Annotated in this window: 33 protein-coding genes (1 of these 33 cut by a window edge); 26 read left to right on the top strand and 7 right to left on the bottom strand. The window is 74.3% G+C overall.

The genetic code is table 11. The features are described from left to right. Nucleotides 1–148: 148 nt before the first annotated feature. The 3 genes from AB0H28_RS15570 to AB0H28_RS15560 all read right to left on the bottom strand — a co-directional run bounded on the left by AB0H28_RS15570 (nucleotide 149) and on the right by AB0H28_RS15560 (nucleotide 6,821). Nucleotides 149–727: a copper chaperone PCu(A)C gene (locus AB0H28_RS15570; protein WP_358039588.1), complete on the bottom strand. Its 579-nt coding sequence runs from the start codon at nucleotides 725–727 to the stop codon at nucleotides 149–151. Nucleotides 728–908: 181 nt separating this feature from the next. Beyond that, entirely contained in the window at nucleotides 909–6,371 is a 5,463-nt protein-coding gene (locus AB0H28_RS15565; RefSeq protein ID WP_358039585.1) for a carboxyl transferase domain-containing protein, read from the bottom strand. A gap of 219 nt (nucleotides 6,372–6,590) precedes the next feature. Beyond that, nucleotides 6,591–6,821: a DUF2188 domain-containing protein gene (locus AB0H28_RS15560; RefSeq protein WP_358039582.1), complete on the bottom strand. Its 231-nt coding sequence runs from the start codon at nucleotides 6,819–6,821 to the stop codon at nucleotides 6,591–6,593. A gap of 291 nt (nucleotides 6,822–7,112) precedes the next feature. Between AB0H28_RS15560 and AB0H28_RS15555 the strand changes: the two genes are divergently transcribed. Continuing rightward, nucleotides 7,113–7,772 (top strand): class I SAM-dependent methyltransferase, encoded by a 660-nt coding sequence (locus tag AB0H28_RS15555; RefSeq protein ID WP_358039579.1) that lies wholly within the window; start codon nucleotides 7,113–7,115, stop codon nucleotides 7,770–7,772. 17 nt (nucleotides 7,773–7,789) lie between these two features. On the opposite strand, the gene AB0H28_RS15550 is transcribed toward AB0H28_RS15555, so the two are convergent. Further along, nucleotides 7,790–8,998, bottom strand: coding sequence for a sugar efflux transporter (locus AB0H28_RS15550; RefSeq protein ID WP_358039576.1), 1,209 nt, complete (start codon nucleotides 8,996–8,998; stop codon nucleotides 7,790–7,792). 88 nt (nucleotides 8,999–9,086) lie between these two features. Between AB0H28_RS15550 and AB0H28_RS15545 the strand changes: the two genes are divergently transcribed. Together AB0H28_RS15545 and AB0H28_RS15540 are read left to right on the top strand one after the other, a co-directional pair. After that, nucleotides 9,087–10,385, top strand: a complete 1,299-nt coding sequence (locus AB0H28_RS15545; protein ID WP_358039573.1) for a DUF1800 domain-containing protein — start codon at nucleotides 9,087–9,089, stop codon at nucleotides 10,383–10,385. A 12-nt stretch (nucleotides 10,386–10,397) separates the two neighbouring features. Continuing rightward, nucleotides 10,398–11,639: a DUF1501 domain-containing protein gene (locus tag AB0H28_RS15540; protein ID WP_358039570.1), complete on the top strand. Its 1,242-nt coding sequence runs from the start codon at nucleotides 10,398–10,400 to the stop codon at nucleotides 11,637–11,639. An 18-nt stretch (nucleotides 11,640–11,657) separates the two neighbouring features. On the opposite strand, the gene AB0H28_RS15535 is transcribed toward AB0H28_RS15540, so the two are convergent. Next, nucleotides 11,658–13,232, bottom strand: coding sequence for an FMN-binding glutamate synthase family protein (locus AB0H28_RS15535; protein ID WP_358039567.1), 1,575 nt, complete (start codon nucleotides 13,230–13,232; stop codon nucleotides 11,658–11,660). 108 nt (nucleotides 13,233–13,340) lie between these two features. On the opposite strand from AB0H28_RS15535, the gene AB0H28_RS15530 reads away from it, so the two are divergent. Together AB0H28_RS15530 and AB0H28_RS15525 are read left to right on the top strand one after the other, a co-directional pair. Then, nucleotides 13,341–13,661 carry a hypothetical protein gene (locus AB0H28_RS15530; RefSeq protein WP_358039564.1) on the top strand — a complete coding sequence of 107 codons (321 nt, stop codon included), beginning with the start codon at nucleotides 13,341–13,343 and terminating at the stop codon, nucleotides 13,659–13,661. Nucleotides 13,662–13,700: 39 nt separating this feature from the next. Beyond that, a complete protein-coding gene (locus tag AB0H28_RS15525; protein ID WP_358039561.1) occupies nucleotides 13,701–14,258 on the top strand; it encodes a DUF5872 domain-containing protein in 558 nt (185 codons plus the stop codon). Between the two features lie 7 nt (nucleotides 14,259–14,265). On the opposite strand, the gene AB0H28_RS15520 is transcribed toward AB0H28_RS15525, so the two are convergent. Beyond that, nucleotides 14,266–15,459: an endo-1,4-beta-xylanase gene (locus tag AB0H28_RS15520; protein ID WP_358039558.1), complete on the bottom strand. Its 1,194-nt coding sequence runs from the start codon at nucleotides 15,457–15,459 to the stop codon at nucleotides 14,266–14,268. Nucleotides 15,460–15,649: 190 nt separating this feature from the next. Between AB0H28_RS15520 and AB0H28_RS15515 the strand changes: the two genes are divergently transcribed. Next, on the top strand, nucleotides 15,650–17,119 hold the full coding sequence (locus tag AB0H28_RS15515) for an RICIN domain-containing protein (protein ID WP_358039555.1): 1,470 nt from the start codon (nucleotides 15,650–15,652) through the stop codon (nucleotides 17,117–17,119). Here the strand turns inward: AB0H28_RS15515 and AB0H28_RS15510 are convergent. Continuing rightward, complete coding sequence (locus AB0H28_RS15510) at nucleotides 17,116–18,120, bottom strand: LacI family DNA-binding transcriptional regulator (RefSeq protein ID WP_358039552.1); 1,005 nt, start codon at nucleotides 18,118–18,120, stop codon at nucleotides 17,116–17,118. The two genes, AB0H28_RS15515 and AB0H28_RS15510, sit on opposite strands and share 4 nt — an antisense overlap. A gap of 134 nt (nucleotides 18,121–18,254) precedes the next feature. Between AB0H28_RS15510 and AB0H28_RS15505 the strand changes: the two genes are divergently transcribed. From AB0H28_RS15505 to AB0H28_RS15410, 20 genes are all read left to right on the top strand, one after another. Continuing rightward, the gene (locus AB0H28_RS15505) at nucleotides 18,255–19,565 is read left to right on the top strand and encodes an extracellular solute-binding protein (RefSeq protein WP_358039549.1); all 1,311 of its coding nucleotides are present in this window, start codon (nucleotides 18,255–18,257) and stop codon (nucleotides 19,563–19,565) included. Further along, nucleotides 19,562–20,560 carry a sugar ABC transporter permease gene (locus AB0H28_RS15500; RefSeq protein ID WP_358039546.1) on the top strand — a complete coding sequence of 333 codons (999 nt, stop codon included), beginning with the start codon at nucleotides 19,562–19,564 and terminating at the stop codon, nucleotides 20,558–20,560. Before AB0H28_RS15505 ends, AB0H28_RS15500 begins: the two co-directional genes overlap by 4 nt. After that, entirely contained in the window at nucleotides 20,557–21,423 is an 867-nt protein-coding gene (locus tag AB0H28_RS15495) for a carbohydrate ABC transporter permease (protein ID WP_358039698.1), read from the top strand. Before AB0H28_RS15500 ends, AB0H28_RS15495 begins: the two co-directional genes overlap by 4 nt. A gap of 39 nt (nucleotides 21,424–21,462) precedes the next feature. Then, nucleotides 21,463–23,787, top strand: a complete 2,325-nt coding sequence (locus AB0H28_RS15490; RefSeq protein WP_358039543.1) for a glycoside hydrolase family 3 N-terminal domain-containing protein — start codon at nucleotides 21,463–21,465, stop codon at nucleotides 23,785–23,787. 216 nt (nucleotides 23,788–24,003) lie between these two features. Beyond that, nucleotides 24,004–25,485 carry a glycosyltransferase family 39 protein gene (locus AB0H28_RS15485; RefSeq protein ID WP_358039541.1) on the top strand — a complete coding sequence of 494 codons (1,482 nt, stop codon included), beginning with the start codon at nucleotides 24,004–24,006 and terminating at the stop codon, nucleotides 25,483–25,485. Nucleotides 25,486–25,562: 77 nt separating this feature from the next. Further along, complete coding sequence (locus AB0H28_RS15480) at nucleotides 25,563–27,443, top strand: glycosyltransferase family 2 protein (RefSeq protein ID WP_358039538.1); 1,881 nt, start codon at nucleotides 25,563–25,565, stop codon at nucleotides 27,441–27,443. Continuing rightward, nucleotides 27,437–28,561 carry a glycosyl hydrolase gene (locus AB0H28_RS15475; protein ID WP_358039535.1) on the top strand — a complete coding sequence of 375 codons (1,125 nt, stop codon included), beginning with the start codon at nucleotides 27,437–27,439 and terminating at the stop codon, nucleotides 28,559–28,561. The genes AB0H28_RS15480 and AB0H28_RS15475 overlap by 7 nt, the downstream gene beginning before the upstream one ends. 98 nt (nucleotides 28,562–28,659) lie before the next feature. Beyond that, on the top strand, nucleotides 28,660–29,550 hold the full coding sequence (locus tag AB0H28_RS15470) for an alpha/beta hydrolase (RefSeq protein ID WP_358039532.1): 891 nt from the start codon (nucleotides 28,660–28,662) through the stop codon (nucleotides 29,548–29,550). Nucleotides 29,551–29,660: 110 nt separating this feature from the next. Next, entirely contained in the window at nucleotides 29,661–32,354 is a 2,694-nt protein-coding gene (locus AB0H28_RS15465; protein ID WP_358039529.1) for a LuxR C-terminal-related transcriptional regulator, read from the top strand. 238 nt (nucleotides 32,355–32,592) lie between these two features. After that, nucleotides 32,593–34,872 carry an FAD-dependent oxidoreductase gene (locus tag AB0H28_RS15460; protein ID WP_358039526.1) on the top strand — a complete coding sequence of 760 codons (2,280 nt, stop codon included), beginning with the start codon at nucleotides 32,593–32,595 and terminating at the stop codon, nucleotides 34,870–34,872. Nucleotides 34,873–34,895: 23 nt separating this feature from the next. Continuing rightward, nucleotides 34,896–35,189, top strand: coding sequence for an antibiotic biosynthesis monooxygenase (locus AB0H28_RS15455; protein ID WP_358039523.1), 294 nt, complete (start codon nucleotides 34,896–34,898; stop codon nucleotides 35,187–35,189). Continuing rightward, entirely contained in the window at nucleotides 35,186–36,412 is a 1,227-nt protein-coding gene (locus tag AB0H28_RS15450) for a cytochrome P450 (protein WP_358039520.1), read from the top strand. Before AB0H28_RS15455 ends, AB0H28_RS15450 begins: the two co-directional genes overlap by 4 nt. A gap of 23 nt (nucleotides 36,413–36,435) precedes the next feature. After that, nucleotides 36,436–37,101 carry a TcmI family type II polyketide cyclase gene (locus AB0H28_RS15445; RefSeq protein WP_358039517.1) on the top strand — a complete coding sequence of 222 codons (666 nt, stop codon included), beginning with the start codon at nucleotides 36,436–36,438 and terminating at the stop codon, nucleotides 37,099–37,101. A gap of 72 nt (nucleotides 37,102–37,173) precedes the next feature. Continuing rightward, the gene (locus AB0H28_RS15440) at nucleotides 37,174–37,530 is read left to right on the top strand and encodes a DUF1622 domain-containing protein (RefSeq protein WP_358039514.1); all 357 of its coding nucleotides are present in this window, start codon (nucleotides 37,174–37,176) and stop codon (nucleotides 37,528–37,530) included. A gap of 69 nt (nucleotides 37,531–37,599) precedes the next feature. Further along, nucleotides 37,600–37,878, top strand: a complete 279-nt coding sequence (locus AB0H28_RS15435) for a hypothetical protein (protein ID WP_358039512.1) — start codon at nucleotides 37,600–37,602, stop codon at nucleotides 37,876–37,878. A gap of 94 nt (nucleotides 37,879–37,972) precedes the next feature. Then, complete coding sequence (locus AB0H28_RS15430) at nucleotides 37,973–38,950, top strand: dehydrogenase (RefSeq protein ID WP_358039509.1); 978 nt, start codon at nucleotides 37,973–37,975, stop codon at nucleotides 38,948–38,950. A 2-nt stretch (nucleotides 38,951–38,952) separates the two neighbouring features. Then, nucleotides 38,953–39,351, top strand: coding sequence for a 6-carboxytetrahydropterin synthase (locus AB0H28_RS15425; protein ID WP_358039506.1), 399 nt, complete (start codon nucleotides 38,953–38,955; stop codon nucleotides 39,349–39,351). Nucleotides 39,352–39,355: 4 nt separating this feature from the next. Then, nucleotides 39,356–40,393, top strand: coding sequence for a glycosyltransferase family 4 protein (locus AB0H28_RS15420; protein ID WP_358039503.1), 1,038 nt, complete (start codon nucleotides 39,356–39,358; stop codon nucleotides 40,391–40,393). Then, nucleotides 40,390–41,196, top strand: a complete 807-nt coding sequence (locus AB0H28_RS15415; RefSeq protein WP_358039500.1) for an SAM-dependent methyltransferase — start codon at nucleotides 40,390–40,392, stop codon at nucleotides 41,194–41,196. Before AB0H28_RS15420 ends, AB0H28_RS15415 begins: the two co-directional genes overlap by 4 nt. Before the next feature lie 210 nt (nucleotides 41,197–41,406). Further along, nucleotides 41,407–42,077, top strand: the 5' portion of a protein-coding gene (locus AB0H28_RS15410) for a lysylphosphatidylglycerol synthase domain-containing protein (RefSeq protein WP_358039695.1). 250 nt of this gene lie beyond the right edge of the window; 671 of the gene's 921 nt are visible here — the first part of the coding sequence; its start codon is at nucleotides 41,407–41,409; the stop codon falls past the right edge of the window.

Genomic DNA, 42,077 nt, shown 5'->3' with positions numbered 1-42,077 from the left:
CTCTCCCGGCCCTCGCTGCGCTCGGTGCGGTCGGTCATGCTGGGCTGGCTGGGCATGCTCTCCCGGCCCTCGCTGCGCTCGGTGCGGTCGGTCATGCTGGGCTGGCTGGGCATGCTCTCCCGGCCCTCGCTGCGCTCGGTGCGGTCGGTCATGCCGTGGGGCTCGTGCTCATCTCCGGCATCGGGCTGTCGCCGTGGCCGGGGGCGTAGGTCTCCTGCGCGCCGGTGAACGGCTTGGCCACCGCGCTGAAGGTCTGGGTGCGGCCGTCGGCGAAGGTGAGCGTGAAGCTCAGCTCGTCGCCGGCCTTCACCGGCCTGGCGATGTTCATCAGCATCAGGTGGTCGCCGCCGGGCTCCAGCGTGGCACGCGAGTGCGCCTTGACCACGATGCCGCCCTGCTTGGGCTGCATGACCATCTTCCCGTCCTGCATGGTCATCTCGTGCAGCTCCATCGGGGAGACCTCGGTGGCCGCGCCGGTGATCGTCACGTCGGCGTCGCCGTCGTTGACCAGGGTGCCGAACGCGGCGGTCATGCCCTTGTCGGCGGCCTTCACCCACGGGTCGACGACGCCGAGCACCCCGGCCGCCGCGCTCGCCGACGCGGAGGTCGTCGCCGCCGGAGTGGTGGAGTCGTCGGCGGAACCGCAGCCGGCGACGGTGACGGCCAGCAGGGCGGCGCCGATCAGGGCCGCCCGGCGCAGGAACCGGCCGCTGGTGGTGCTGGGCATGACAGTGTCCCCTCGAAGATGGCGTTCGTGCCGTTGGTCGGACCCGAGGGGCGGAAAGTTCCAGCCGATGGGATCGGTCACGCCGGTGCGCGGCGAGCCGGCACGACACGCCGGGTCGCCGCGCACGCGAAGCGGCGGACGGCCCCGAGGGGTCCGTCCGCCGCCGGCGGTGCGATAGGGATCAGTCCAGGTGCGCCTCGATCGCCGCGATGACACGCGGACGCAGCTCGGCGGCGCCGATCACCGCGTCCACCGAGCCGACCTCGACCGCGCGCTGGATGCTGTGCACCCGGTCGAACTCGGTGGCCACCGCGCCCAGCTTCTCCGCCCGCACCGACGACCGCAGCTCGTCCAGCTCCGCGGTGAGCGTCGCGCGGTCGGTGACGGCTGCGGCGGCCACCCGGCCCTCCAGCTCGCGTACCCGGGGATCGGCCGCGGTGCGCGCGGCGACCTCGCCGGCGAAGACCACGGCGGCGGCCGGCGCGCCGCCGAGCACCGAGGCGTACGAGCCCTCGATCGCCAGCACGGTCATGGCCGGGTTGAGCGCCTTGGAGAACACCACGAACGCGCCGCCGTGGTAGCGCGAGATCACGCAGAACACGATCGGGCCGCGGAAGTTGACGATCGCCCGGCCGATCTCCGCGCCGTACTCCAGTTGCAGCTTGCGCATCGACTCCGGGGAGCCGTCGAAGCCGGACAGGTTTGCCAGCACCACGAGCGGCCGGTTGCCGCTGGCCGCGTTGATCGCCCGCGCCGCCTTCTTCGACGAGCGGGGGAACAGCGTGCCGGCGGTGTAGGTGTCCGGGCCGTCGGTGGGTGGGAAACCGTGCCGGGGCACCGAGCGGGACTCGATGCCGAGCAGGCACACCGGGATGCCGCCGAGGTGCACGTCCTGCACCACCGCGGTCTCCGCGTCGGCCATCCCGGCCCACCGCTCCAGCACCGGGTGGTCCTGGTCGGCGAGGGCGCGCATCACGGTACGAATGTCGAACGGCTTCTTCCGGTCCGGGTTCGCGGTGGCGGAGAAGATCTCCCCGACCGTGGTGAAGTCGCTGCCGGCCACCGCGTGCGGGAAGGCGCAGACGTCCCGGTCCACCGGGTCGGTGGTGGTCGCCCGGCGCGGCGTGGCCTCGCCCGGGGCCACGTACGTGTGGTCGTAGTGCGCCATCAGCACCTCGTGCGCGGCCGGCAGGTCCGGCGCCCAGTATTGTGCCTGCCCGTTCGGGCCCATCACCCGGTCGTAGCCGCCGATGCCGAAGTTGTCCTCGGCGGACACGCCGCCGGAGAAGTCCAGCGACTGCTTGCCGGTCAGCACCATCGCCGAATCGGGCGTCATGACCAGCACGCCCCTGGTGTGCATGAGCATCGTCGCCTCGGCGTTCCAGTAGGGCTGGGCGCCCACGTTGATGCCCGCCACCACGATGTTGATCTCACCGCCGGCCTGGGTGAACTCGACGATCCGCTTGAGCGCGGCGGCCACCCAGTCCATGTTCTCGGTGCCCGAGGTCATCGAGATGCGGGCGCCGGCGGAGAGCGCGTACCACTCCAGCGGCACGCCCATCCGCTGCGCCAGGTCCAGCGCGGCGATCACCCGCCGGCACTCCGGCTCGGAGAGCGCGCCGAGCGACTTCGTCGGGTCGCCGAGCAGCACCACCCGGGTGACGCCCTGCGGGTGCCGGGCCGTCGGCGTGGTCACCACGCCGGCCACGATCGCCGCGCTGTTGCGCCCCTTCGGACGGTCCACCGGCGCCAGCACGTGCTCGGCGTCCAGGTCGTGCTCGGTGAAGTCGCCGAGCAGGCCGGTCAGCTCGTACGGGTAGACCGTGTTGCGGCTGGCCGCCCGCAGCACCTTGAGCCGGTAGTCGTCGAGCGGCTCGACCGGCTCGGTCGGCGGCTCGCCGACGGTGAGCCGGGCACGCCCGGTGACGTCGAAGGCGATCCGGACGCCGACCTTGGTCAGCTCGCCGGTGCGGCGGTCCCGCTGCCGGCCGATGAACAGGATCTCCTCCAGGTCGGCGCCGACCGTCGTCGGGCCCACCCGGGCGGCGATCAGCTCCATCTCCTCACGGGTCAGCTCGCTCGGCGGCCAGACGTAGATGACGATCCGGTTGGTCGGGAACCGCACCTTGGACGGCCGCCGGGACTGCGCGCGGCGGATCGAGTCGAGGCAGGCGGCGACCGCGTCCTCGGTGGTCGGCAACGCGACCAGCCGGCCGTCCTGTTCCCGCAGCTCGGTCAGGTCACGGACCTGTGCGAACGCCACGAGCCGCTGGTCGGACGGGTTCTCCCGGGCGGCGGCCTGGAAGAGGTAGACCTCCTCGTCCAGCGAGCGCAGCCGGGTCAGGTCGAAGCCACGCAGCCGCTCCAGCTGCATCCGCTGCGCGATGTACGGGTGCAGGCCACGGATCAGCCGCTCCTCGGCCATCGCGGTGCCGTCGGGGCGGAACGTGAAGTGGTGGTGCATCACCGCGCCGCCGCGCCCGGCGACAGTGGTGGTGATGCGGCGGACCCGGTCCGGCAACGGGTGCGCGTTGATCACGTCGAGCAGCGCGGCGGCGGTGGCGTCCTGGTCCTCCGGCTGGCTCTCCCAGGCCAGGTAGACGTCCGCGTCGACCGCGTCCTCGTCCTGCGCCACCTCGGCCAGCCCGCGCAGCGCGTCGCCGAGCGCGTCGAACCGGACCGCGGCGGAGACCACGCTCGACGAGGCGCGTCCGGCCACCACGAACACGCAGCCGCCGGCCGTGCGGGTGCGCACGCCGGTGAGCGCCTTGTTGCCGTAGTAGCGCCGGGTCAGCACCTCCAGCATGGTGGCGTTGTCCAGGTTGGCCCGGACCAGTCGCTGGCCGAGCAGCCGGACCAGCGGCTCGGTGCTGCGAACCATCTCGGCGACCCGCTCGGCCCGGTCCGGCGAGTCCGGGTGGGTGTCGAGGTGACGCAGGTGGGCCCGGACCCGCGCATACACTCGGGCCCGGTTGCGGCGCAGCAGCGGCTGGGCGAACCAGGCGAACACCACGCCCCGCGCGAGGTCGGCGACGACCGGGAAGCGGACCTGGGTGGCCGAGATCAGCCGTTCCAGCGCGAGGCCGGCGGGCTCGCGCAGCGCGTCGTCCGGCGGCGGCTCCCGCAGCCACGAGCGCAGCAGCGCGGCGATCGCGGTGGCGTCGGTGGCGGCCCGCTGCTGGGCCAGGAAGATCCGGAACACCGCGGCCTCGAGCGCGGGGCAGCGGTCCAGCTCGGTGACGCCGTAGTGGCCGAGCGCCGTGGCCAGGCGGGCCCGGAACGGCTCGGGTGACCCGGCCCGCTCCACGTCGAGGCTCTGCAGGTAGGTGTGGAAGTGTTCACGGACGCTGTGCAGGTGGCCGCCGGTGCCGTCCTCGCCGGTGGGCCGGTTGCGGCTCAGCTCGGCCAGGTCGGCGAAGACGTCCACCAGCTCCAGCTCCTCGGCCAGCGGCCGGTGCCCGGCGTCGGTGGCCGCCCGCCGCGCGTCGAGGTAGTCGTCGAGCACCCGGCGCTCGTCGTGCGGGTCGACGTCGAAGCCGAGCAGCAGGCCGCGCAGGTCCTCCCGGCCGCGTTCGGCCCGGGTCCGCGCCGGCACGTCGGCGGGGGCGACGGGCAGGTCCAGCTCGGCGACCGGCTCGTCCGGGGCGGCGGCGGTCTCGTCGGCGGCGTCGGCGAGCGGCTCCAGGCGCAGCAGCGGCGCGCCGGCCTCCACCTGGGTGCCCACCGCGACGGCGGACTCCTTCAGGCGGGCCCGGAACGGCGCCCGCAGCACCGTCTCCATCTTCATCGCCTCCAGCACCAGCACCGGCGCGCCGGCCTCGACCTCAGCGCCGATCTCCAGCGGCGTGGCGACGACGAGCGCCGGCATCGGGGAGCGCACCACGCCGCCCTCGTCCCGGCTGATCCGGTGCGTCACGCCGTCCACTTCGACCAGGTGCACCGGCCCGTGGGTGCCGGTGAGCAGCCGGTGCCGCACGCCGTTGACGGCGATCTGCCCGGTGTGCCGGTCGAAGCGGTCCAGCTCGACGTCCGCGGTGCGGGCGTCGCCGCCGACCTCGATGCCGACCCGGAACCGGTGCGCGCCGACCCGCGCCACCCGCATCCGGTAGCTGACGCCGCGCAACTTCAGGTCGAGCGGCCGGCCGCTGCGGTGCTGCACCTGCGGGCGACCGCCGGCCGCGGTGGACAGCAGCCGCTGCCGCTCGGCGGTCTCGTCCTCCTCGTACGCCTCGATCGCGGCGGCGGCCAGCGCCACCGCGGAGTGCCGGTGCGCGACGAGGCGACCCTCGCCGCGGACCCGGTCGATCCAGCCGGTGTCCGCGCTGGCGTCGATCACCTCGGGCTGGTCGAGCAGGTCGAGCACGAAGCTCTTGTTCGTCGCCCCGCCCTCGATCACCACAGTGGTGTTCGCCATCGCCCGGCGCAACCGGCCGAGCGCCTCGTCCCGGTCGCGGCCGTACGCGATGATCTTCGCGATCATGGAGTCGAAGTCGGCGGGGATGGTGTCGCCCTCGCTGACCCCGGTGTCCACCCGGATGCCCGGCCCGGCGGGCAGGTCCAGCCGGCTGATCCGGCCGGGGGAGGGGGCGAAGTCGCGGTCCGGGTCCTCGGCGTTGAGCCGCGCCTCGATCGCGTGCCCGCGCTCGGCCGGCGGCGCGCCGGTGAGCCGCCCGCCGCCGGCGACGTGCAACTGCGCCTTGACCAGGTCGAACCCGGTGGTCGACTCGGTGATCGGGTGCTCGACCTGGAGCCGGGTGTTGACCTCCAGGAAGGCAAACATCCGGTCGCCGGGGTGGTAGAGGAACTCCACCGTCGCCGCGCCGCGGTAGCCGACCGCCACCGCCAGCCGCTCGGCCGACGCCTTGAGCTCGGCGGCCTGCTCCGGGCTCAGCACCGGCGACGCCGACTCCTCGATCACCTTCTGGTTGCGCCGCTGCACCGAGCAGTCCCGTACACCGAGCGCCCATGCGGTGCCCTGCCCGTCCGCGATCACCTGCACCTCGACGTGCCGGGCGCCGGTGACCAGGCGCTCCAGGAACACCACGCCGCTGCCGAACGCCCGCGCGGCCTCCTGGCTGGTGCGTTCGTAGGCGTCGGCCAGGTCGGCGTCGCTGCGGACCACCCGGATGCCGCGTCCGCCGCCGCCCGCGGTCGCCTTCAGCATCAGCGGGTAGCCGATCTCCGCCGCCGCGGCCACCGCCGCCTCCAGGCTCTCCACCGCGCCGCGGCTCCACGGCGCGACCGGCACGCCGACCTCCTCGGCGATCAGCTTCGCGCCGATCTTGTCGCCGAGCTTGCGCATCGCGTCCGGGCTGGGCCCGACGAAGGTGACGCCGACCTTCTCGCACAGCTCGGCGAAGGCCGGGTCCTCGGCCACGAACCCCCAGCCGACCCACGCGGCGTCCGCGCGGGTCTCCACCAGCGCGCGCTCCAGCACCTTCAGGTCGAGGTACGGGCGGGCGGAGGCGGGCCCCAGGTCGTAGGCGACGTCCGCCTCGCGGACGAAGGTGGCGGTGCGGTCGACGTCGGTGTGCAACGCGACGGTCTCGATCCGGCTGCCGGTCTCCGCGGCCAGTTCCCGGACCGCGTGGATGAGCCGCATGGCGGCCTCACCACGGTTGACGATGGCGACACGGGTGAACACGTGACCGTCCCCTTCGGTAGACCCAGGGTGGAGCGCCGGTCGGCGACGGCGCCCCCGGCTCGCCTCACCCTGCCGTCTGCCAGCGAGTGGCGCCATATCGTAATCACCGAACCCTGACCGGGAGCCGTTGTAGGAAACCAACAAAAGTTTTTAGCGGAAATGCGGACGGCGCCGGGCCCTCCCGGGTCCGGCGCCGTCCGGCGTTCGCGGGGCTGCCGTTCAGCCCGGGATCTCGCGGGGGTCGCGGCTGCGGGGGTAGGTGTTCTTCTCGCCGATGGTGCCGTCCTGCTTCTTGATCACGTGCTCGGCGCCTCGCTCGGCCGCCATCTCCCGGCCGGCCGCCTCCGCCTCCGCCTTCGTCTCGTGGCGACTGGTCGCGCGCTCGTTGCCCTCGGGGCGGTTCTTCCACTGCCCGTCCTGCTGATAAGTGTCGATGTCACCCTTGGTCATGCCGTCAGCTCCCCTCGGATCCGTGGTCGATGACGAGTGTCTGCCCCGGGGAGCCGCGCGCTAATCCTGCCGCGTCCCGGGCCGGCGCCGGCGCCGGCGCGCCGATTCTTCGATATCTTGCCGGGTCCGGCCATCTGGTCTGAGGGGTTGGTCCGAGGTCTCTGCGGGGTGACCCCGACCGGGCCGCCTGTTTGCCATACCGGCAAGGTTGCTTGCCGCCCGACCGTCGCGCGCGCACCATGGCGGTGCCGGGCCGCCGACGCGCACGGCGCCGAAGGAGGCAGGGGCATCATGACCGGGCACCACCAGCAGCACCACCAGAACCCACCGACGGACGCCGACCCGGCCGAGTTCTGGGACGAGCGTTACGGGCAGGCCGACCGGATCTGGAGTGGCCGGGTGAACCCGGTGCTCGCCGACGTGGCCGGCGCGCTGCCGCCCGGCACCGCGCTCGACCTGGGCTGCGGCGAGGGCGACGACGCGATCTGGCTGGCCCGCCAGGGCTGGCGGGTCACCGCCGTGGACGTCTCCGCCGTGGCGCTGGAGCGGCTCGCGACCGAGGCCGCGCGCGCCGGCGTGCCGGACCGGATCACCACCGTGCGCCGCGACGTGCTGAACCAGGGCTTCCCGGCCGGTCGCTTCGACCTGGTGTCCGCGCAGTTCTTCCAGTCCCCACTGGCGCTGCCCCGGGAGCAGGTGCTGCCCCCGGCGGCCGAGGCGGTCGCGCCCGGCGGCCGGCTGCTCGTCGTCGAGCACGGCGCGCCGCCGCCGTGGTCCGGGCTCGACCCCGACGACCCCCGCTTCGCCAGCCCGGAGCAGATCCTCGCCGCGATCGGCATCGACGCCGACCGCTGGGAAACCGAGCGGCTCGGAGAGTTCCGCCGCACCGCCACCCACGACGGGCACACCGGGGAACTGGTCGACCACGTGGTGCTGGCCCGCCGACGCTGACCGCCCGCGCGGAAGCGTCAGGCCGCCGCCGCCGCCGCCGACCGTCCGGGCCGGGTCAGCACCAGGACCAGCAGGCCGGCCGCGCACAACGCGGTGTTCATCACGTACGCCCAGCGGAAGCCGACCTGCGCGGAGAGCCCCAGCAACGGACCGGCCAGCATGGCGCCGATCGGGAACGTGTTGGTGAACAGCGTGGTGGCCCGGCCGGGCTGGCCCGGCAGCAGATCCTGCACGTAGGCGATGCCGACGCCGGACACCGCGGCGATGAACAGCGCGTTGACCGGCTGCGCGCCGAGCAGCACCGGCACGCCGGGAGCCACGGCCGCGACCGCGTAGTAGGCGACGCCGCAGGCGCCGCCGAACAGGACCAGCGTGCGCAGCCGAACCCGCGCGGTGAGCGCGCCCAGCCCCAGCATCAGCGGGATCTCCAACGCCGCGCAGAGGCCCAGCACCAGGCCCGCCTGCGCCGGGTCGCCGCGCAGCTCCCGCCCGATGAACAACGGCAGCACCTGCACGCCCAGCGTCAGGGGGCACTGCAACATGGTGAAGGCGGCCACGGTCAGCGCCAGCCGCCACCGCGACGCGGCCGGCGCGGCGGCGCCCCGCTCGTCGGCGGGCGGTCTCGGCGGGACGGGCACCTCCGCCAACCGGAGCGTGGCCACCAGCGCCGCGAGCGCGTACATGACCGCGGCCGTGCCGTAGACCAACCGGAACCCGCCGACGGAGAGCAGGACCGCGGCCAGCGGCGGCCCGCCGACCCAGGCCAGCGAGAAGACGGTACGCAGGGCGCTGATGCCCAGCGCGGCCCGCCCGGGACTGTCCCGGTCGAGCAGCTGGCGGGCGTAGGCGAACGACTGCGGGAACAACGAGCCCGCCAGGGCCGTGAGGGTCACGGTCAACCCCAGCAGGAGCCAGTAGTCGCGCACGAACGCGGTCAGCCCGGCGCCCACCATGCCGGCCAGCGCGGCACCGATCAGCAGCCGGCGGCGGATCGGCCACCGGTCCGACAGGCGCCCGACGAGCGCGGCGACGGCCACCCCGGACAGCGGCGCGAGCACCAGGAAGACGGTGACCCGCAGCGGGCCGGCGCGCACCTCGCTGTCGAGGAACAGCGACAGGAACGGCAGCACCACGGCGGTCGAGGTGCCGACGGTCAGGAACACCAGGGCCAACGGCAGCAGCCGGAGGCGACCGGCGCGCACCGCCGGCCTGGTGTCCACAGCCATGCCGCGCACGCTACGCCCCACCGGTGACAGATCCCGCCCGGACCCGACCCTTACCGTCCTCGAACACCGCGCCGCTAACGTCGGCGCCATGACGGAACGGGAAGCGGTGGCGCACCTGTTGCGGCGGGCGACGTTCGGGCCGACCGCCGACGAGGTGGACGCCGCCGCACGCGCCGGCCTCGCCGCCACCCTCGACCGGCTGCTCGGCCCCACCGGCACCGACCGGGGCGCGACGGCCACCCCCACACCCGACCTCGGCCCGGACCCGGCGGCGGCGCTCGGCAAGGGCGCCACCCGCGAGCGACGCCAGCAGGCCAATCGCGAGCGTCGCGAGCAGGTGGACACGTTGACCGCCTGGTGGCTGGCCCGGATGGTCGCCGCCGAGCACCAGTGCGACGAGAAGCTGCTGTTCTTCTGGCACGGGCACTGGGCCACCAGCGTGCGCAAGGTCCGCTCCGCGCCGCTGATGCTGCGCCAACTGGAGACCCTGCGCCGACTCGGCCGCGGGCCGCTGCCGCCGCTCGTCGACGCGATGGTGCGGGACCCGGCACTCATCCTCTGGCTCGACGGCCAGCAGAACACCAGGAAGGCGCCGAACGAGAACCTGGCCCGGGAATTGATGGAGCTGTTCACCCTCGGCCTCGGTGGCTACCGCGAGACCGACGTGAAGGAGGGCGCGCGGGCGCTCACCGGCTGGACGGTGGACCGGCGCACCGGCGACGCGCGGTTCGCGCCCCGGCGGCACGATCCCGGCCCGAAGACGATCCTCGGGCGCAGCGCCGCCTTCGACGCCGGCTCCTACGCGGCGCTGCTCGCCGGCCGCCCGGAGGCGGCCCGGTTCGTCGCCGGTCGACTCTGGTTCCGCTACGCCGGCACGCAGGTGCCCGCCCCGGCGGACCTCGCCGGCCCGGACACCGTCGGCACGTTGCGCCGGATCTTCACCGCGCCGGCGTTCGCGCAGACCCGCGACACGCTGGTCAAACAACCCGTCGAATGGCTGGTCGGCGCCGCCCGACAGTTGGGCGTACGCCCGTCGGCGTTGCCTGAGGCGGCCCGGCGCCGGCTGTCGGCCGCACTCGCCGCCCTGGACCAGGTGCCGTTGCGTCCGCCGAGCGTCGGCGGCTGGCCGGCCGGCACGGCCTGGCTGACCACCTCGTCGTTGCAGGCCCGGCTGCGGGTCGCCGACCAGTTGGCCGGCGTCGCCGATGCGCGGGCGCTGGGCCGGCTCGCCGCCGCCCCACCGGCGGCCCGCCCCGACGCGCTGGCGCGGCTGCTGGTGGTCGACCGGTGGAGCGACCGCACCCGGGCCGCCCTGACCCCGCTGGCCGGACAGCCCCGCCGATTGCTGGTGGCCGGCCTGGTCAGCCCCGAGTACGCGGTCAGTTGAGAGGAGCGATCCGTGGACGTCCTGACCCGACGGCGGTTCCTGGTGGCCAGTGGCGTGGTCGGCGCGACCGCCCTGGCCGGCGGCGCCGCCGCCTACCGCCTGAACGACCTGCTCGACACCGCCGGCGACCGTGACCCGCAGGCCCGCACGCTGGTCCTGGTCACCCTCTACGGCGGCAACGACGGACTGAACACCGTCGTGCCGTACGCCGACCCGGCATACCGGGATGCGCGGCCCGAGCTGGCCTACTCCGCCGAGGAGGTGCTGCGGCTCGACGACGGCAGCGGTCTCAACCCGGCGCTGACCGGACTGCACCGGGCCTACGGCGCGGGCCGGCTCGCGGTGGTGCGCGGCGTCGGCTACCCGAGGCCGGACCGCAGCCACTTCCGGTCCATGGACATCTGGCACACCGCCCAACCGGACCGGCCCGGCACCACCGGCTGGCTGGGTCGCTGGCTCGACCGGGCCGGCGCCGACCCCCGGCTCGCGGTGTCGTTCGAGCCCGCCCTGCCGCCGCTGCTGGCCGGCCAGCGCGGCGCCGGTGCGTCGGTGCCGGTGACCGAGCGGGAGAACACGCCCCGCCTCGGCGCCGACACGCTCGCCGCGCTGGCCGCCGAGGCGCCGGACGACTCACCCGCCCGCGCCCGCGCCGCGGCCTGCTTCGCCGACCTGCGCGCGGTCGACGCGATGGTCCGGCAGGTCCGCGACACGCCGGACGGGCCGGAGACCGAGGACGACGGGGAGACCGCGCCGGCCACCGCCACCGGCGGCGCCCGCGCCTCGCTGGACGCGCAGCTCGACCTCGTCGCGCGGTGCGTCGAGGCGGGGGTGGTCACCCGGGTCTTCTCCGTCTCGCTCGGCGGCTTCGACACCCACGCCGACGAGAAGCAGCTCCAGCAGGTGCTGCTCGGGCAACTCGACGGCGCGTTGAGCCGCTTCACCGACCGGATGGCCCGGACCGAGGCGGGACGGAAGGTGGTGGTGGCCGTCTACTCGGAGTTCGGCCGCCGGGTCCGGGCCAACGCCTCCGACGGCACCGACCACGGCACCGCGTCGAACCTGCTGCTGCTGGGCGACCCGGTCGACGGCGGGCTGCACGGCGAGCCGCCCAGCCTCACCGACCTCGACGACGGCGACCTGAAGTTCACCACCGACTTCCGGGACGTCTACGCCACGCTGCTGGAGCGGGTGCTGGACACCGATGCCGGCGCGGTCCTCGCCGGCTGGCGGGGGCGGCTCGCCGGAGTGCTCTGAGCACGCGGCGGCGGGACGTCAGCCGACGGCGGTGGGGGAGGGGGGCGCGCTGCCGCCGCGTGGTGCCTCCGGCGTCATCAGCCGGACGATCTCCGCCCGGTCGGCGGCCGACGGCAGACCCCACTCCGGCCGGTAGCCGTACACCTGGTCCAGCGGGGTGGAGGCGGTGCGGCCGTCGGCGATCTCGACGGAGTCGGTGCCGATCAGCCCGGGGTGCTCGACCCCGCACGCCTCGGCGACCCGCACCAGGTCCCGACGCAGCGTACGCAGGTAGTTGGCGGCGCGCACCGACTTGCGGGCCGGGTCCAGGCCCCGGGCCAGCCAGGCGTTCTGGGTGGCGACGCCGGTCGGGCAGGTGTCGGTGTGACACTTCTGCGCCTGGATGCAGCCGATCGCCAGCATCGCCTCCCGGCCCACGTTCACCATGTCGGCGCCGAGCGCGAACGCGACCACCGCGTTGTCCGGCAGGCCGAGCTTGCCGGCGCCGACGAACACCACCTGCTCGTGCAGGCCACGCTCGGCGAACGTCCGGTAGACGCGGGAGAAGCCCTGCTGGAACGGCAGCGACACCGAGTCGCTGAAGATCAGCGGGGCGGCGCCGGTGCCGCCCTCGCCGCCGTCGACGGTCACGAAGTCCACGCCGCGGCCGGTGTCACGCATCAGCTCGGTCAGCTCCGTCCAGAAACCGAGATCACCGACGGCGGACTTGATGCCGACCGGCAGGCCGGTCTCGGCGGCCAGCAGCTCCACCCAGTCCAGCAGGCTGTCGCAGTCGGAGAACTCGGCGTGCCGCGACGGGCTGACGCAGTCCCGCCCGGCCGGGACGCCCCGGGTCGCGGCGATCTCGGCGGAGACCTTCGCCGCCGGCAGCAGGCCGCCGAGGCTCGGCTTGGCGCCCTGACTGAGCTTGATCTCCAACGCCCGCACCGGCGCACCCGCCACCAGGTCCTTGAGCCGTTCCAGGCTGAACCGGCCGTGCTCGTCGCGGCAGCCGAAGTAGGCGGTGCCCAGCTGCAGGACCAGCTCACCACCGTTGCGGTGGTATGGCGACAGCCCGCCCTCGCCGGTGTTGTGCAGGCAGCCGGCGAGCGCGGCGCCCCGGTTCAGCGCCTCGATCGCGTTGGCGGAGAGCGAGCCGAAGCTCATCCCGGAGATGTTGACCACCGACTCCGGCCGGAATGCCCGCGCCCGGCCGCGCGCCGCGCCCAGCACCTTCGCGCAGGGGAGCGTCACGTCGTGCCCGGCGCGCGGCGCGGACGGCGGCACGGCCCGGCCGAAGGTGCGATGCTTGATGATCGGATAGCCGCGGGTGTGCTCGATGTCGTTGTCGGTGCCGAACCCGAAGTAGTTGTTCTCCTGCTTCGCCGAGGCGTACACCCAGCGCCGCTGGTCGCGGGTGAAGGGCCGCTCCTCGTCGTTGCCGGCCACGACGTACTGCCGCAGCTCCGGCCCGATCGACTCGATCAGGTAGCGGGCGCGGCCGAGGACGGGGAAGTTGCGCCGCAGCGCGTGGTCACGTTGCAGCAGGTCCCGCGCGGCCATCGCGGCGACGGCGGCGACGGCGGCGGGTACGGCTCTTCTGGCCCAGCTCATCCCGCCACTCTTTCCGCCGCGGGCGTCGGTCAAACTCCCGGTGGAACCCGGGCGGGAGGCGTACCACCCCCGGGGTCGGCGGACGCCGGGTTCGGCGGCGACACCCGGATGCCGCACGTGCTCGGCGACCGGGGCGAGATCGTCGCGGTCCTGTTCGGGCACCCGCTGACCGTCGGCCGGAGCGAGGGGCCGACCAACAAGATCCTCTGGGTGTCCGCTCCGGCGGCGACCTCGCCGGACCCGACCGCGTCGACCACACTGGTGATCACGGCGACCCTCGACGGCGCCGGCACCCAGGTCACCCAGGAGGTCGCCGGCGGCCCCGGACCGTCCATCGTCGACCTGCCCACGGCCGGTTGCTGGCATCTGCGGCTGGCCTGGTCCGGCCGGGTCGACACGCTGGACCTCACCTACCGGGCCGCCGGCTGAGGCGGGCATGGCCGGGCCCGGTCCGGGTAACGCCGGGTCATGGCGAAGTACACGAAGCCGGAGCTCCGGGAGCGGCTCAAGGAGGAGATCAAGGCCTCCGACAAGGGTGGCCGGCCGGGGCAGTGGTCGGCCCGCAAGTCGCAGCTGCTGACGAACGAGTACAAGAAGCGTGGCGGGGGCTTCGAGGGTCCGAAGGACGCGCGGCAGCGCTCGTTGCAGCGCTGGGGCGGCGAGCAGTGGCAGACCCGCACCGGCGACACGCGCGCGCGCCACGACGGCGAAACCCGCCGTTACCTTCCGAAACAGGCATGGGAGGAGCTGTCGGAGAAGGATCGGCGGGCGACCGACACCCGCAAGCGGCGCGCGTCGCGCTCCGGCCGGCAGTACGTCTCGAACACCGGCCCGGCGAAGCGGGCGCGCCGGGACGCGACCGCCGCCGAGCGGGTGACCGAGATGCCGGTGGCCGAGGCGGTCAAGCTGGTGCGCGACCTCGACAAGCGCCAGCTTGACGCGGCGCTGCGCCGTGAGCGCGGCGGCAGGTCCCGCAGCACGCTGATCCGGCGGCTGGAGTCGGAACTCCGCCGCCGGTCGGCGTGAGCTTGGCCTACCGGTGTGGCCGCTGCGGGACGCGGGGCAGCACGAACGGCGGGCCGGAGTAGATGAGGTCGGCCTTCAGCTCCTGGTAGGCCCGCTTCGGCTGGTAGTTCTCGTCGTAGACGGTGGCCAGGCCCTCCGGCGGGTCGGAGAACGCGCCGGGCACCCAGGAGTGCTTGTCGGTGAAGCCCCAGAGGGTGAACGACAGGCAGTGCCGTTCGGCCAGGCAGGCCCGCAGCAGGGTGCTGAAGTTGGCCGCGGACGCCTGCAACCGGGGGTTGATCTCGGCGGAGTCGCCCGCCTCGACCCCCGCGGTGATCTGGCTGCGCACGTCCACCTCGGTGAGCGCTGTCGCCAGCCCCAGGCCGGCGAACCTGCGCAGCGCGGCGGCGACCTGGAGGGTGTCGTAGTTGCCGTACTGGGTGCCCAGGTGGCCCTGGCTGCCGACACCGTCGATAGGCACGCCCCGGGCGCGCAGGTCACGGGCCATCTCGTAGACGAACTGCGTCTTGTCGTCGGCCGGGTTGCCGGAGCCGAACGCCTCGATGTTGTAGTCGTTGTAGAACAGCAGCGCCTTCGGGTCGGCGGCGCGGGCCCAGCGGAACGCGTCGGCGATGTAGCCGGGGCCCAGGTGCTGTGCCCAGAAGCCCTTGTAGTGCAGGGTGGACGGGGTGTCCCAGGGGTCGCTGACCGCCTCGTTCACCACGTCCCACTGCCAGATCTGGCCCTTGAAGTGGCGGACCACCGCGGTGATGTGGTCGCGCAGGATGCGGCGTAGCTCGGTGGCGTCGATGGAGCCGTCCTCGACGCCGCTGGTCAGCCAGGTCGGGAGCTGGTTGTGCCAGACCAGCACGTGGCCGCGGACCCGCTGGTGGTGCTGGCGGGCGAAGGCGACCAACTCGTCGGCCGGTCCCCAGTTGTAGGTGCCCCGGGTGGGCTCCAGGCTTTCCCACTTCATCACGTTCTCGGCGGTGACGGTGGAGAACTCGGACCCGGCCAGCTCGCGGTAGCGCGGCTCGGCGGCGTCGTCGAGGGCGGCCATGTCGACCGCGGTGCCCACGTACAGGCCGTGGCGCTTGGCCAGGTCGCGCAGGGTCTGCGTGGTCGGGTCGTAGGGGCGCCCGGCGGTGGCGGGCACGACGTTGAGGGTGGCGGCGGTCGCCACGGCGACGAGGCCGGCGGCGATCCAGCGGCTCGGTTTCATGGTGGTCCTTCCGGCGAGCGCGAACGTCCGAAACTTCCGGGAACTTTTCCGAAACTCGGCCGGCACGTTACGGCGGTCGATGTGATCCCGTCAATCGCCCGCGACCCGATCCGAAATCTTGAGGTATCGTCATGTTAACGTAAACATCGATGTGCATCGCTTGAGGACGCGCGGGATGAGGCGGGGCCGAATGGTTCGTCGGACGCTGATCGGGCTGGTCACGGCCATCACCGCGATGGTCGGCGGCATCGTCGTCGCCTCGTCGCCGGCGACCGCCGCCACCGACGGTTTCCGCGGCATGAACTGGGCCGTGCTCGGCGACAACTTCAGCACCGGCCCACTCGTGGTGCAGGGCCTGAGCGCCTCCGACAGCAACGCGACGGTGCGGGCCAAGGCCAACGCGCTCTACGACGAGATGGCTGCCCGGATGGGGGTCAACACCGTCCGGCTGCCGATCAACACCCACACGGTGGGGACCGCGTGGTGGAACGCCTACCGGGGCGCGATCGACGCCGCCACCGAACGCGGTTTCAAGGTCATCCTGGCCTACTGGGAGGACGGCGCCGCCTCCGGCGGCCGGATCACGAACCTCGCCGCCTGGAACGCGATGTGGTCCACCGTCACCAACACCTACGGCGCGAACGGCAACGTCTACTTCGAACCGATGAACGAGCCGCACGGCTACACCTCGGCGCAGTGGCGCGACGTCGCCGCCGAGTGGCTGCGGTACCACTACTCGGCGGTGCCCGCCCGGGTGCTGATCGGCGGCACCGGCTTCAGCCAGGACCTGCGCGACGTCTGCAACGATCCCCGCTTCGCCTCGACGTTGTTCTCCTTCCACCACTACGCGTTCTTCTACGATGCGATGAGCTACGACGCCTTCCGCAGCCACATCCAGACCCGGCTGGGAAACTGCGCCTCCCGCGCCGTGACCACCGAGTTCGGCGCGCCGATGAACGACGGCCGCGACTACGCCGACGCGAACAGCACCGACAACTTCGTCCGCCACATCCGCGCCGTGGCCCAGGTGATGCGCGACAACCGGATGGGCGGCACCTACTGGCCCGCCCTCGGCGGCAAGCCCGGCAGCATCGGCTACGACTGGTACTCGATGTTCTCCCTCAGCGGCAGCGGCACCGATCTGCACCTGACCGTCCGCAACGCCTCCGGCGCGGACCGGATCCGCTACGGCTGGGGCGACGCCGTCGGCGGCGGACCCACTACGCCACCGCCGTCCACCGCAACGTTCTACCGGCTCACCGTGCGGCACAGCGGCAAGGCGATGGACGTCCAGTCACCCAACACCGACAACGGCGCGCGCGTCGGCCAGTACACCTACCGCGGCAACGCCTGGCAGCAGTGGCAGTTCGCCGACGCCGGCAGCGGCTACTGGCGCCTGGTCAGCCGGCACAGCGGCAAGTGCCTCGACGTGGTGAGCGCCTCCACCGCCGACGGCGCCGAGCTGATCCAGTACACCTGCGGCACCGGCGCCAACCAGCAGTTCCAGATGATCACCGACGGTGACTGGTTCCAGCTCCGCGCCCGGCACAGCGGCAAGTGCGTCGACGTGCCCGCCGCCTCGACCGCCGACGGCGTGGTCCTCATCCAGTACACCTGCAACGCCGGCGCCAACCAGCGGTGGTCGCGCGCGGCCGTCTAGTCGTGCGGCCGGCAGGAGGCCCGCACCACCAGCTCGGTGGGGAGCCGGATGTGCGCGTCGCGTTCCACGCCGGCGATCAGGTCGATCAGCAGGCGTAGCGACTCGGCGCCCATCCGTTGCAGCGGTTGCCGGATCGTGGTCAGCGGCGGGTCGACGAGCGCCGACTCCGGGACGTTGTCGAAGCCGATCACCGACAGCTCGTCCGGGACCGCGATGCCCAGGTTGCGGGCGACGTCGAGCGTGGAGATCGCGGACAGGTCGTTTCCGGCGAAGATGGCGGTCGGCCGGTCGGGCAGCGCCAGCAGTTCCGTCGCGGTGCCGGCGGCGCCCTCGATCCGGAAGCCGCCGACGCGGACGAGTCGCTCGTCCACCGCGACCCCGGCGTCGGCCATGGCCTGCCGGAAGCCGGCCTCGCGCAGGCGTGCCGACTCCAGGTCCGGCCGGCCGCTGATGTGCCCGATCCGGCGGTGGCCGAGGGAGAGCAGGTAGTTGGTCGCCAGCACGGCTCCGGCGAAGTTGTCGGAGTCGACGGTGGGCAGGCCGGACGGGCCGGTGTGCGGGTCGACGGCCACCACGTGGAAGCCGTGCTTCGTCTCGACCACGGTCGGCGTCACGATGACCGCGCCGTCGATGAGCGTCCCGGACAGCCGGGCCAACGACCGCCGCTCCCAGCCGATGGCGGCGCCCTCGCCGTCGCCGCTGGAGTAGGCGAGCAGTTGGTAGCCGCTGCCGGCCACCTCCCGGGAGGCGCCCTTGAGCAGCTCGGTCGAGAACGGCTCGAACTCGGCGACCAGGATGCCCAGGACGTTCGTCCGGTGGCTGCGCAGGCTCTGCGCCCCCAGGTCGGCCTCGTATCCCAGCTCGTGGATGACCTGTTGCACGCGCTCGACGGTGGCCTGGGCAACGCCGTACCGGCCATTGACAACTTTTGATACGGTCGCCACCGAGACGCCGGCGGTACGTGCCACGTCGGACATCTTGACGCGCTGCGGGAAGGCCACGCGACGATGATAGAGGGCGCCCGGCGTCGTGTCTCAACGGTTTCGAAAACGTTATCGATATCGATTGACAGCGAGAAACGTGGCTGTAACACTCCCCGACAGGTAACCCGACTGAGCGGTCGAGGAGACATCTAATGGCAATGAAGCGCCGCGCCGGTGCCGTGCTGGCACTGTTGATGACAAGCGCCCTGGTCGCCGCCGGATGCAGTGGCGGTGGCGACGACGAGGCGGACACGGCAGGTGAGCTGTACCAGAACCCGGTGACGCTGACCTGGTGGCACAACGCCTCCCAGGACGGCCCCGGCAAGACCTACTGGGAGAAGGTCGCCAAGGACTTCTCCGCGGCCCACCCGACGGTCAAGATCGAGATCGAGGCGATCGAGACCAACCAGCTCCAGCGCACCCGGCTCCCCGCCGCGCTGCTCAGCAACGACCCGCCGGACATCTTCCAGGCGTGGGGCGGCGGCGAGATGCGCGAGCAGGTGGAGGCCGACTACCTCAAGGACATCACCGACCAGGTCAAGGACGAGGTCGCCGACATCGGCAGCGCCGTGGAGATCTGGCAGGTCAACGGCAAGCAGTACGGCCTGCCGTACCGGATGGGCATCGAGGGCATCTGGTACAACAAGGACATGTTCGCCAAGGCGGGCATTTCTTCACCGCCGGCCACGTTCGACGAACTGAACGCGGCGGTCGCCAAGCTCAAGGCGATCAACGTGGTCCCGATCGCCCTGGGTGCCGGCGACAAGTGGCCGGCCGCCCACTGGTGGTACAACTTCGCGCTGCGGGCGTGCTCGGTCGACACGCTGAAGAAGGCGACCACCGACCGCAACTTCGACGACCCGTGCTTCGTGAAGGCCGGCCAGGATCTCAAGGCGTTCATCGACACCAAGCCGTTCCAGGCCAACTTCATCGCCACGCCCGGCCAGAACGACCCGACCAGCGCCAACGGCATGCTGGCCAACGGGAAGGCCGCGATGGAGCTGATGGGCGACTGGAACCGGGGCACGCTCGACACGGTCGCCACCGACAAGGAAAAGCTGGCCAAGTTCCTCGGCTGGTTCCCGGTGCCGGCGATCTCCGGCTCCGCCGGTGACCCGAAGGCGGCCCTCGGCGGCGGTGACGGGTTCGCCTGCGCCAAGCAGGCCCCGGCCGAGTGCGTCGAGTTCCTCAAGTACATCGTGAGCCCCGAGGTGCAGAAGGGCTACGCGGCCACCGGCACCGGCCTCCCGGTCGCCAAGGGCGCCGCGGACGGTGTGACCGACCCCGCGCTGAAGTCCATCCTGCAGGCCACGTCCGATGCCACCTACGTGCAGCTCTGGCTGGACACCGCCTTCGGCAGCACGGTCGGCACCGCGATGAACGACGCCATCGTCGCCATCTTCGCGGGCAACGGCAGCCCGGAGAAGGTCGTCGCGGCCATGAAGGCGGCCGCGAGCAAGTGACCTCCACCGACCAGACCCGGTTCCCCGCCGGCGGCGTCTCCGCGCCGCCGGCGGGCCTCCGGCCCGCCGCACGCCAGTCCGGAAGTCGGGCGCAGACCCGTCGCAAGTGGTACGAGATCGTCGGGCTCACCACGCCGGCGCTCGTCGTCTACGTGACCTTCGTGCTGGTGCCGATGGGCTTCGCGTTCTACTACAGCCTGTTCCGGTGGCGCGGGGTGGGCCCGCCCACCGAGTACGTCGGCTTCCACAACTACGTCCTGGCCTTCCAGGACCCGATCTTCCTCGACGCGCTGCGCAACAACGCCATCGTCGTGTTCGGGTCGCTGCTGATCCAGGGTCCGGTCGCGCTGGGCGTCGCGCTGCTGCTCAACCGCCGCTTCCGCGGGCGCGCCGCGTTCCGCCTGCTGGCCTTCGTGCCGTACGTGCTCGCCGAGGTCACCGTCGGCATCATGTGGAAGCTGATCCTGACCGGCGGCGGCACCGTCGACGTGCTCCTGCGCGCGGTGGGCCTGGGCGGCCTGGTGCAGGCGTGGCTCGCCGACCTCGACGTGGTCATCTGGACCCTGCTGTTCATCCTCACCTGGAAGTACGTCGGCTTCGCCATCATCCTGCTGCTCGCCGGCCTGTCCAACGTCCCGGACGAGTTGACCGAGGCCGCCGCCATCGACGGCGCGAGCTGGTGGCAGATCCAGCGCCACATCACCCTGCCGTTGCTCGGCCCGACGATCCGGATCTGGATGTTCCTGTCCATGATCGGCTCGTTGCAGGTCTTCGACGTGGTCTGGGTGACCTCGGTGCCCGCGGTGCGGTCGCTGGGCGCGTCGGCCACCATGGCGACCTACATGGTGGACAACGGGTTCTTCGCCCGGCTCTGGGGCTACGGCAACGCGGTTGCCGTGATCCTGTTCGTCATCTCCTTCGTCGCGGCGCTGCTGTTCCAGCGCTTCCTGCTCCGCCGGGACATCGAAGGCGCCATCACGAGAAGGGCGAACTGACCGTGACCGCGAATTCCGTCCTCTCCCGGCCCGCCGGCCGCCGGCCCATCTCCTGGGGCACGCCGCTGACCTACGCGCTCGCGCTCGCCGTCGCGGCCGTGTCGATCGCCCCGATCGTCTACGTGATCGTCGGCGGCTTCCGCACCACCCCGCAGATCGTCGCGGACCCGGCCGGGCTGCCCGACCCGTGGGTCTGGGACAACTACGCCCGGGTGCTGACCCAGAGCGACTTCTGGCGGCAGGCGTTCAACAGCGCGGTGATCGCGCTCGGCACCACGCTCGGTGTCGTGGTGCTCGGCCTCTGCGCCGCGTTCGTGATCGCCCGCTACACCTTCCGTGGCCGGGAAGCGCTGCACACCTTCTTCACGCTTGGCCTGCTCTTCCCGGCCGGCGCGGCCATCCTGCCGCTCTACCTGATGCTGCGGGACCTGAACCTGATCAACTCCTACTACGCGGTGATCCTGCCGCAGGTGGCCTTCTCACTGCCGATCACGATCGTCATCCTGCGGCCGTTCCTGTCCGCCATCCCCCGGGAGTTGGAGGACGCCGCCGCGATCGACGGCGCGGACCGGCTCGGCTTCCTGTGGCGCATCGTGCTGCCGCTGTCGCGGCCGGCGCTGGTCACCGTGGGGATCCTCGCGTTCGTGGCGAGCTGGAACGCGTTCCTGCTGCCGCTGCTGGTCCTCGGTGACGTCAGCCTGCACACCCTGCCGCTGGGCGTGCAGAACTTCTCCAGCCAGTACACCACCGACACCGCGGGCGTTCTCGCCTTCACCTCGCTGGCGATGCTGCCGGCGTTGCTCTTCTTCACGCTCGCCGAAAAGCAGATCGTCGGCGGCCTGCAAGGCGCCGTCAAGGGCTGAGCGGCAGCGGCACGAGCACAACCAAGGGAAAGGCACACCATGACAGAGGTCCACGCGGTGGTGGGCGGACCGGCACCGGTCCAGGCAGTTGCGGACCACGACCTACCCGACGGGCACACCAGTGAGGCGCGGGTGCGGGAGTTGCTCGGCCGGATGACGCTCGACGAGAAGATCGCGCAGCTCGTCGGGTTCTGGGAGAAGGAGGACGGCGAGGCGGTCGCGCCGCTGCAGGGCGAGTTCGCCGACGCCGTCCGGCTGGAGGACTTCTCCCGGCACGGGCTGGGTCACCTCACCCGGGTCTACGGCACCCGCCCGGTCGACGCCGCGGCGCGGGCGGCCTGGTTGTGGGCGTTCCAGCGGGACCTGGTCACCGGCACCCGGCTGGGTATCCCGGCGATCGTCCACGAGGAGTGTCTGACCGGGCTGTCCGCGTGGAAGGCGGCCACCTTCCCCACGCCGCTGGCGTGGGGCGCCGCGTTCGACCCGGACCTGGTGACCGAGATGGCCGCGGCGATCGGGTCGTCGATGCGGGCGCTCGGCATCCACCAGGGGCTCTCCCCGGTGCTCGACGTGATCCGGGACCCGCGCTGGGGTCGGGTCGACGAGTGCGTCTCCGAGGACCCCTATCTGGTCGGCACCATCGGCACGTCGTACGTGCGCGGCCTGCAGTCGCAGGGGGTGCACGCGACGTTGAAGCACTTCGCGGGCTATTCCGCGTCGCGCGCCGGGCGCAACTTCGCCCCGGTGCACGCCGGCCCCCGGGAACTCGCGGACGTGTTGTTCCTGCCGTTCGAGATGGCGATCCTGGACGGCGACGCGCGCAGCGTCATGCACTCCTACGCCGAGATCGACGGCGTGCCGGTGGCCGGTGACCCGACGATGCTGACCGGGGTGCTGCGGGACCGGTGGGGCTTCGACGGCACGGTGGTGGCCGACTACTACGGGGTCGCCTTCCTGAACCTGCTGCACCACGTGGCCGGCGACCATGCGGAGGCGGCCGGGCAGGCGCTGACCGCGGGGGTCGACATCGAGCTGCCGACCGGCGACGCCTACCTGACCCTGGCCGACTCGGTCCGGGCCGGCCGGGTCGACGAGGCCCTCGTCGATCGGGCGGTGCTGCGGGTCCTGCGCCAGAAGCAGGACCTGGGACTGCTCGACGCCACGTTCACCGACGAGCCGCCCCGGATGGTCGAACTGGACCCGCCGGAACACCGGGCGATCGCCCGCCGCCTCGCCGAGGAGTCGATCGTCCTGGTCGCCAACCAGGGCGTGCTTCCGCTGCCGGCGGGCCGGCGGGTGGCGGTCGTCGGCCCGAACGCGGACCGGGCCGGCGCGCTGTTCGGGTGCTACTCCTTCCTGAACCACGTGCTGGTCCAGCATCCCGGCGTGGAGGCCGGCTTCGAGGCGCCGAGCGTCCTGGACGCGCTGCGGGTCGAGCTCGGCGCCGAACCGGTCACCTGGGCGGCCGGCTGCGACGTGGACAGCGACGACCGGTCCGGTTTCGACGAGGCGGTCGCCACCGCGTCCGCCGCCGACGTCGCCGTCCTGGTCGTCGGTGACCACGCCGGCCTCTTCGGCCGGGGCACCGTCGGTGAGGGCTGCGACCGGGAGGACCTGGAGCTGCCCGGCGTGCAGCGGGAGCTGGTCGAGGCGGTCCTGGCCACCGGCACCCCGGTCGTGCTGGTGCTGTTGACCGGCCGTCCGTACGCGATCGGCTGGGCGCTGTCGCGCTGCGCGGCCGTGGTGCAGTCGTTCTTCCCGGGGGAGGAGGGCGGCGGCGCGATCGCGGGCGTGCTCTCCGGCCGGGTGAACCCGTCGGGCAAGCTGCCGGTCAGCCTCCCCGGCTCGGCCGGGGCGCAGCCCTACTCCTACCTGCACCCCGCGCTCGGCCAGGGCAACGAGGTCACCAACCTGCCGGCGGTGCCGGCGGCGCCGTTCGGCCACGGGCTGTCCTACACGACGTTCGCCTACTCCGCCCTGACCGCGCCGGTCACCGTGCCGACCGGCGGCGCGCTGCACGTGACGGTGTGCGTCACCAACACGGGCACGGTCGCCGGTGACGACGTGGTCCAGCTCTACGGCCACGACGTGGTGGCCCCGGTGACCCGGCCGGTGGCGCAGTTGCTCGGCTACCGGCGGGTACGCCTGGCGCCGGGGGAGTCGGTGACCGTCGGGTTGACGGTTCCCACGACTCGCCTGGCGTTCTCCGACCGCACGCTGACCCGGGTCGTGGAGCCCGGCGACGTCGAGCTGTGGGTCGGCACGAGCGCGCGGCGGGACGTCGCGACGTCGACCACGCTCGTCGGTGACACCGTCGCGGTCACGAACGCGTCCCCGCGCTGGACCGTCGCTGAGCTGGGCTGAGGTCGGGTCCGCCGGTCGTCCACCCGGGACGGCCGGCGGACCGGCGAGTGCCCCCGGGTCAGGAAACTGACCCGGGGGTTTGTCGGGTCGCAGGGACCCACCGCCGGTCGAGAGCTTTAACCGGATATGGGTCCTGTGTCGGGCTTGCGCTCCGTAGGCTCCGGATTGTCAGCCAGCCCTCGAGCGGGGCTACCGGCGCCGGCCCGACAGGAATGCGTGAGTCGAACGATGATGGACGCGGACACCGTGGTCCTGCCCCGGCTCGGGCCGGCCGAGGTCGGCGTCGAGGACCCCTGGGGCGAGGACCTCCCGCCGCGCCGTGCCCCGGCCGCCGCGGCCGACGCGCGCCGGTGGCGGGTGCTTCCGTGGCTGCTGCCGGCGCTGCTGGCGGGCGGCCTCGGTGGCTACGGCCTGCCGACGCCGGGGATGCGGACCGAGGAGTTGGCGACCTGGCGCGCGGCCACGTCCCCCTGGCGCGACGCGCTGACCGGCGGCGAGGTCACCGCCGCGCCGTACCACCTGCTGGTGCGGGGCTGGGCGGAGCTGGTCGGCGCCTCCGACGTAGCCGTGCGCCTACCCTCGCTGCTGGCGGTGACCGCGGCCGTGGCACTGGTCGGCGGGTTGGCCGCCCGGCTGTTCGCCCCGGGCACGGGCGTGCTGGCCGGCGTGCTGCTCGCGGTGCTGCCGACCACGACCCGGTCCGCGCAGGAGGCCCAGCCGCACGCGCTGGCGTTGCTCGTGGCCGTGCTCGCCACCTGGCTCCTGCTGCCGGTCCTGGACCGGCCCGACGCCCGGCGGCTCGTGGCGTACGGCGGCGCGGTGGTCCTGCTCGGCCTGTGCCAGTCCGGGGCGCTGCTGCTGCTCGCCGGCCACGGCTGGGTCGTGCTCGCCTTCCGGCGGGGTTCGGCGGGCCGCTGGTCGGCCGCCGCGGCGCCCGGTGTGCTGCTCGGGGCCGCGCTGCTCGCGGCCGGCGGGCACGGCGGTGGGTTCCTTCCGGCCGGCGTCCGGCCCGACCTGGCCGCGTTGGCGGCGACGCCCCGGGAACTGTTCGGCGTCGCCGCGCTCGGCGTGGTGCTGGCCGGCCTGACCCTGTTCAGCCTCCCGCTGCGCTACGCCGCCGCGATCTGCACCGCCTGGGCGCTGGCGCCGCCGCTGGTGATGCTGCTCGCCGCCCGGGCGGCGCCGGTCTGGTCGCCGTCGAGCCTGCTCTTCACGCTGCCGGCCTGGGCGGTGCTCGGCGCGGTCGCGCTGTCCCGGCTGCGCGCCCGGTGGGCGGTGGCCGCACTGGTGGCGATCGCCCTGGTCGGCGTGCCGACCCAGACCGCGGTGCGCGCGACCGACGGGCACGGCCAGGACCCGCGCCGGGTCGCGGCGATCGTCGACGGGCTGCGGCAGCGCGGGGACGGTGTGCTCTACGGCGATCCGGCCGCGCGGGAACTGGTGGCGCGCTACGTCCCGGCCGACCACCGGCCGGTCGACGTGCTGGCCACGCCGGCGGGTCTCGGCTGTGCCGGGTGCGCCGGCGGCGGCCCGCGCCGGCTCTGGCTCATCCGGCCCGGCCACCACGCCGTGTCGAGGTCCGCCGGCGACGTGCTGGTGGCACCGGCGTCGCGGGCCGGTTACCAGCCGGCGCAGGTCTGGTGGCCGACCGGGTTCACGGTGGTCCTGCTGGTGGCCGAGCGCCGGCAATCCACCTGATTCCACCATTTAGGGGCTGATTGTCAGCTTAGCGTGGTGCGGGTTCGGGCGAGCCCGATGCAGACCATGGGGGAAACGTGGCCGTCGCCGCCGATACACGCCTGTCCCGCGCCACCCGGCCGGGAACCGCGGGGGACCGCCCGCCGCCGCCCGCCCCACCCGGGCGGCACGCCGAGCCGGGGCCGGACCGCCGGCAGCGCAACGTCCGGGCCCGCCTGGCGTACGCCCGGTGCGGCGCCACCACCGGGCCGCTGCGTCCGCCCCGCCGCCCCGACGCGACGGTCGAGTTCCGCCCCGCCGCCTCGGCCCGCGCGCGACTGGTGCTGACCCTGCTGGTGCTGGTCAACAGCGCGGCCGGCCTGATCTTCGTGGGCTGGCTGCTGCTGCCGCGGCACGTGCCCGGCCCGGGCGTCGTCGGGTGGGACGGCTGGCAGACGGCCGCCGCCCGGCTCGCGTTCTGCGTGGTCGTCGGCATCGAGCTGATCCGCCTGGCGCAGAACGCGGTGGTGTGGACCTTCGCCTTCCACGCCAAGGACCCGGTGCCGGTCGATCCGCCGGTCGGCCTGCGGGTGGCCCTGCTTACCACAATCGTCCCGAGCAAGGAGCCGCTGGACGTCGCGGAGCGCACCCTGCGCCGGCTGCGGGAGATCGTCTACTGCGGACAGGTCGACGTGTGGATCCTCGACGAGGGCGACGACCCGGCGGTGCGGGCGATGGCGGCGCGCCTGGGCGTGCGCCACTTCACCCGTACCGGCCGCCCGGAGTACAACCAGCCACGCGGCGAGTTTCGGGCCCGCACCAAGTCCGGCAACCACAACGCCTGGCGGGCCGAGCACGAACACCGCTACGACGTGGTGGCGAACGTCGACCCGGACCACGTGCCGCTGCCGAACTTCCTGGAACGCACGCTCGGCTACTTCCGCGACCCCGACGTGGCGTTCGTGGTGACCCCCCAGGTGTACGGCAACATGCACCAGAACTTCGTCGCCCACGGCGCCTCGGTGCAGCAGTACCTCTACAACGGGGTGATCGCGCGCGGCGGCAACGGGCTGGACGCGCCGCTGCTCACCGGCACCGGTCACCTCTACCGCCCGGCGGCCTGGCGGACCATCGGCGGTTACCAGGACTCGATCATCGAGGACCACCTCACCAGCATCCGGATCCACGCCGCCGTGAACCAGGCGACCGGCCGGCGGTGGAAGGGCGTCTACACCCCGGACGTGGTGGCGCTGGGGGAGGGGCCGACCTCCTGGGCCGACTACTTCAACCAGCAGAGGCGTTGGGCGGCCGGCATCTGCGAGATCCTGCTCCGGCGTGAGCTGCGCGCGCCGCGCGAGCTGCCGTCGCGCCGCCGCTGGCAGTACCGCCTGCTCCAGTTCTACTACCCCAGCGTCGCGGTCAGCCTGCTGCTGGGCAACGTCGCCACCGCGCTGTACCTGCTCACCGGCGTCGCCGCGGGCCGGCTCGACCCGCAGGTGTGGGCGACGCTGTGGGGCGCCACCCTCGGCACCTGGTTCCTGCTGTGGCTCTGGCTGCGCCGGTTCAACATCGCGCCGCACGAGCGGGAGGAGATCGGGATGGTCGGCATGGCGCTCGCGCTGTTCGCCGGGCCGGTCTATCTGGCCGCCGCCGGGGGCGCGCTGCTGCGCCGCCGGCTCGGCTTCGTGGTCACCGCCAAGGGCGCGCTGCGCACGGTGGAGTCGCCGCGGACGTTCCGGCTGCACCTGTGCTGGGCGCTGGGCGCCGCCGGGCTGCTCGGGGCGAGTTTCGCGCTGGACCACGACTACCCGCTGCTGCGGGTCTGGCCGGCGCTGACACTTGTCACCGGGCTCGCGCCGCCGCTGATCTCCTGGGTGGAGAGCCTGCGGGCTGGCCGGGACCGGACCGCCGGCGCCCCCCGGCAGCACCCGGTCGCGGCGGTGGCCCGGACCGTGACCGACGGGGGCGCGCCGTGCTGAGGCCGACGCTGCCCCGGGTGGGCCTGGCGCTGGCCGGGGTGCTGCTGCTCGCGTACGCCTTCGTGGTGGCGCCCGGGGTGTGGCGCGACCCGGGTTCCGGGGTCGCGGCGCCACGGCACGCTCCGGCGGTGGCCGCGCCGAGCCCCGACGGCGGCCTCTTCCCGCCGGCCGGGCAGGCGTTCATCGGCGTGATGACCGACTCCGGGCCGTACGACTTCGCTCCCGTGGACAGGTTCGTCGAGGCGGCCGGGCGCGCGCCGCAGGTGATGCTCTTCGGCGCCGACTGGGCGTCCGCCGCGTTCGACCGGAGTCTGTTCGACCGGATCGCCGCGCGCGGCATGATGCCGATGCTGGGTTGGGAGCCATGGGACCACACCGTCGACCAGGCGGCCCGGCGCACCGGCCTGACCGACCGGCAGGTCGACCGGCTGCGCGCCACCCAGCCGGACTACCGGCTGGCCCGCGTCGCGCGCGGCGACTTCGACGCCTACCTGCGGTCCTGGGCGCAGGGGGTACGCTCCCTGGGCTACCCGGTCGCGATCCGCTTCGCGCACGAGATGAACGGCGACTGGTACCCGTGGTGCGAGCGGGTCAACGGCAACCGTCCCGGTGACTACGTGCGGGCCTGGCGGCACGTGCACGACGTGTTCGCCGCGGCGGGCGCCACGAACGTCACCTGGGTGTGGAGCCCGAACGCGCGCTGGGACAAGACGACCGCCGGGCTCACCGGGCTCTACCCGGGCGACGACTACGTCGACTGGGTCGGTGTCACCGGCTACTACGGCAGCGGCACGTTCGCCAAGACGTACTGGTCGTTCGACCAGATCTTCGGCCCGACCCTCGGCGGGATCCGCAAGGTCACCGACAAGCCGATGGTGGTCACCGAGACCGGCGCCGCCGACACCACCGGGCACAAGGCCCGGTGGATCCGGGACACGTTCGGCTCGCTGCCCCGCTACCCCGGCCTGATCGGGCTGATCTGGTTCGAGGTGGACAAGGAGAGGGACTGGCGCATCGCCGGGTCACCGGCCGCGTCGGCCGCGTTCGCCGAGGCGGTGGCCGGTGAGCGCTACGACGTCACCTGGTCGCCGGCGCTCCGGCCGCGCGCCGGGCCCTGACCTCGGCGCGGGGACCGGTGATTTCACCGATGCGCGCGGCGGCCCCGGCATCGATGCTGACGCATGTCGATGTAATTGCGGCCCGAGGAGTGACCGACGTGCCCACCACCACCCGTTCCCGCACCCCCGTCCGTGCCCTCGCCCGACTCGCCGTGGCTGCCGTGCTCGCCACGGGCGGCGCCCTGGCCGCCCCGGCCGCGGCCGGGGCGGCGAGCCCCTACGAGCGCGGCCCGGCGCCGACGAACGCTATCCTGGAGGCCAGCCGCGGCCCGTTCGCCACCTCGTCGTACAGCGTCTCCTCGTGGAGCGTCACCGGTTTCGGCGGTGGCGTCATCTACTACCCGACTAGCACCGCCGAGGGCACCTTCGGCGCGGTCGCCATCTCGCCCGGCTACACCGCCACCTGGTCCAGCCTGAGCTGGCTCGGACCGCGGATCGCCTCGCACGGCTTCGTGGTGATCGGCATCGAGACCTACACGCTGCTGGACCAGCCGGCCAGCCGGGGCCGCCAGCTCCTGGCCGCGCTGGACTACCTGACCCAGCGCAGCGCGGTGCGGGGGCGGATCGACTCGTCCCGGCTGGCCGTGGCCGGGCACTCGATGGGTGGTGGCGGCACCCTGGAGGCCGCCGCGGCCCGGCCGTCGTTGCAGGCCGCCGTGCCACTGGCGCCGTGGAACCTGGACAAGACCTGGTCCGAGGTGCGGGTGCCGACGCTCATCATCGGCGGGGAGGCCGACACCATCGCGCCGGTGGCGACCCACTCGATCCCGTTCTACACCAGCATCCCGGCGTCGGCGGAGAAGGCGTACCTGGAGTTGGACGGGGCCAGCCACTTCTTCCCGCAGGTGGTGAACACGCCGCTGGCGAAGCAGGCGGTGGCCTGGCTGAAGCGGTTCGTCGACGACGACACCCGCTACGAGCAGTTCCTCTGCCCCGGTCCCAGCGGCTCGGCGATCGAGGAGTATCGCAACACCTGCCCCAGTTCCTGAGTCCGCCCGGGTGCGGGGTGGTCGCCGCGGCGGCCACCCCGCACCGTGTCCGCCTCTTTTCCGGCGGGTTATCCATAGGTGACACTGGATGCATGGTTCCTGCATCGACAGTGCATATTTCCCTGTGGGGCCGGGACGACGAGTGCGACGAGATCCGCCGACTCCTCGACGGCGACGACGGCGGCACGCTGCTGTTCCACGGCCCGCCCGGCTCCGGACGCAGCGCCCTGCTGGCGTACGCCCGGGGGCGGGCGGGGGCGCGGAGCGTGCTCAGCGGCGCCGGCGTGGCCGACGAGGCGACCCTGCCCTACGCCGGGCTGCACCGCCTGCTCGACCCGGTGCTGGACGCGGACGCGGCGCTGCCGGCGCGCCAGCGCCGGCTGCTCCGACGCGCCCTCGGCGGCGGCGGGTGCCCGGCCGAGCAGCGACTGGCCCTGGCCGCGGCGGTGCGCTCCCTGCTCGCCGCCGCGGCCGGGCGGCGATCGCTGCTGTGCACCGTGGACGACCTCGACAGCGGCGATCCGCAGAGCGCCTGGACGCTGGCCGTGGTGGCCCGCCGGCTGCGCCGGCTGCCGGTCGCGCTGCTGCTGACCGCCGCCTCCACGGTCGACGGCGTGCCGGCCCACCGGCTGCGCCCGCTGGACGTCCACGAGTGCCACGCGATGCTCGCCGCCCGCCGGGGGTTGCCACCGCCGTCGGTGGCCGCCGCGTTGGCCGCCCTCAGCGGCGGCAGCCCGGCCGCGCTCGCCGATTTGGCCGACACGCTCACCCCGGCGCAGTGGCGGGGCGAGGAGCCGTTGCCCGGCGCGCCGCCGGTGGACGGCGCGCTCGCCGCCGCGTACCGGGCCCGCCTCGACCGGTTGCCGGAGCCGACCCGGCGGATGGTGCTGCTCGCCGCGCTCGATCCCGGCGACGACGCCGGCGCCCTGGTCCGGGTCGCCTGGGCGGCCGGGCTGACCGTCGAGGCGCTGGCCCCCGCCGAGGCCGCCGGCCTGCTGCGGACCGGACCCGGCGGGGTGACGTTCCCGGACCCGCTCGCCCGGCGGATGCTCACCGCCGTCGCGCCGCTGGCCGACCTGCGCGCGGCCCACCTGCTCCTGGCCGGCACGCTCGCCGGTGGTCCGCTGGGCCAGGCGCTGCGCCACGCCACGGCCGCCGACTGCCCGGCCGACGTGCTCGCCGCCGAGCTGACCGCCGCGGTCGACCGGGCGCCCGACCGCGCCGCCGCGACCGTCGCGCTGCGCCGCGCCGCCGACCTGGCCGCCGACCCCGGGCGGGCGGCCGAACTGACGATCGCGGCGGCCCGCTGCGCCTGGACCGCGGGCGATCCGGAGCAGGCCCGGGGGCTGCTGCGCCGGCTGACCGCCGGGACGGCGGCGGCCGGCCCGGCCGACCTGGTGCGCGGCGACATCCAACTGCGGTGCGACGCGCCCGCCGCCGCGGTCGCGACGCTGCTGGCCGCGGCCGACGCGCTCGCGCCGACCGACCGCCGGGCCGCCCTGCTCGCGCTGGTTCGCGCCGGCGAGGCCATCTGCGTGACCGGCGACCAGTACCGGTACGCCGAGGTGGCGCGCCGGGCCGAGGCGCTGCGGCGGCCCGGCGACCCGCCCGACCTCGACCTGCTGGGCACCTTCGCCTCGGGGGTCGGGGCGACCCTGCGCGGCGACCACGCGCGCGGCGGTCCGGCGCTGCGCCGGGTCGTCGTCCTCGGCGGCCGGCTGACCGGACCCGCGCTCACCCCCGCCGCGCTGGTGTGCGCCGCCGCGGCCGCGTTGCTGGTGGCGGTGGACGGCCCCGCGCACCGGCTCGCCGGCCGGGCGGTGGAGGTGGCCCGCTCGTGCGGTGAGCTGTCCCTACTGCCCCGGGCGCTGGAGCTGCGGGCCGTCTCCGAATACTGGCTGGGCCGGCACGAGGCCGCCGCGCGGACCGCCCGCGAGGGCGTGCGCGTCGCCCGCGCCGCCGGTCAGCACGCCTGCGCCCAGGTGCACCTCGGCATCCTCGCGGTGCTGGCGGCGGTACGGGCCGACCGGGACGGCGCGCTCGCCCGGATCGCCGAGATCGGGGACGGGGCCGCCCCCGGGAGCCGGCCGGACGCGTACGCCCGCTGGGCGCTCGGCGTCCTGGACCTGATCGACGCCCGGTACGCCGACGCCGTCGCCCGGCTGTCCGCGCTGGGGAGCACCGGCACCGGCCGGGGACAGGTGCTGGTGCAGGTGATGGCCACGCCGTACCTGGTCGAGGCCGCGGCCCAGGACGGCGGGCGGCCGTCCGCCGCGCTCGCCGTGTTCGACCACTGGGCCAGCAGCACGGTCAGCCCGTCGCGGCGGGCGCTGGCCGCGCGCTGCCGCGCGCTGCTCGCCCCCCGGGGCGGCGCGGAGGCCGAGCGGGAGTTCCGCGCGGCGCTGCGACTGCACCCGGCCGACACCGACCGGTTCGAGCGCGCCCGCACCGAGCTGCTGTTCGGCCGTGAGCTGCGCCGCCGCCGCCGGCCCCGGGACGCCCGGGCACACCTGCACCGGGCCCGGGAGACGTTCACCCTGCTCGGCGCGACCGTCTGGGCCGACCGGGCGGGCGAGGAACTGCGCGCGGCGGGGGAGTCGGTCGGGCCGGTGCGCCGCGGCGCGGAGCAGTTGCTGACCGGGCAGCAGCTGCACATCGCCCGGTTGGTCGCGCAGGGCGCGACCAACCGGGAGATCGCCGCCCGGATGTCACTGTCCACCCGGACCGTCGACCACCACCTGCGCAACGTCTTCCACCGGCTGGGCGTGCGTTCCCGCACCGAACTGGCCCGCCTGCTCGTCTGAGCGCCGGTCCGCGCCACGCCGGCCACCGGCCAGGACAGCGTCGCGCCCGGGCCGCGCCGGCAGGCCCGCCGGCGCGCGCCGGGAAGCCCGCGCTCGGTGCGCGCCGAGCCGCGCGGTCGGCACGAGCGTCCCGGCGGCGTCACCGGGACCGGACACGTGGCGGGCGGACGGTGACGACCGGGTGACGCGCGCTGCGGCAGGGTCGCGGCACGACGACCGCACCGTGCGAGGGGGCTGCATGATCAGGACGATGCTCCGGCTGCGCGCCCGTCGCGGGTGCGAGCCCGCGGTCGGACCGGCCTTCGAGACCGTCGCCGGGCAGCTCGGCGCGCTGGCCGGCAACCTCCGGCACGAGCTGCTGCGCGACGCCCTGGACCCGCGCGGCTTCGTCGTCGTCACCGAGTGGGCCGACGAGGCGGCGCTGCGCGCGTACCGGCAGGGGCCGGTGGCGACCCGCCTGGCCGACCTGCTCCGGCCGCTGACCGAGCCGGCGGGCGGCCCCGACTATCCGCTGCTGCGCGAGACCGGGGAGGGGCCGGGCCCGGTCTACGTGGACGTCGAGCTGACCGTGCCGCGCGACCGGCTCGCCGAGTTCCACCGGGGCTACCCCGAGGTGGTCCGGCGGATGACCGCGATACCCGGATACCGCCGCGAGCAACTGCTGCGCGAACCCGGCTCGGACATCCACCACATCTTCGCCGAGTGGGACGGCGCGGCCGACTTCCTCGCCTGGATCGGCGACCCGGCCCACGCCTCGGCGCAGGCCGGACCGATCGCGCCGTTCCTGCTCGACATCCGACGCCGCCTGTTCCACGTCGCGTCCGACGGGGACGACCGGCGGCACCGCACCACCGGCAGGGAGGCCGACGTGCAGAGGACAACTGACGTACTCGTCGTCGGGGCGGGCCCCACCGGGCTGACCGCCGCCGTCGAGCTGGCCCGGCGCGGCGTCGACTGCCGGGTGATCGACAAGCGCGCGACCCCGGCCGGGCAGGCCGACAAGGCGATCGGCGTGCACTGCCGCACCATGGAGATCTGGGAGGAACAGGGCGTCGTCCGGGAGGCGATGGACGCCGGCATCTGGCTCACCGGCAACATGGTCTTCGTCAACGGCACGCAGACCCATCGGATGAGCTGGGAGCTGCCCGGCCTGCCGTACGCCCACCTCGGCCTGCCGCAGTACGAGACCGAACGCATCCTCACCGCCCGGCTGGCCACGCTCGGCGTGCGCCCGCGTCTCGGCGCGGAACTTGTCGACCTCACCCAGGACGCCGACGGCGTGACCGCCACCGTGCGCACCGCCGACGGCGTCACCGAGACGGTACGCGCGGCGTACCTGGTGGGCTGCGACGGCGCGCACAGCCGGGTGCGGGACCGGCTCGGCCTCACCTTCACCGGCGGCCTGGGTCGCTTCCCGCAACTGTTCATGCTGGTCGACGTGGACGTGGACTGGGACATGCCCGACGGGCACCTGCTGCGCTTCCTGCACACCACCGACGGGCGGATGGACGGGATGCTGGTCTGCGTGCCGCTGCGCGGCGAGCACCGCTACCGCATCGCCACCCTGGCCCCGCCCCGGTTCTTCGCCCGCACCGGCGGGCAGGACGCCCCGCCCGGTTTCAGCGAGGAACTCGGCGAGCCGACCCTCGACGACGTGCAGGCCGCCCTCGACCGCCTCGCCCCGCCCGGCACCCGGGCGTCGAACCTGCGCTGGTCGTCGGTGTTCCGGATCAGCCACGGCATCGTCGACCGCTACCGCCACGGCCGCGTCTTCGTCGCCGGCGACGCCGCCCACCTGCACCCGCCGGCCGGCGGACAGGGCATGAACACCGGCATCCAGGACGCCTGGAACCTGGCCTGGAAGCTGGCCCTGGCGGTGCGCGGGCAGGCCGCCCCCGGCCTGCTGGACAGCTACGAGGCGGAACGGCGTCCGGAGGGCGAGGAGATCGTCGGCCGCGCGGTGCGGATGGCCGGCACCGAGGAACTGGACCGGGCCGACCTGGAACGGCAGTTCCTCCAGGAGATGTCCCTGCTGCTCAGCTACGCCGGCAGCCCGCTGGTCGGGGAGACCGTCGCCGACCCGGCCGCGCTCGGCGACGCGCCCCGGCCCGGCGACCGCGCGCCGGACGTGGAGGGGCTGCGCCGGCGCGGCGTCGGGCACCCGCTGCGGCTGCGGGACCTGACCCGGGGCACCCGGCACACGCTGCTGCTCTACGCCGACGTCACGGCCGACCCGACCGAGCTGGCCGGGTTCGCCGGCCTCTGCGCCGACGCCCGGCGGCAGGCCGGCGGGGAACTCGACGCGTACCTGCTGCTCGACCCGGACGTCGCCGAGCCGCGGCTGGCCGACCCGCCGGTGCTGCGCGACGCCGACCGCCGGTTCCGCGCCGGGTACGGCCTGGCGGGCACCGGGCTCTACCTGATCCGCCCGGACGGGCACGTCGGGTTCCGCGGCGCCCCGGTCGACGCCGACGCGCTGCGCAAGCACCTGCACCTGGTCTTCGGCGGCGCGCGGTGAGCCGGGTCCGCACGGTCCTGGCGATGCGGACCCGCCAGGGCTGCGAGGAACGCTTCGAGGCGGAGTGGCGCAGCGCCGCCGAGGAGATCCGCACCCTGGACGGCTGCCTGCACCAGGACCTGGTCCGCGACGCCGACGACCCGCGCAGCTATCTGGTGATCAGCGACTGGGCGGACCGGGAGCGGCTGGACGCCTTCGGGCGCAGCGCGCACCGGGACCGGCTGCTGCGGGCGGTCCGGGAGCTGCGCGAGTCCGCCGAACGGCACACCTACCAGGTGCTGCACAGCGTGGCCGGCGAGCCGGGGGAGGCCCGATGACCGACAACGTGGTGCCGGCGAGCGAGCTGTACACGGACGGGTTCGCGGCCGATCCCTATCCCACCTTCGCCCGGCTGCGCGCGCGGCGGCCGGTCTGCCCGGTCGGCTCGCCCCGCTTCGACTCCTGGCTGATCACCCGCTTCGACGACGCGCGCACGGCGCTGACCGACCCCCGGCTGTCCAAGGACCTCTACGGACCCGACCAGCACTACCTGCGGATCTTCGGCCCCAACTCGGAGGGCCTGAACCGCAACATGCTCAACTCGGACCCGCCGGAGCACACCCGACTGCGCCGGGTCGTGTCGCAGGCGTTCGCGCCCCGGCGGATCGAGGCGCTGCGCCCCCGGGTGGCCGCGATCGTCGAGCACCTGATCGACAAGATGGCGCCGGCGGGCGAGGCGGACCTGATGCGGGACTTCGCCATCCCGCTGCCGATGACGGTCATCTGCGAACTGCTCGGCGTGCCGCCCGCCGACCACGACCGGGTGCTCGACTGGACCCAGGTGAGCCGCACCTCCGGCTCGACCAGCCGACCCCCGGCCGAGGAACGGGCGGCGGTGCAGGAGGCGCAGCTCCGCCTGCACCACTACCTGGCCGACCTGGTGCGGACCAAGCGTGACGACCCGGCCGACGACATCATCGGCGCGCTGGTGGACGCGGTCGACCGGGACCGGACCCTGACCGAGGCGGAACTGGTCACCACCACGTTCCTGCTGCTGTTCGCCGGGCACCAGACCACCGCCGACTTCCTCGGCAACGCGGTGCTGGCCCTGCTCACCCACCCGGAGCAGCTGGAGCTGCTGCGGACCACGCCGCGCCTGCTGCCGACGGCGATCGAGGAGCTGCTGCGGTTCGACGGCCCGCTGCCGGTGGCCAGCCCGCGCATCGCCACCGAGGACGTCGAATACCAGGGGGTACGCATCCCGCGCGGGTCGATCGTCGGGGTGGCGATCAACGCGGCCAACCACGACCCCGCCCACTTCACCGACCCGGACCGGCTCGACCTGCGCCGGGTCCGTGGTCCGCACCTCGGCTTCGGTCACGGCGTGCACTACTGCCTGGGCGTCTCGCTGGCCCGGATGGAGGCGCTGCTCGCGCTCGCCGCGCTGCTGCGCCGGCTGCCCGGGCTGCGGCTCGCGGTCCCGCCCGCCCAGGTGCGCCGGCTGCCCGCCGCCTCGCCCTTCCGCGGCCTGCTGGAACTCCCGGTCACCTTCACCGTCTAGCCCACCAGCCAAAGGAGCACGTCATGGTCTTCCGGAACGTGATCGTCTGCCACCTGGTCCCCGGCAGCGAGGAGATCGTCGGCAACGTCTTCGGCCACTACGACCAGGTCACCCGCCCGCAGGACCTCGGCGTCATCGGCCGGTACCTGCTGTCGCACCACGACCTCTACCTGCACGTGATCGAGCGCGAGCAGGACCCGAGGATCTCCGGGCAGACCCGCGGGCTGCCCGCCTTCCAGAAGATCGCCGAGGAGATCGGCCCGTACGTGACGCCGTACCCCCGCTACTGGAAGAACCCGTCGGACTCGGTGGCCAAGGAGTTCTACCACTGGGCCCCGGAGGGCGAGCCGCCCGCGCACACCACGCTGACCGTGATCGTGGGGCGGATCAAGCCGGGCGCCGAGCCGGACGTGGCCCGGGTGTTCGGCGAGTCCGACGCCGGGTCGCTCCCGCGGGACCTGGGCGTCACCGGGCGCTGGCTCTACTCGATCGACGACGTCTACGTGCACCTGCTGGAGCAGGAGTCGTCGGCCGCCGAGGCCACCCGCGACCAGCACGCCGACCAGCCGGCCTTCGGCAAGGTGATGCGGGACCTCGCCCCGTACGTCGAGCCGTACCGGCCGGAGTCCTGCCACGGTCCGCAGGACCAGGTGGCAGACGTCTTCTACCGCTGGCGCGCGCAGGACTGAGCCGGCGGGGGAAACCGCCCCCCGTCGCCCCCGGGTAGGCCAGGCTGGGACCGAGGCGTACGGGGGTGTCGGGTGCCGACCAAGCAGATCATCCAGCACATCGGCGCGGCGCTGGACCTGGCCGGGGTGCTGGTCATCGCGGTGGGCGTCGCGGTCGCCACGGTGGTGTTCGCGGTGCGCTGCGCCCGGAGCGGGGAGGTGGTGGCGCACTATCGGGCGTACCGGCAGGGCGTCGGGCGGGCCATCCTGCTCGGCCTGGAGTTCCTGGTCGGCGGCGACATTATCCGGACGGTCGCGGTGTCGCCCACCTTCACCAGCGTCGGCGTGCTCGCGCTGATCGTGCTGGTCCGCACGTTCCTCAGCTTCTCCCTGGAGGTGGAGCTGGACGGTCGCTGGCCCTGGCAGGGCAGGCCCCCGGTCAGCGGGTGAGGTCGGGCACGTTTGATCTCGACCCACCGGGTGATTGATACGGGGAGTCACGACCGAAGGGGGACGCCGGTGTCCGAGACGAGCCGGAGCAGGTCCAGTCAGGACGCCGCGCTGCCTCGCGGCGTCACCGACCCGCTGCTGTGGCGGGCCGCCTACGACGTGGCCGCCGCGCACCGACCGGACGCCGCCGGCCGGTGCGCCAGTCTGCTGTGCGCCGGCCGGCCGGCGCCGTGCGGGCCGCTGGAGGCCGCGCGCCGGGCGATGCGCCTGGCCGGGGACGTCGGCCGGCGCGCCGACCGTGGCGAGTCGGACGCCCGGGTCGCCGGGCAGCGGCGACGGGCCGCCTGATCGGCGACGACGCCGGGCGGTTCGAACCACGGCCGCCCCGCCTCCGTGTTTATGATCGACAACTCGGTCGGAACGCGGGACATGAGGAGGGTTCGTGACCGTCGACGCCCACGCCTTCTGGCTCCGCGCCCCCGGCGAGGGTGAGATCCGCCCGGTCCGACTCGATCCGCCCGGCCCGGGCGAGGTGCTGGTCCGTACCCTCTTCTCCGGGGTCAGCCGGGGCACCGAGACGCTCGTCTACGCCGGCCGGGTCCCCGCCGACCAGTACGCCACCATGCGCGCGCCGTTCCAGTCCGGCGACTTCCCGGCGCCGGTCAAGTACGGCTACCTCAACGTCGGCACGGTCGAGGCCGGCCCGCCGGAGCTGCGCGGGCGCACCGTGTTCTGCCTGTACCCGCACCAGAGCGCCTACGTGGTCCCGGCCGACGCCGTGGTGGTCGTGCCGGACGGCGTGCCGGCGGAGCGCGCGGTGCTGGCCGGCACCGTGGAGACCGCGGTGAACGCGCTCTGGGACGCCGCGCCGCTGGTCGGCGACCGGGTCACGGTGATCGGCGGCGGGATGGTCGGGTGCGGCGTGACCGCCCTGCTGGCCCGGTTCCCCGGCGTCCGGGTCGAGTTGGTCGACGCCGACCCGGCCCGCGCCGGGGTGGCCGAGGCGCTCGGCGTCGACTTCGCGCTGCCGGCGGACGCGACCGGCGAGCGGGACCTGGTGGTGCATGCCAGCGCCAGCGCCGACGGGCTGCAACGCGGCCTGGACCTGCTCCGCCCGGAGGGCACCGTGCTGGAGCTGAGCTGGTACGGCGACCGGCCGGTCACCCTCGCGCTCGGCGGCGCGTTCCACTCCCGGAGGCTCGGCATCCGCAGCAGCCAGGTCGGCACCGTGTCGCCCCGGCGCGCCGACCGCGGCTATGCCGACCGGCTCGCCCTCGCCCTGGACCTGCTGGCCGACCCGGCGTTCGACGCGCTGCTCACCGGCCGGTCCCGCTTCACCGACCTGCCCGACGTGCTGGACCGGCTGGCCTCGGGCGAGTTGCCGGCGCTCTGTCATCTCATCACCTACGGCGAGGAGTGAACGTGTTCAGCGTGACCGTCCGGGACCACATGATGGTCGCCCACAGTTTCCGCGGCGAGGTCTTCGGCCCGGCCCAGAAGCTGCACGGCGCGACCTTCGTCGTCGACGCCACGTTCCGCCGGCCGGAGCTGGACGCCGACGGGGTCGTGGTGGACATCGGGTTGGCGACCGAGCAGCTCAAGGCCGTGCTCGGCGAGCTGACCTACCGCAACCTGGACGACGAGCCGGCGTTCGCCGGGGTGAACACCACCACCGAGGTGCTGGCCCGCACCGTCGCCGACCGGCTCGCCGACGCGGTGCACGCCGGTCGGCTGGGGGAGGGGGCGCGCGGGCTGGCCGGGATCACCGTCACGCTGCACGAGTCGCACGTCGCCTGGGCGAGCTACGAGCGGTCGCTGTGACCGGATGACCGCCGTGCACGTGGTGCTGCCGGGCGACATCGACGACCCGGCGAACCCCAGCGGCGGCAACGCCTACGACCGGCACGTCTGCCACGGGCTGGCCGCGCTCGGCTGGAGCGTGCGCGAGCACCCGGTGCCGGGTGGCTGGCCGCGCCCCGGTCGACGGGAGCGGGCCGCGCTGGGCGGGTTGCTCGGCGGGTTGCCCGACGGAGCGACCGTGCTGCTCGACGGCCTGGTCGCGTCCACCGTGCCGGACGTGCTCGCCCCGCACGCCGCACGGCTGCGTCTGGTGGTGCTGGTGCACCTGCCGATCGACGACGACAGCGAGCGGCGGGCGTTGTCGGCGGCGACCGCGGTGGTGGCGACCAGCGACTGGACCCGGCGGCGGCTGTTGGCCCGCCACCGGCTCGCCCCGCACCGGGTGACGGTCGCCCCGCCCGGGGTCGAACCGGCGCCGGTCGCCCCCGGCACGCCCGGCGGCGGCCGGCTGCTCTGCGTCGCGGCGGTCACCCCGATCAAGGGCCACGACGTGCTGGCCGCTGCGCTCGCCGAGATCGCCGACCTGGACTGGACCTGCGACTGGATCGGCCCGCTCGACCGGGATCCGGCGTTCGTCGACCTGGTGCGCCGGCGGCTCGCCGGCGCCGGTCTGGCCGCCCGGGTCCGGCTGCCCGGTCCGCGCACCGGCGTGGACCTGGCCGGCGCGTACGCCGCCGCCGATCTGCTGGTCCTGCCCTCGCGGCGGGAGACGTACGGCATGGTGGTGACCGAGGCCCTGGCTCGGGGCGTACCGGTGCTGGCCGCCGACACCGGCGGCCTGCCGGCCACGCTCGGGCACGCCCCCGGCGGCGACCGGCCGGGCCTGCTGGTGCCGGCGGACGACGCGGGGGCGACCGCCGCCGCGTTGCGCCGCTGGCTCACCGATCCCGGCCTGCGGGACCGGCTGCGCCGCGCCGCCCGGCTGCGGCGGGACACCCTCACCGGCTGGTCGGTCACGGTGGACCGGCTGGCCACGGCGTTGACGGAGGCGACCGCGGCATGACCACCTCACTCCCACCCGGTTTCGCGGACTGGCTGCGGCTGCGCGAGCCCGCCGACGCGGCGGCCCGCTCGGTCGAGCTGGCCGACGCGGTGCGCGACCGACTGCCCGCCGACCGCCCGCTGGTCGTGCACGACCTGGGCAGCGGCACCGGCTCGATGGCCCGCTGGCTCGCCCCCCGGCTGCCCGGCCCGCAGCACTGGGTGCTGCACGAGCGCGACCGGGCGTTGCTGGCGCTGGCCGGCGGCGGGCTCACCGCCGCCGACGGCGCCCCCGTGACGGTGACCACCCGCGACTCGGACATCACCCGGCTGACCGACGCCGACCTGGCCGACGCCCACCTGGTGACCGCGTCGGCGCTGCTCGACATGCTCACCGCCGAGGAGGTCGACCGGATGGTGGCGCCGTGCGCCGGCCATCCGACGCTGTTCGCGCTCACCGTGTCCGGCCGGGTCGAGCTCACCCCGGCCGATCCGCTCGACCACGAGCTGGCCGAGGCGTTCAACGCCCACCAGCGGCGGACCGTCGACGGGCGGACCCTGCTGGGTCCGGACGCGGTGGACGCCGCCGTGGCCGCGTTCGGCCGGCACGGCGTCGAGGTGGCGGTGCGGCCCACCCCGTGGCGGCTCGGCCCGGCGCAGGCCGCGCTGACCGCCGAGTGGCTGACCGGCTGGGTCGGGGCGGCCGTCGAGGAAAGACCGCATCTGGCCGGCCCGGTCCGGACGTATACCCAGTGGCGGCTGGTCGAGGCCGCCGCCGGCCGGGTCGAGGTGGTGCTGCACCACGCCGACGTGCTCGCCGGCTGAACCGAAGGGCCCGCCGACACGTGACATCCGGTGGGAACGAGGGAGGACCGCTTGTCACACGTCGCCGTCGCCGTCGCTGCGCCGCCAGCCACCGTGCCCGTGCGCGCCACCGGGCCCGTCCCGGCCGCGGCACGCGCCCCGACGGCCCGGTCCGGGCGGGTCGGCCCGCCCGTTCCGGCCGCCGGGCGGGTCGGCCGGCGGTGGAGCCGGGTGGCGCGGACCTGGGCGCGACCGGCGGCCGGGCTGGCCGTGCTCGCGGCGCTGGTCGCCACCGTGGGTGCCGGCCCGTTCCTGGCCGGGCTGCGGCTGATCGACGCGCCGGCGCTCGCCGCCGCGCTGGGCATCGGCGCGATCACCACGGTGTGCTGCGCCTGGCGCTGGTCGCTGGTCGCCGGCGGGCTGGGCGTACGGCTGCCGATGCGCTCGGCCGTGGCGCACTGCTACCGGGCGGTCTTCCTCAACTCCACCCTGCCCGGCGGGGTGCTCGGTGACGTGCACCGGGCGGTGCGGCACGGCCGGGACGCCGGGGACCTGGCCCGGGGGGTGCGCGCCGTGGTGTGGGAGCGCACCGCCGGGCAGGTGGTGCAGGTGGTCATCGCGGTGGCGGTGCTGGCCGCGTTCCCGTCACCGGTGCGGCGGTACCTGCCGGCGCTGGCCGCCGCCGCCGCGGTGGTCGCGCTGGCGCTGGCGCTGGCCGCCCGCGCGGTGCCGCGCTCCGGGGCGTCCCGCCTGGCCCGGGCGGCCCGGACCGCCGTCGCCGATGTCCGCTGCGGGCTGCTGGGCCGCCGCACCTGGGCCGGTGTGGTGATCGCCTCCGCCGTGGTGTTCGGCGGCCACCTGGTCACCTTCATGGTGGCCGCCCGCACCGCGGGGGCCGACGC

The sequence above is a fragment of the Micromonospora sp. NPDC050980 genome (assembly GCF_040653835.1).
Classification (GTDB): domain Bacteria; phylum Actinomycetota; class Actinomycetes; order Mycobacteriales; family Micromonosporaceae; genus Micromonospora.
Note: the sequence above shows the minus strand (reverse complement) of the source record. Positions and strands in the feature narration are given on the sequence as shown.

Coding starts and splice junctions, on each gene's coding strand:
- AB0H28_RS15570 (WP_358039588.1), bottom strand. CDS start 727: ATGCCCAGCACCACCAGCGGCCGGTTCCTGCGCCGGGCGGCCCTGATC.
- AB0H28_RS15560 (WP_358039582.1), bottom strand. CDS start 6,821: ATGACCAAGGGTGACATCGACACTTATCAGCAGGACGGGCAGTGGAAG.
- AB0H28_RS15555 (WP_358039579.1), top strand. CDS start 7,113: ATGACCGGGCACCACCAGCAGCACCACCAGAACCCACCGACGGACGCC.
- AB0H28_RS15550 (WP_358039576.1), bottom strand. CDS start 8,998: ATGGCTGTGGACACCAGGCCGGCGGTGCGCGCCGGTCGCCTCCGGCTG.
- AB0H28_RS15545 (WP_358039573.1), top strand. CDS start 9,087: ATGACGGAACGGGAAGCGGTGGCGCACCTGTTGCGGCGGGCGACGTTC.
- AB0H28_RS15535 (WP_358039567.1), bottom strand. CDS start 13,232: ATGAGCTGGGCCAGAAGAGCCGTACCCGCCGCCGTCGCCGCCGTCGCC.
- AB0H28_RS15530 (WP_358039564.1), top strand. CDS start 13,341: ATGCCGCACGTGCTCGGCGACCGGGGCGAGATCGTCGCGGTCCTGTTC.
- AB0H28_RS15525 (WP_358039561.1), top strand. CDS start 13,701: ATGGCGAAGTACACGAAGCCGGAGCTCCGGGAGCGGCTCAAGGAGGAG.
- AB0H28_RS15520 (WP_358039558.1), bottom strand. CDS start 15,459: ATGAAACCGAGCCGCTGGATCGCCGCCGGCCTCGTCGCCGTGGCGACC.
- AB0H28_RS15515 (WP_358039555.1), top strand. CDS start 15,650: ATGGTTCGTCGGACGCTGATCGGGCTGGTCACGGCCATCACCGCGATG.
- AB0H28_RS15505 (WP_358039549.1), top strand. CDS start 18,255: ATGGCAATGAAGCGCCGCGCCGGTGCCGTGCTGGCACTGTTGATGACA.
- AB0H28_RS15490 (WP_358039543.1), top strand. CDS start 21,463: ATGACAGAGGTCCACGCGGTGGTGGGCGGACCGGCACCGGTCCAGGCA.
- AB0H28_RS15460 (WP_358039526.1), top strand. CDS start 32,593: ATGATCAGGACGATGCTCCGGCTGCGCGCCCGTCGCGGGTGCGAGCCC.
- AB0H28_RS15455 (WP_358039523.1), top strand. CDS start 34,896: ATGCGGACCCGCCAGGGCTGCGAGGAACGCTTCGAGGCGGAGTGGCGC.
- AB0H28_RS15450 (WP_358039520.1), top strand. CDS start 35,186: ATGACCGACAACGTGGTGCCGGCGAGCGAGCTGTACACGGACGGGTTC.
- AB0H28_RS15445 (WP_358039517.1), top strand. CDS start 36,436: ATGGTCTTCCGGAACGTGATCGTCTGCCACCTGGTCCCCGGCAGCGAG.
- AB0H28_RS15420 (WP_358039503.1), top strand. CDS start 39,356: ATGACCGCCGTGCACGTGGTGCTGCCGGGCGACATCGACGACCCGGCG.
- AB0H28_RS15415 (WP_358039500.1), top strand. CDS start 40,390: ATGACCACCTCACTCCCACCCGGTTTCGCGGACTGGCTGCGGCTGCGC.